The organism is Streptococcus sp. 477, from assembly GCF_013277295.1.
Classification (GTDB): domain Bacteria; phylum Bacillota; class Bacilli; order Lactobacillales; family Streptococcaceae; genus Streptococcus; species Streptococcus pseudopneumoniae.
This window is the reverse complement of record NZ_VMMQ01000013.1, coordinates 1-57,671: the sequence shown is the minus strand read 5'-3', so window position 1 is coordinate 57,671 and position 57,671 is coordinate 1. Positions and strand designations below refer to the sequence as shown.

General features: G+C 37.9%; 55 protein-coding genes, 4 pseudogenes and 1 riboswitch (1 of these 60 running past the window's edge). Of the genes and pseudogenes, 11 read left to right on the top strand and 48 right to left on the bottom strand.

Annotated features, from left to right (window positions below; translation table 11 throughout):
* The 19 genes and pseudogenes from HT691_RS02070 to HT691_RS01980 all read right to left on the bottom strand — a co-directional run.
* Positions 1-219: the start of an MgtC/SapB family protein gene (locus HT691_RS02070; protein WP_000127548.1), read on the bottom strand. Its footprint begins 492 nt before the window's first position; 219 of the gene's 711 nt are visible here — the first part of the coding sequence; its start codon is at positions 217-219; its stop codon lies off the left edge, out of view.
* A gap of 2 nt (positions 220-221) precedes the next feature.
* Positions 222-1,913 (bottom strand): iron ABC transporter permease, encoded by a 1,692-nt coding sequence (locus HT691_RS02065; protein ID WP_023932610.1) that lies wholly within the window; start codon positions 1,911-1,913, stop codon positions 222-224.
* A gap of 11 nt (positions 1,914-1,924) precedes the next feature.
* The gene (locus tag HT691_RS02060) at positions 1,925-2,935 is read right to left on the bottom strand and encodes an ABC transporter ATP-binding protein (protein WP_023932608.1); all 1,011 of its coding nucleotides are present in this window, start codon (positions 2,933-2,935) and stop codon (positions 1,925-1,927) included.
* Between the two features lie 103 nt (positions 2,936-3,038).
* The gene (locus HT691_RS02055) at positions 3,039-4,106 is read right to left on the bottom strand and encodes an extracellular solute-binding protein (RefSeq protein WP_000738377.1); all 1,068 of its coding nucleotides are present in this window, start codon (positions 4,104-4,106) and stop codon (positions 3,039-3,041) included.
* 24 nt (positions 4,107-4,130) lie between these two features.
* Positions 4,131-4,790 carry a DUF1868 domain-containing protein gene (locus HT691_RS02050; protein ID WP_000793811.1) on the bottom strand — a complete coding sequence of 220 codons (660 nt, stop codon included), beginning with the start codon at positions 4,788-4,790 and terminating at the stop codon, positions 4,131-4,133.
* A gap of 179 nt (positions 4,791-4,969) precedes the next feature.
* Positions 4,970-5,980 (bottom strand): UDP-glucose 4-epimerase GalE, encoded by a 1,011-nt coding sequence (gene galE / locus HT691_RS02045; protein ID WP_000996560.1) that lies wholly within the window; start codon positions 5,978-5,980, stop codon positions 4,970-4,972.
* Positions 5,981-5,992: 12 nt separating this feature from the next.
* On the bottom strand, positions 5,993-7,468 hold the full coding sequence (gene galT / locus HT691_RS02040; RefSeq protein WP_023932602.1) for a UDP-glucose--hexose-1-phosphate uridylyltransferase: 1,476 nt from the start codon (positions 7,466-7,468) through the stop codon (positions 5,993-5,995).
* A 12-nt stretch (positions 7,469-7,480) separates the two neighbouring features.
* Complete coding sequence (locus HT691_RS02035; RefSeq protein ID WP_000945329.1) at positions 7,481-8,122, bottom strand: phosphate uptake regulator PhoU; 642 nt, start codon at positions 8,120-8,122, stop codon at positions 7,481-7,483.
* Positions 8,123-8,179: 57 nt separating this feature from the next.
* The gene (locus tag HT691_RS02030; protein WP_023935650.1) at positions 8,180-8,926 is read right to left on the bottom strand and encodes a protein phosphatase 2C domain-containing protein; all 747 of its coding nucleotides are present in this window, start codon (positions 8,924-8,926) and stop codon (positions 8,180-8,182) included.
* Entirely contained in the window at positions 8,910-11,066 is a 2,157-nt protein-coding gene (pfbA, locus tag HT691_RS02025; RefSeq protein WP_138702788.1) for a multi-ligand-binding adhesin PfbA, read from the bottom strand. The genes HT691_RS02030 and pfbA overlap by 17 nt, the downstream gene beginning before the upstream one ends.
* Positions 11,067-12,229: 1,163 nt before the next feature.
* The gene (locus HT691_RS02020) at positions 12,230-13,456 is read right to left on the bottom strand and encodes a DegT/DnrJ/EryC1/StrS aminotransferase family protein (RefSeq protein WP_054392968.1); all 1,227 of its coding nucleotides are present in this window, start codon (positions 13,454-13,456) and stop codon (positions 12,230-12,232) included.
* 42 nt (positions 13,457-13,498) lie between these two features.
* The gene (locus HT691_RS02015; RefSeq protein ID WP_050222922.1) at positions 13,499-14,191 is read right to left on the bottom strand and encodes a sugar transferase; all 693 of its coding nucleotides are present in this window, start codon (positions 14,189-14,191) and stop codon (positions 13,499-13,501) included.
* Positions 14,192-14,320: 129 nt separating this feature from the next.
* A complete protein-coding gene (locus HT691_RS02010; RefSeq protein ID WP_172923205.1) occupies positions 14,321-16,063 on the bottom strand; it encodes an ABC transporter ATP-binding protein in 1,743 nt (580 codons plus the stop codon).
* On the bottom strand, positions 16,053-17,798 hold the full coding sequence (locus HT691_RS02005) for an ABC transporter transmembrane domain-containing protein (RefSeq protein WP_000022577.1): 1,746 nt from the start codon (positions 17,796-17,798) through the stop codon (positions 16,053-16,055). Before HT691_RS02005 ends, HT691_RS02010 begins: the two co-directional genes overlap by 11 nt.
* Positions 17,799-17,852: 54 nt before the next feature.
* Positions 17,853-18,484 (bottom strand): annotated as a pseudogene (locus HT691_RS02000) (DUF421 domain-containing protein).
* A complete protein-coding gene (locus HT691_RS01995) occupies positions 18,481-18,936 on the bottom strand; it encodes a DUF3290 family protein (RefSeq protein ID WP_023932595.1) in 456 nt (151 codons plus the stop codon). The pseudogene HT691_RS02000 and the gene HT691_RS01995 overlap by 4 nt, the downstream one beginning before the upstream one ends.
* 126 nt (positions 18,937-19,062) lie before the next feature.
* Positions 19,063-19,704, bottom strand: coding sequence for an SdpI family protein (locus HT691_RS01990; RefSeq protein ID WP_023932593.1), 642 nt, complete (start codon positions 19,702-19,704; stop codon positions 19,063-19,065).
* Positions 19,705-19,971: an autorepressor SdpR family transcription factor gene (locus HT691_RS01985; RefSeq protein WP_023932591.1), complete on the bottom strand. Its 267-nt coding sequence runs from the start codon at positions 19,969-19,971 to the stop codon at positions 19,705-19,707.
* Positions 19,955-20,854, bottom strand: a complete 900-nt coding sequence (locus HT691_RS01980; RefSeq protein WP_023932589.1) for a type II CAAX endopeptidase family protein — start codon at positions 20,852-20,854, stop codon at positions 19,955-19,957. The genes HT691_RS01985 and HT691_RS01980 overlap by 17 nt, the downstream gene beginning before the upstream one ends.
* Positions 20,855-21,073: 219 nt before the next feature.
* Between HT691_RS01980 and HT691_RS01975 the strand changes: the two genes are divergently transcribed.
* The 4 genes from HT691_RS01975 (at position 21,074) to HT691_RS01960 (ending at position 24,702) form a co-directional block, all read left to right on the top strand.
* Entirely contained in the window at positions 21,074-21,901 is an 828-nt protein-coding gene (locus HT691_RS01975; protein WP_031243250.1) for an exodeoxyribonuclease III, read from the top strand.
* Positions 21,902-21,912: 11 nt separating this feature from the next.
* Positions 21,913-22,299 carry a VOC family protein gene (locus tag HT691_RS01970; protein WP_023932587.1) on the top strand — a complete coding sequence of 129 codons (387 nt, stop codon included), beginning with the start codon at positions 21,913-21,915 and terminating at the stop codon, positions 22,297-22,299.
* A gap of 341 nt (positions 22,300-22,640) precedes the next feature.
* A riboswitch (purine riboswitch) is annotated at positions 22,641-22,736 on the top strand.
* A 122-nt stretch (positions 22,737-22,858) separates the two neighbouring features.
* A complete protein-coding gene (locus HT691_RS01965; protein WP_000770416.1) occupies positions 22,859-23,440 on the top strand; it encodes a xanthine phosphoribosyltransferase in 582 nt (193 codons plus the stop codon).
* A complete protein-coding gene (locus HT691_RS01960) occupies positions 23,440-24,702 on the top strand; it encodes a nucleobase:cation symporter-2 family protein (protein WP_004256021.1) in 1,263 nt (420 codons plus the stop codon). The genes HT691_RS01965 and HT691_RS01960 overlap by 1 nt, the downstream gene beginning before the upstream one ends.
* A gap of 55 nt (positions 24,703-24,757) precedes the next feature.
* On the opposite strand, the gene HT691_RS01955 is transcribed toward HT691_RS01960, so the two are convergent.
* Positions 24,758-26,248: a Sau3AI family type II restriction endonuclease gene (locus HT691_RS01955; RefSeq protein WP_023932585.1), complete on the bottom strand. Its 1,491-nt coding sequence runs from the start codon at positions 26,246-26,248 to the stop codon at positions 24,758-24,760.
* Between the two features lie 116 nt (positions 26,249-26,364).
* On the opposite strand from HT691_RS01955, the gene dcm reads away from it, so the two are divergent.
* On the top strand, positions 26,365-27,630 hold the full coding sequence (gene dcm, locus HT691_RS01950) for a DNA (cytosine-5-)-methyltransferase (protein ID WP_172923206.1): 1,266 nt from the start codon (positions 26,365-26,367) through the stop codon (positions 27,628-27,630).
* Positions 27,631-27,693: 63 nt separating this feature from the next.
* On the opposite strand, the pseudogene HT691_RS11230 reads toward dcm, so the two are convergent.
* The 20 genes and pseudogenes from HT691_RS11230 to HT691_RS01845 all read right to left on the bottom strand — a co-directional run.
* Positions 27,694-28,074 (bottom strand): annotated as a pseudogene (locus tag HT691_RS11230) (DpnD/PcfM family protein); the annotation flags it as partial.
* Positions 28,070-28,832, bottom strand: a pseudogene (locus HT691_RS01940) (DpnI domain-containing protein). The pseudogenes HT691_RS01940 and HT691_RS11230, both read right to left, overlap by 5 nt.
* 139 nt (positions 28,833-28,971) lie before the next feature.
* Positions 28,972-29,310, bottom strand: a pseudogene (locus HT691_RS11225) (hypothetical protein); the annotation flags it as partial.
* 256 nt (positions 29,311-29,566) lie between these two features.
* A complete protein-coding gene (gene rbfA / locus HT691_RS01925; protein ID WP_001273597.1) occupies positions 29,567-29,917 on the bottom strand; it encodes a 30S ribosome-binding factor RbfA in 351 nt (116 codons plus the stop codon).
* Positions 29,918-30,082: 165 nt separating this feature from the next.
* Positions 30,083-32,884 (bottom strand): translation initiation factor IF-2, encoded by a 2,802-nt coding sequence (gene infB, locus HT691_RS01920; RefSeq protein WP_000039199.1) that lies wholly within the window; start codon positions 32,882-32,884, stop codon positions 30,083-30,085.
* A 16-nt stretch (positions 32,885-32,900) separates the two neighbouring features.
* Positions 32,901-33,200, bottom strand: coding sequence for a YlxQ-related RNA-binding protein (locus HT691_RS01915; RefSeq protein ID WP_001041390.1), 300 nt, complete (start codon positions 33,198-33,200; stop codon positions 32,901-32,903).
* Positions 33,193-33,486, bottom strand: coding sequence for a YlxR family protein (locus HT691_RS01910; protein WP_000857562.1), 294 nt, complete (start codon positions 33,484-33,486; stop codon positions 33,193-33,195). Before HT691_RS01910 ends, HT691_RS01915 begins: the two co-directional genes overlap by 8 nt.
* Before the next feature lie 21 nt (positions 33,487-33,507).
* Entirely contained in the window at positions 33,508-34,644 is a 1,137-nt protein-coding gene (gene nusA, locus HT691_RS01905) for a transcription termination factor NusA (protein ID WP_000032273.1), read from the bottom strand.
* Between the two features lie 43 nt (positions 34,645-34,687).
* On the bottom strand, positions 34,688-35,167 hold the full coding sequence (rimP, locus tag HT691_RS01900) for a ribosome maturation factor RimP (RefSeq protein ID WP_007284956.1): 480 nt from the start codon (positions 35,165-35,167) through the stop codon (positions 34,688-34,690).
* A 125-nt stretch (positions 35,168-35,292) separates the two neighbouring features.
* A complete protein-coding gene (trmB, locus tag HT691_RS01895; protein WP_172925237.1) occupies positions 35,293-35,928 on the bottom strand; it encodes a tRNA (guanosine(46)-N7)-methyltransferase TrmB in 636 nt (211 codons plus the stop codon).
* Positions 35,925-36,719, bottom strand: coding sequence for a phosphotransferase family protein (locus HT691_RS01890; protein ID WP_016399198.1), 795 nt, complete (start codon positions 36,717-36,719; stop codon positions 35,925-35,927). The genes trmB and HT691_RS01890 overlap by 4 nt, the downstream gene beginning before the upstream one ends.
* A gap of 162 nt (positions 36,720-36,881) precedes the next feature.
* A complete protein-coding gene (locus tag HT691_RS01885) occupies positions 36,882-37,493 on the bottom strand; it encodes a type II CAAX endopeptidase family protein (protein ID WP_119946756.1) in 612 nt (203 codons plus the stop codon).
* A 29-nt stretch (positions 37,494-37,522) separates the two neighbouring features.
* Complete coding sequence (gene blpZ, locus HT691_RS01880) at positions 37,523-37,771, bottom strand: immunity protein BlpZ (protein ID WP_016399200.1); 249 nt, start codon at positions 37,769-37,771, stop codon at positions 37,523-37,525.
* Between the two features lie 40 nt (positions 37,772-37,811).
* A complete protein-coding gene (locus tag HT691_RS01875; RefSeq protein ID WP_119946755.1) occupies positions 37,812-38,501 on the bottom strand; it encodes a CPBP family intramembrane glutamic endopeptidase in 690 nt (229 codons plus the stop codon).
* 51 nt (positions 38,502-38,552) lie between these two features.
* Positions 38,553-38,936: an immunity protein gene (locus HT691_RS01870; RefSeq protein ID WP_165778272.1), complete on the bottom strand. Its 384-nt coding sequence runs from the start codon at positions 38,934-38,936 to the stop codon at positions 38,553-38,555.
* A gap of 625 nt (positions 38,937-39,561) precedes the next feature.
* Positions 39,562-39,966: an immunity protein gene (locus HT691_RS01865; RefSeq protein ID WP_138704684.1), complete on the bottom strand. Its 405-nt coding sequence runs from the start codon at positions 39,964-39,966 to the stop codon at positions 39,562-39,564.
* The gene (locus tag HT691_RS01860; RefSeq protein WP_049511538.1) at positions 39,963-40,127 is read right to left on the bottom strand and encodes a hypothetical protein; all 165 of its coding nucleotides are present in this window, start codon (positions 40,125-40,127) and stop codon (positions 39,963-39,965) included. Before HT691_RS01860 ends, HT691_RS01865 begins: the two co-directional genes overlap by 4 nt.
* 200 nt (positions 40,128-40,327) lie before the next feature.
* Positions 40,328-40,684: a hypothetical protein gene (locus tag HT691_RS01855; protein ID WP_100104319.1), complete on the bottom strand. Its 357-nt coding sequence runs from the start codon at positions 40,682-40,684 to the stop codon at positions 40,328-40,330.
* 68 nt (positions 40,685-40,752) lie between these two features.
* Positions 40,753-42,102 (bottom strand): sensor histidine kinase, encoded by a 1,350-nt coding sequence (locus HT691_RS01850; protein WP_138704683.1) that lies wholly within the window; start codon positions 42,100-42,102, stop codon positions 40,753-40,755.
* Between the two features lie 13 nt (positions 42,103-42,115).
* Positions 42,116-42,853 carry a LytTR family DNA-binding domain-containing protein gene (locus HT691_RS01845; protein ID WP_172925236.1) on the bottom strand — a complete coding sequence of 246 codons (738 nt, stop codon included), beginning with the start codon at positions 42,851-42,853 and terminating at the stop codon, positions 42,116-42,118.
* 295 nt (positions 42,854-43,148) lie between these two features.
* On the opposite strand from HT691_RS01845, the gene HT691_RS01840 reads away from it, so the two are divergent.
* The gene (locus tag HT691_RS01840; RefSeq protein WP_172925235.1) at positions 43,149-43,478 is read left to right on the top strand and encodes a helicase BlpT; all 330 of its coding nucleotides are present in this window, start codon (positions 43,149-43,151) and stop codon (positions 43,476-43,478) included.
* A gap of 62 nt (positions 43,479-43,540) precedes the next feature.
* On the opposite strand, the gene HT691_RS01835 is transcribed toward HT691_RS01840, so the two are convergent.
* Positions 43,541-44,590, bottom strand: coding sequence for an ABC transporter permease (locus HT691_RS01835; RefSeq protein WP_172925234.1), 1,050 nt, complete (start codon positions 44,588-44,590; stop codon positions 43,541-43,543).
* The gene (locus tag HT691_RS01830; RefSeq protein WP_138704033.1) at positions 44,587-45,318 is read right to left on the bottom strand and encodes an ABC transporter ATP-binding protein; all 732 of its coding nucleotides are present in this window, start codon (positions 45,316-45,318) and stop codon (positions 44,587-44,589) included. The genes HT691_RS01835 and HT691_RS01830 overlap by 4 nt, the downstream gene beginning before the upstream one ends.
* 67 nt (positions 45,319-45,385) lie before the next feature.
* On the opposite strand from HT691_RS01830, the gene HT691_RS01825 reads away from it, so the two are divergent.
* Positions 45,386-45,796, top strand: coding sequence for an HIT family protein (locus HT691_RS01825; protein ID WP_001278317.1), 411 nt, complete (start codon positions 45,386-45,388; stop codon positions 45,794-45,796).
* Between the two features lie 9 nt (positions 45,797-45,805).
* Positions 45,806-46,093: a hypothetical protein gene (locus HT691_RS01820; protein WP_000777754.1), complete on the top strand. Its 288-nt coding sequence runs from the start codon at positions 45,806-45,808 to the stop codon at positions 46,091-46,093.
* Between the two features lie 682 nt (positions 46,094-46,775).
* Here the strand turns inward: HT691_RS01820 and dnaJ are convergent.
* From dnaJ to HT691_RS01790, 6 genes are all read right to left on the bottom strand, one after another.
* Positions 46,776-47,915 (bottom strand): molecular chaperone DnaJ, encoded by a 1,140-nt coding sequence (gene dnaJ / locus HT691_RS01815; RefSeq protein WP_138701383.1) that lies wholly within the window; start codon positions 47,913-47,915, stop codon positions 46,776-46,778.
* 278 nt (positions 47,916-48,193) lie between these two features.
* A complete protein-coding gene (locus HT691_RS01810; protein WP_054393183.1) occupies positions 48,194-48,595 on the bottom strand; it encodes a hypothetical protein in 402 nt (133 codons plus the stop codon).
* Position 48,596: 1 nt separating this feature from the next.
* Positions 48,597-50,420, bottom strand: a complete 1,824-nt coding sequence (gene dnaK, locus HT691_RS01805; protein WP_172925233.1) for a molecular chaperone DnaK — start codon at positions 50,418-50,420, stop codon at positions 48,597-48,599.
* A 366-nt stretch (positions 50,421-50,786) separates the two neighbouring features.
* Positions 50,787-51,311, bottom strand: a complete 525-nt coding sequence (grpE, locus tag HT691_RS01800; RefSeq protein ID WP_000046032.1) for a nucleotide exchange factor GrpE — start codon at positions 51,309-51,311, stop codon at positions 50,787-50,789.
* A 26-nt stretch (positions 51,312-51,337) separates the two neighbouring features.
* Entirely contained in the window at positions 51,338-52,372 is a 1,035-nt protein-coding gene (gene hrcA / locus HT691_RS01795) for a heat-inducible transcriptional repressor HrcA (RefSeq protein ID WP_000255739.1), read from the bottom strand.
* Between the two features lie 160 nt (positions 52,373-52,532).
* Positions 52,533-53,045 carry a DUF2812 domain-containing protein gene (locus HT691_RS01790; protein WP_138707748.1) on the bottom strand — a complete coding sequence of 171 codons (513 nt, stop codon included), beginning with the start codon at positions 53,043-53,045 and terminating at the stop codon, positions 52,533-52,535.
* A 607-nt stretch (positions 53,046-53,652) separates the two neighbouring features.
* Between HT691_RS01790 and HT691_RS01785 the strand changes: the two genes are divergently transcribed.
* From HT691_RS01785 to HT691_RS01775, 3 genes are all read left to right on the top strand, one after another.
* A complete protein-coding gene (locus HT691_RS01785; RefSeq protein WP_172923208.1) occupies positions 53,653-55,986 on the top strand; it encodes a DEAD/DEAH box helicase family protein in 2,334 nt (777 codons plus the stop codon).
* Positions 55,987-55,998: 12 nt separating this feature from the next.
* Positions 55,999-57,462: a class I SAM-dependent DNA methyltransferase gene (locus tag HT691_RS01780; protein ID WP_016399215.1), complete on the top strand. Its 1,464-nt coding sequence runs from the start codon at positions 55,999-56,001 to the stop codon at positions 57,460-57,462.
* The coding region (locus tag HT691_RS01775; protein WP_032495955.1) for a hypothetical protein at positions 57,462-57,671 on the top strand (210 nt) is incomplete at its 3' end. The genes HT691_RS01780 and HT691_RS01775, both read left to right, overlap by 1 nt.

Genomic DNA, 57,671 nt, shown 5'->3' with positions numbered 1-57,671 from the left:
ACCTAAGCGTGTAGGATCTCCTGTACCAAATTTATAAGATACGTATTCATTCGTCATCATAATTAAACATGCAGCCAGACAAACAATACTATGTGTACGAATACCTGCTGGTTGAGATTTACTTCCTCTCTCTAAACCAATTACACCACCAATAACTACTGATAAAACAATCCTGACAACTATTTCAATATGTGATAACCCAAGACTAGTGGCTGTCATGATTATTTCCTTACTTTACGCCCCGGTCTTTGTGTGAAGTATAATACAGTTCCAGAAACAATCATCAGAACAATTGTATAAACAAATACCAGAGCTTGTGCATTAGATGTTGCTGTTTCATCACCTGCAGATCGAATCGTAATACCTAATGGTTGAGCTAGGGGATGGTAAAGGAATACAGATAAGTCGAAGTCAGTTAATAAAGAGTTAAAGTTTAAAGCAATAACAGAGAGAACAACCGGTAAAATAAATGGAATGATAACCTTCATCATAGTATAAAAAGGTGAAGCACCCATACTTCTTGCTGCATCTTCCATCTCATCATCAACACTAAATAAAATAGCACGTACCATTCTATAAGAAAATGGGATTTTTACAACTATATATGCAATAAGTAGAATTACCAAACCACCTACCAAAATCTGATTCAAGACAAGAAATTGTGGCTGATTAAAAGTAAATAATAAACTTACTGCTAAAAGTGTACTTGGTAGTAACCAAGGAAGTAGAGCACCATATTCAAATAAGAAATCAAAACGAGATTTATGTTTTCTGACAACACGAGCAAATACAACTGCGAGAATTGTTGCTGTTGTCGCAGCAATAATAGAATAAATAAAGCTGACCAAGAATGGAGAGAATGCCGCACTATTACTAAAGAATAAGCGATAATTTTCTAAAGTAAAGTTTGATAATGTTAAGTTACCTGTTTGAATTGCAACTGGATCTGTAAATGAGTATAATACTATAAAAATTAGTGGAAGCATGAAAACTGTGAACAATCCATATGCTACAATGTGAGCAATGATATTCCAAGGCTTAGACGCAATTTTTTGTTTTTTAAGAGGCGCTTTAGTCTTAGAGATAGAAATATAATTTCCACCTTTTTCTATCTTATTCATGATAGTAAGCAAAATTGTAGTTGCAATACCTAAAATAATTGCAAGTAAGGCAGCTAAATCACGAGAATTCCCCATCCCTGCAAATGTAATAATCATTGGATTTATAGTTTGAAATTCTTTACCACCAACAATCATGGGTGCTGCTACTGCAGATAAACCACTAAGAAAAACCATAATAGTAAGTGCAAATAGAGTTGGAATTAAGGTTGGTAACACTACTTTTCGGAAAACAGTAAATGGTTTTGCTCCCATATTTCGAGCAGCCTCAATAGTGTGATAGTCAACGCTTCGAATTGTATTTGTTAAAAACAATGTATGATTAGCAGTTCCTGAAAATGTCATAATGAATAAGACTGCACCATACCCAATAAACCAGTTAGAGTCTAAAGAAGGGATAACATTTTGTAAAAATTTTGTAATCAATCCATAAGGACCATAGACAAATTTATATCCAGTCGCTAAAACCACTCCTCCATAAATTAAAGAAGTCATATAACCTAATTTTAAAATTTTAGCACCTTTAATATCAAAGTACTCTGTAAATAGAACACAAAGAATACCTACGATATTAACTGTAATAATGAGTGAAAATGCTAACTTAAAACTGTTCATAATACTCTGAAGTGCTCTCTGAGATTTTAGAACACGATGTACAGCATCAAGGGAAAATTCTCCTCCTTTTACAAATACATTCACTACTAGATCAAAGTTTGGATAAATAATAAATGTTACTAAGAACCAGATTAACCCTAAACGAATAAGCCAATCTTTTAAATTTAATTTATGACGCATACTGCACCTCCTTAAAATTGCAGAACGTCTGATGGAGTGATAAATAATTCCACACTTTCTCCGACAGATCTAATAGCAGCCTGACTATCAATACTTGTTACATTAAGAATCTGACTTTCAGAAACTTTTATTGTATAGTGAATTGTAACTCCAGAAAACTCAACATCAATAATTGTCCCTTTTAGAATAAAATCTTGTTCAGTTTCACGATTGAATCGAACTTTCTCTAATCGAATGTATCCTTTTTTATCCTCTAAGAAAACGCTTGTATTTTTCAATAATACTTCGTGGACTGTTTCATCAGTCAAAACATTAATATCTCCAATAAAATCACATACAAATTCAGTTTGAGAATTATGATAAATTTCTACTGGTGTACCGACCTGTTCGATGTATCCATTGTTAAAGACTGCAATTCTATCAGATAAAGTCAAGGCTTCCTCTTGATCATGAGTAACATATAAAGTAGTAATACCTAACTCTTTTTGAAGTCTTTTCAACTCTTTTCTCAAATCTACACGTAATTTTGCGTCAAGGTTTGACAATGGTTCATCTAGACAAAGAATTTTAGGTTCAAGAACCAGAGCACGAGCCAATGCTACCCTTTGTTGTTGACCCCCAGATAATTCTGATACATTACGCTGTAACTGTTGATCAGAGATCTTAATTTTTGCTGCTACTGCTGATACTTTAGCTTTAATAACATCTGGAGCTACCTTCTTAACTTTTAAACCAAATGCAATATTATCAAAAACAGTCATAGTTGGAAATAGCGCATAAGATTGAAATACAATACCAATTCCACGCTTTTCAGGTTCCAAATGAGTGACATCTGTTCCATTAACTTCAATACTTCCTGATGATGGATTTAGAAAACCTACCAAAGCTCTCAAAGTAGTTGATTTACCACATCCTGAAGGCCCAAGAAAAGTAAAGAATTCCCCTTCATGTATATCTAAATTCAGATTATCAATTGCAACAAAATCACCATATTTAATTTGAATATTATCAAATTTAATCATCTCACTAACTCCCTCTATCACTAAAACCAAAAGCCTCTCTTTATTTCTTCCATAAATTTAGAAATAATAGAGAGACTTGGACATAAAAATTAACTCTTATTTCTTATTGTACGTATTCTAATTCAGCTTTTTCTACCCATTCATCCAAATGCTTTCCAACAGCTTCCCAGTCAATATTTTGTGGTTTCACTTGATCAACAAATTTCTTAGTATCTTCTGGTAGATCTTTGAGGGCATCTTTATTTGCAGGAATAGATCCAAAGTTCTTACTATATTCTACTTGAATTTCTGATTGACCAAACCAATCAATAAATTCTTTAGCTAACGCTTGTTTTTTACTAGTGCTTAAAACCATAGTTTGTTCAGTTACAAATGGTACACCGATCTCAGGAGTCATAACTTTGAAAACAACATTTTGTTCTTTTTGTCCAACTAATGCACCAGAACCCCACATCATTCCATATTGTATTGGATCTTCTTTGTCTAACATCTTAACAATTGAACTTTCTCCCTTTTGAAGAGTGTATGCATTTTTCAAATATTCTTTTGCTACTTCCCAACCTTTTTCGGAAACACCTAATTCACCTTTATCATCAAGGTATCGAACTAAGATACTTGCTAGAATTGCACGTCCTGTACCACCTTGAAGACCAGAAATTGAATATTTACCTTTATACTTACTACCTAATTCTGTCCAATCTTTAGGCATTTCTTTTACATCAGGCGCCCCAATTAAAACTAATGGTTGAACAATCACAGGATTATAATAATTATCTTTATCTGATAAAGATTGATCAATTTTATCTAACCATTTAGGCTTGTACTGTACTAGTAATTTTTGATCTCTAATTTTATTTGAATCAACAGCACCAATTCCAAATACCATATCTGCAACTGCATTATTCTTCTCAGCAATAACACGGTCTGCTAATTGAGCGCCAGGGATATCAACCATTTTGATATTAAAACCAGCTTCTTTTGCTTTAGCAGTTAGCCAATCACCACGACCATTTGAGACTGAGTTCGAATAGATTACTAATTCTTGACTTTTATCAGCTTTTTCTTCAGATGAAGAAGCAGTCGTAGAATTTGAACCTCCAGAGCAAGCAGCAAGTGTAGTAAGAGCAACTCCCGTTGCAAGTACAGTAGACCAAACTTTCATTTTTTTCATGATAAGTTCTCCTTTTTTATTATTTTATTTAAATTTTTCGTGATATGGAACAAATTGTCTCATATCTTCAAATACAGTATAGTCAATACGGTTTACAGTAATAGTTGGAATCTTCTCTAATAAAATTTCAGTTAATTCTGCTCTGACTTTAGTAAACTCTTCTTCCTCCTCTTCGGTTAAAGGAATTCGAAGATACCCAATTGAAATATGGAATTGATATCTATCATGATTAGGGAAACGAACACCTGCTTTTTCTGAGACATAAGTACGAATTTCTTCTAATCTCTTTGCAGAAGCTTCATCTGCAGGTTCAACTAATATGTTTTGTTTTCCCATTTCAGTTACACGCATATGAATTTCTTCATCCAACAATGGAAAAATTTCAAGTTGTTTAGCAAAGTAATCATGTATTTCCTGTAAAGGTGTATCTAGAGGAAGATTACTGCTCCAAAACTCCGTTTCACGATTTTCATGGCACAACAATTCAATTACAGTCATGTGAATAGAATTCCTTGGAGTTAAAGTGAACTTATCGATAAATGGTAATTCTCTATAACGTGATTGAATAATATCAACAACTTCCATCAAATCTTGTTTAGTATAAAGATTTGCTACAACTGTATTCCCAGGGAAATGATTAAATTCCCCATTCTCTTTGAACTTAATTTTTGTTAAGTTTTTCATATAAAGACCTTCTTTTTTATATTTGACATCGGTGTCATCATGTTTACATTATACAATGAAACCGTTTCCTTTGTCAAGCGCTGTCAAACATTTTTTTTAATTTATCTTTCATTAAATATACATTTCATTAAAAGGTTAAGTAATTTTTCCAAAATACAGCACTCATATAGACAGTATCATCAATTATAGCCATTGGGATTTTTTGATTGCCAATTCCATGTATCTCTACACATGTCTTCAATCGATTTTGTTGTTCTCCAATTTAATTCCTTATATGCTTTGTCTGCATTTGCATAACAAGTTGCAACGTCTCCTGAACGTCTTGGAACTATTTTATAAGGAATAGGGATCTTATTAACACTTTCAAATGTATTTACAAGTTGTAATACACTAGTGCCTTCTCCCGAGCCTAGGTTATAGATATAAACATCTGTTTTTTCAGATACTTTTTCTAAAGCTTTTATATGTCCTATTGCTAAATCTACTACATGGATATAATCACGCACACCAGTACCATCAAGCGTATCATAATCATTTCCGAACACACTTAGCTCTGACAGCTTACCTACCGCTACTTGTGCAATATAAGGCATCAAGTTGTTAGGAATTCCTGAGGGATCTTCCCCAATAAGCCCAGACTCATGAGCACCAATTGGATTGAAATAACGAAGCAACGCAATACTCCATTCTGAATCTGCCACATGAACATCTTTTAAAATTTGCTCAAGCATCACTTTCGTATACCCATAAGGATTTGTCGCACTTGTTTGCATCGTCTCAATTAGAGGTGACTGATTGTTAATTCCATATACAGTCGCACTTGAAGAAAAGACAATCTTTTTAACATTAAATTCTGACATCACTTCAACAAGTGCCAATGTACTCATAATATTATTTTTGTAGTACATCACAGGCTTTTGCACGGATTCTCCGACAGCTTTATAACCTGCAAAATGAATTGCAGCATCAATCGATTCTTGTTCAAATACCTTTCTCAATGCTTGTTTATCACAAACATCTAATTCGTAAAACACAGGACGTATTCCTGTAATTGCTTCAATACGGTCTAGCACCAAGATGCTAGAATTCGAAAGGTTGTCGACAATGATAACTTCCTTTCCTAAATTTAGTAATTCTACTACGGTATGGCTACCAATATAACCAGCTCCGCCTGTTACCAATATTGCCATTTGGGTTTCCTCCTAATTAATTCCAACCGACTTAACAAATCTCATAAACGCTTCATGTCCAGATGAAGTATTCTTATAAACACCTGCATCTTCTAGGACTCTCGCAAATGCTTGTCCTACTTCGTGTTGAACTACGCTATTAACCTCTTCTTTTTTAATGTTAGGATATTTTTCTTTCAATTGGTCGGCCCATTCTAAATGATAATCCGCAATTGCGTTTTCCTCTCCTAAAAGATATTTTCCAACTTCTTCTAACTCTGGTTTCAAACGAGGTGGTAATATCGCAAGTCCCATCACTTCGATTAATCCGATATTTTCCTTTTTAATATGTTGTACATCTTGATGAGGATGGAAAACACCATCTGGGTATTGTTCAGTAGTATGATTATCTCTTAGAACAATATCTAATTCATATCTCCCGTCCACTTTACGAGCAATAGGAGTCACCGTATGGTGTGGGACATCTTCAGTCATAGCAATGATGTCTACTTCTAAATCTGAATATTCTCTCCACTTATTTAGAATTTTAGTAGCTAAATCTAACAAGCGATTTTTATTTTCACTTTGTAACCTAATTACTGACATTGGCCATTTTACAATACCAGCATTAATATCCTCAAAGTCTTTAAAACGAAATTCACTCTCAAATTTTGCTTTTTCCATTGGGAAAATATATTTCCCTCCCTGATAGTGGTTATGACTAAGAATGGAGCCTCCTGAGATAGGAAGATCAGAATTTGAACCAGCAAAATATCCTGGCAAAATATCAACAATCTCCAATAATTGTTCAAATGTTTTAGAGGTAATAGCCATTGGTACATGTTGACTATTCAAAAATATCGCATGCTCATTAAAGTATGAGTAGGGAGAATACTGGAATCCCCATACTTCGTCACCAAGTTTCAACCGAATAATTCTATGATTCGAACGTGCTGGATAATTTATTCGCCCCTGATATCCTTCATTTTCCATACATAGTAAACATTTGGGATAATTAGTTGCTTTTACTAATTTTTCAGCAGCAATTGTTTTTGGATCTTTTTCGGGTTTTGACAAATTTATCGTAATCTCTAGCTCTCCATATTTAGTTGATGCTCTAAACTCAATATTCTTAGCAATAGCAGAAGTTTTAATATAATCACTATCTTTACTTAACTTATAAAACTCTTCAACTGCTTCTTGAGGTGATATATCATATGAACTCCAAAAAATATCATTTAATCGACTAGGTAAAGGAACTATGAAATTCATTAACTCTGCTCCTAAACATTCCTTTTCCTCGATTAAATCTTTAATTTTACCGTTTTTTAAGGCGATTTCCACTAAGTAATCTTTTATTTGTTTCAGGTCATTTTCATCGGAAATGCGATCAGTTCCCTCCTCACCTATTAACGCTAATACTCTATTTTTCACATATATTTTGTCAATTTCATTATACATTCCGTATTCAATTACTCTATCAACAAAATTATCAATAATTGTTTTCATATATTTTTCTTTCTAATTTATGTTCCCATATTTTCTATACATTATCCATTTATAAATTGCTTGCGTAGTATGAGCAATTTTATCAAGGTGATGAATAATATCTAAAGCACCAATTACTTCAGAAACATTCCCATCATCTTCAAATATGTAATTCATTATTTTCTTTTCAATATTTATACTAAGCTCTTCTATCTCATTCTGTTTTTGTATAACAACCATATCTAAACATCCAGATTGTTCCTCTCTATAACAAGATATAGCCCTATTCATATGCTGTCCGATAACTTCATGAAGTATTTTTATTTCTGAAATAATTTTCTTCAAATTTTCATTATTTTGAATAATCTGTAGATTTTTTAAAATTTCAACAATTCTATCCCCAATACGTTCAATGTCAGTTGATATTTTTATTACACTAATAATTCTTCTTAAGTCATATGAAACAGGATGTTGTAAACAAATTAACTCAAATCCTTTTTTATCAATATTTAGAACTGACTCATTTATGATTAAATCTTCTTTAATCAATTCTACTCGTTCTTCATTTGATAAATATTCAAATAACTTCTCATATTTATCAAGCACAGATACCCAAATGGTCTCTAAATTATTTGATAATTCTATAATTTCATTTTCTAAATATAACCTTAACATTTAGGTACCTCTTCTTAACAAAGTTCAATAGTAACAATTAATATTTTAAACAATATATCAAACATCAATAACTAGAATACTTGCATCATCCTTCTTTCCATAGATTGGATCAATAGCAGAAGAATTAAATCTCATCTTAATTAACTCTTCAAAAGTTTTATTTTGATTATTTTGATAGAATTCATAAAAGCCATCGCTCATTAAAACAATTTGTTCACTAGTAACATCTATTTGATTAATAATAGCATGGTCTAAAAATCTCTCATCCAACGAACCTATCCAGTACCCACTCGGTTGATTAGATAATTTTCTGATTTTTTGTAAAATAATTTTTTTATTTAAAACACTATTTGTACCAATTGAATCTTTTATCTCATTTTTCCCTTTTTCAAATAAGTTATCTACTCTATGATCAGTTATTTCCATTTCGTTTACTAACATGACGCAGTCACCTAGCATCATATACTCCAACTTTTTTTCTGAAAGTTTAGCAAATATAAAAGCAAATGTTGGTAAGCGATAATACTCTGTTAATTCATATGAGTTTAAACCGATTTCATCTTTAACCTCAAGTAAAGCAGTTTCAAATATTTGTTTAAGAGTTTTTGATTCTTTACAATTAACCGACAAACTTTCTGATAAAATATGTACAACTTCTGAGACTGAATAACCTATCTCCTCTTTAGAATTATATAAATCTGTAGCTCCATCAATAATCCAAAAATACTGATTTTGTGAACCTACAGCATCCTCATTTTCTACAGAACTTCCTTGTATCGAACAAATTTTATTTATCTTTACCATAATACTTCAACCCTTTTAGTGTCAAAAGTAAACCAATTCCTGTCACTGTTAAGAATAGTTCCATAATCTTGTTCGAACCAGTCTTTGGTAATTTTTGTTTTACATCTACTATTTCTTTAGATTTATTAATATGATTTTCAGTTTCTCTGCCATCTCCAACTATTTTATGGTTCACTTCTTCTGTCTTATTATCTTGTTTATTGTCGATCTTGTCATTCATTTGTCTATTATCTTTACTTGAGTTAAACTCTCCGTTCTTCTGGTTACTATCAATTACATTATTTGAATTAGATTGTTTTTCATGCACATATGAACTTGTTTTAAATTTTTCCTCTTTGTTTTTTTCTTTTTCGTTTTTATCACTTAAGTTATTTGTTACAATTTTATAAAGCCCATTCTCCGTTACAATATTGAAATTACCATCGCTATCACGTATAACAGGTTCTTTCTCATTTGCATTAGATTTGATGAATGATATATACTTACCGGATAAATTATAAAATTGGTTATTTAAAACGGTTATTTTACCCTTTGAATCCTCAATAACAATTCCTTCTTTACCACCGAATATACTATTCTCTGAGACTACTAAATTATCACTAACTCGTAATAATTCAATATTTGGTTGTTCTGTTTCCTTAGAATTATTATTAATTACATTTTTTGTTACAGTAATATCTGATACTTTTCCTAAATATTCTGCACTATCTTTTGCAACTCGTATCGCTTTTGTTTTAGGATCGGCAATATTAAATATATTTTCGGCGATAACCACCTGTTTATTTAAATCTAATAGGTCTTTAGTGTTTTTATAGCTATAAGCATTTACTAAAGCTGCTCCGCTTTCTCGATAATGTACACTCTCTCCTTTAACTTTCTTATCAAAGCGATTTCCTTTGATTAATACATCAGTGAATCCTGTAAAACGTACACCTGCATACATCATGTTATCAAAATGATTATTTAAAATTTTAATATTAGAGGGGTTCTGTGTCGACAATGTTTGATAGTGTGTGCCAATTGCTGTTACTAATTCTCCAGATTTATCACTTTTGCCAAAATAGGAATTTTGAATAGTCACATTTTCAGATTTTTTCCCATCATCATTCAAGGCATAAGGAAAACCTTTTCTAGTTAATGGTTCAATCTGAATGCTCTCCTTACTTATGATTTGCCCATCCTTCATCGTTTTGGGTAAGGCTTGCCCAAGAAAACGAGAATTATCAACTAATACATTTTTCGAACCTGCAATTTGAATAGCATGCCCTTGATAACTATCCTTGAATGTTACATTTTTTATAGTTACGTTATTTGAATTCCCAATAGCAAATGCACCTGAAGAATTTATAAGTGGTAGATTTTTTGCTTTAGTTCCTTCTTCATTCAAAGCACCGTTCATATCAATAGTACCACCAGAATAACTAATATCTTCTGTTGGGCTCCATTCTACTTGCGCACCATCATCCGTAAATAAACCTGTCATAAAAACAATGGAAGGGTGATTCTTAATATTTATACCATTTAGAATTGTAGCTTTCTCATTCAATTCTAAGTGTGTATGACTTTTTAAAAAAACAATTTCTTTTACTAAATAAGTTCCTTCAGGAAAATATACATTTCCTCCACCTAGTCCTTTAGCTGCAGCATCTATTGTATCTTGAATTGCTTGACGATCATCATTAACTCCGTCACCTATTGCTCCATAATCTTTTACACTTAAAGCAGTATCTTCAAATTCTTTTTTGATAATTCTGTCACTTATAACATCTTCCTTATAACTCTTATTTTCATTAGTAGATGTTACTGTAGATTCAACTGTTCTGTTGTCTAATTGTGAATTAGAACGAATAGTACCATTAGAGCTGATACTATTAACACTTAACGAATTATCTAAACCATTAGTGGTTGAATTAGAGGCAATCATTTCAGCAGAACGATTCTGATTAACAGTTGGTGAATTATCTAAATCATTAGTAATTGCATTAGAAGACTCTTTTGTAGCCATCGGTGAAGAACTAGTAACAACTTCATCCGATAAAATACCTTGGCTTCCCAAAATTGAAATTGCCAATAGTACCGAGCAAGTCCCCACCTTTAATTTACGAATACTGAATACCTCATTAGGAACAAAATATTTCATCAGAACCTCCAATTTTTTTACTATTTTTTAACAATTGATTATTACTTTTCTTAAAATAGATAGAATGACACCGCTGTCATTATCTTTATCATATATTTTCCAAATTGAATTGTCAAGGAATAACACAAGAAAATATTAAAATTTATACTCTTCGGAAATCTCTTCAAACTAGGTCAGTGCCGCCTTGCCCTAAGTCTAGGTTACTGACTTGGTCAGTTCTATAGTAGATTGAAACTAGAATAGTACACCTCTACTTCTAAAACATTGTTAGAAATCGATTTGACTATCCCGATTGATTTGTCCTATTCTTATTTCATTTTACTATATCTACAACCTCAAAGCAGGGTTTTGAGCTATCTATGGCCAACTTCCTAGTTTGCTCTTTAGCCTTCCATTTAAAAATGATGCTATCTTTCTTAGCTTGAATATAAAATATCCCATTTACTATATTTAAATTTATTGATATGTTGTAAATTATAAATGAAAGAACAAATACCTTGTCATACAAGCATTCGCCAGGGATATTTACCTGAATATCGCTCATATGGCGGATTGAAACTAAAACACTACAATATATTTCTTAAATAGACCTTCTATAAAAGCTAGATTTAACCTCGATAAAAATAGATGCAGTGCTTCTAAAATACTGGAATAGGGTATATAGGTAATCGTAGACAAGTGTTTTATAGATTGTCTCGCAGGAGATCTAATGATGTATAGCAAGCTTCACTAAACATATGGGATATTTGTATTATTATAATATCAAAACGCTATAAATTCTATCATGCAAAAGAATGACTAGAACATGAAAGACAGGCACAAAACTTTGAACAATATTCTGAAAACAAAAAAAGACGCGAGTTTCCACAATCTCACTCATGGAAACTCACGTCTTTCAAAAAATAGGGTGAATTGAAAACTAGAACAAGACACTAGATTTTCTAAATGATGTCTAGTAAGGATTCTAAATGCTACACCAAATTGCTCACATCTTATTTCAAACCACGGGACTCCCACAAGAAAGGAAAATCCTATAAAAATTCTCTCTCTGAGGAGAAAGGAGCCTCAACTACAGGTGTAAACTATTATCAATTGAAAACAACAGTTTTTACACTCAATTAGACTTTTTAAGGACAGGATCACTTTCGCTTGTCTGTAGTTTGTCATTTTTTTGATAAAGTTAGTACTTTTTCAGAAACTGTTTTGAAAGTCTCAATGATATAGTCTACTTCTTCATCGCTTAATTTAGTATGAAGAGGGAGGGTAATTTCATTCTCAAAGAAGGCATAGGCCTTAGGATAGTTCGTCATATCAAATCCAAGATTCTTATAGGCTGTCAAGAGAGGAAGCGGTTTGTAGTGAACATTACTTGCAATTCCTGCTTTAGCCAATTCTTGGATGATGAGGTTGCGTTCTTCTAGGCTTGCTCCTTCTACACAGGTGATGTAGAGGTGGCGTGAAGATTCGACAGTTTCAGTCTTGTGTGCCAAAGGATGGATGCGAGAACCTGCAAAACCACTATCATAGCGGTCCACAATGTCCTTACGGCGTTGCAACAAACTTGGATAGCGGTCCAATTGTACCAAACCAAGTGAAGCCATGATATCGGTCATGTTGCACTTATAGGCTGGTGTAACGATATCGTATTCCCATGACCCCAATTGCATCTTGGCAAGAGCATCCTTAGTTTGCCCGTGAAGGGAAAGGATTTGGAATTCCTTGTACATCTCTTCGTCATCAATCACTGGATTGGCTTTCCAAGTCGCACTTCCACCTTCTGCCGTTGTAAAGTTCTTAACGGCATGGAATGAGAAGGAAGTAAAGTCAGCGATAGAACCAGAAGGTTGTCCTTTATAAGTAGATCCCAAAGCGTGGGCACTATCAGAGACAATGACAATACGGTTAAAGGCCTTTTGCCACTTGCTTGAAGCGGTAAAGAAGTCACGTTTTTTCTCCACGACTTGGAACAAACGGTCATAATCGCAAACAATCCCTGCGAGCTCTACTGGGATAATCACCTTAGTTTTCTCAGTGATAGCTTGCTCCAGCAAGTCATAGTCCATTTCAAACGTATCTGCTTGGATATCTACCATGACAGGGGTCGCTCCTACGTGCGTGATGACACTACATGAAGCTGTATAGGTCATGGCTGGAACGATGACTTCATCACCAGGCCCAACTTCAAGCACACGCAAAATTAACTCCAGAGCGGCTGTCGCAGAGTTAAGGCAGACAGTCTTAGGCGTCTGTGTGTATTGGGACAAGCGACGCTCCAGTTCTTTGGTCTTAGGACCTGTTGTAATCCAACCAGAACGAAGGGTATCCGCTACTTCAGCAATTTCTGATTCCGTAATATCGGGTGGTGAAAATGGAATATTGTAATTTGGCATTGATTTGCTCCTTTTATCTGTACTCATTCTCTTATGACTACTTTATTTTAGTACCTCAAATACGGTTTGAAACATGATTTTGATGTCTCCAAGGAAACTAAACTCTCGGAGATAGACGAGGTTATAGCGCATCTTTTCAGGAAGGACGTGTTCGACATAGGCTTGGTCAACCGACAGACCTTTCTCCGTCATTTGACTGATGATAGTGTCCTCATCCTTGTAGTTGATGCTGGTTGGAGAGGTAATCCCTGCTGGTAAGAGCAAGGTCGCCATCATTTCAGGGCTATACCGCTCTGTGTAACGAGGCACTTCAGGTCGTGTACCGACAAAGGACATTTCGCCTTTCAGGACATTGACCAACTGAGGAAGTTCATCCAAACGCACACGGCGGATGAAATTACCAACCTTGGTAATGCGGCTATCGTTAGCAGAAGTCACCAGGCTCCCTTTTTTATCCGCATCCGTCACCATGGTACGGAACTTCCAAATCTTGAAAGGTCGATTGTACTGGGTCACGCGCTCTTGCTTGTAAATCACTGGCCCCTTGCTATCCAACTTGATCCAAATGCTCAAGATGAGAAAGATGGGTGAGGTCAGAACCAGTACTACCAAGGCTAGAACCCAATCCAAGCAACGCTTGAAAATCAGCGAACCCTTCCTTTTAGAGACAAGCTGGTAGTAAGACTCAACCTCACTTGATTTCATTTCCACAGGCAAGTCTTCCCATTTCAGCATGCTGTTCTCCTTTGTTTTTATTATACTATTTGTCAACATTTTTCATTATACCACAAAATGGAAAAGGCGGTGAAAGAAATCTGTAATTTGAAGGATTTCCTTCTTTTACTCAATGAAAATCAAAGAGTGTTAGGACATGGCCCCTGCCTGCAAGCTATACATCTTGTGATAGGTTCCTCCCAAGGCCAAGAGTTCTTCATGAGTTCCACTCTCGATAATGCGCCCCTTGTCCAAAACATAGATGCAGTTGGCGTCTTGAATAGTAGAAAGGCGGTGAGCGATAGCAATAGTTGTTCGGCCCTGTCTCATCTTCGCCAGAGAAGCTTGAACCAAGCTTTCTGTTTCAGAGTCAATATTGGCGGTCGCTTCATCCAAAATCAGGATTTTAGGCTGGCTGGCAACTGTTCTGGCAAAGGCAAGAAGCTGTCGCTGACCAGTTGAAAAACTCGATCCACGCTCAGACACAGGGGAGTCGTACCCCTTAGGAAGTTCTTGAATAAAGGAATCTGCATCCACAAAGGCTGCCGCAGCCTGAACCTGATCATCACTGATTTCTTGGTACATGGCGATATTGGACTTAATAGTTCCATGATAGAGAAAGGGTTCCTGCAAGACCAAACCGATGTTTTTTCTCAGCTCTTCTTGACTGAAATCCCTGATATCCACATCATCCAAGAGAACTCTCCCTGACTGGAATTCATAAAAGCGCATGAGGACATTGATAATCGAAGATTTCCCCGAACCTGTATGACCTACAAAGGCAATGGTTTCACCCTTGTTGACCGAAAAAGAAATATCATCCAGAATAGGATGTTTGCCATCATATGAGAAACACACATGTTCAAAACGAATATTGCCTTCTTCAACCTCAACCTGACTATTTTCTTGAAGAGGCTCATAGGTTGCCTCGTCAATCAAGGCAAAGACACGGCCTGCAGACACCATAGACGTTTGCAGGGTTGAAAAGTTTTGCGTTACTTCAATCAGAGGATCAAAGAGACGATTGATGTACTGGATAAAAGCATACATAGTCCCGACCGTTATCCCGATAGAAAGATCACGGTAGCCAAAATAGGCCATTAAGACAGTATAACCTAGGAGTTTCAACAAACTCATAGCAGGGCGCAACAAGAGGGCATCAAAGGCTACAGAGCGGTTGGCATAGACCAAGTGTTCTTGGTTAATCTCATCAAATTCTGCCTGCTGGCGCTTTTCTTGATTAAAGACCTGGATAATCCTAATTCCTTCGATATTTTCTACCAGCTTACTATTGATATCTGACAAGAGACTTCTGGTTTTCTCGATAATCTTGACTGATTTTTTACGATAGAGATTGACCAAAAGGAAAATCAAAGGGAGAAAGAGCAGGACTAATGCTGTCAAACGAAAATCCAACACCAACATGGTATAAAGGGTTGTCAAAAAGATAAAAATTGCTGAGATAAAACTGGATAAAATCCCCGAAAACATATCACTGATTGTCTCGGTATCATTAGTCAAACGAGAGACGATAGAGCCTGCTGGCGTCTTGTCAAAATAAGACATGCCTAGCTTCTCCATATTGGCAAAGGCATCGCGACGAATATCCCTCACAATACTGTAAGACACCCGTACAAAGAGAAGATTTCCGACATACTGAACCAGAGTTTGCAGGATATAGAGACCATAGTAGGCCAGCAACACTGTCACAGCGAGTTGATTGAGATTGCTGAGATACTGGTCGATAAAGTGGGAAGCCACAAGGGGAATGACACTTTTAATGACCGTAGTCGCTAGGAGAAAGCTGAGTGCCAAAAAGGTCAGAAGACCATAAGGCTTGAGATAAGATATCAAGCGCTTCAATACAGCCCATTGTTCTTGTTTATTCTGCATCTTCTTCTCCCTTCATTTCCAGCTGCTGAGACTGGTAGGTTTGGGCATACCAGCCATCCAAAGCTAGCAAGTCTTCGTGCCTGCCTCGTTCGATGATTTGACCATTTTGCAGGACTAAAATCAAATCTGCATGGACAACTGCACTGAGGCGATGAGCCGTAATAATGGTTGTCTTGTCCTTTCGCGTCTCCTTAAGGTTGTCGATAATCGCATACTCTGTCTTGGCATCCACGGCCGACAAAGAATCATCCAAAATCAAGATATCAGGGTCTAAAATCATAGCCCGACTCATAGCCAGACGCTGCTTTTGCCCACCAGAAAGACTGACTCCCTTTTCACCAATCAACGTATCAAATCCCTGTGACATGGCTACAATGTCTTGGTAAACTTGAGCTAGCTTAGTCGCTTCCTCGACCGCTGAAATGGGCAAGTTAGGATTGCCAAAGCGAATATTGTCTAAAATCGAAGTCGCAAAGAGGAACTGGTCCTGAGGGACGTAGCCCATAAGACTACGAAGGTCTGTCAAACGATAATCGCGAATATCGTGACCATTTAGATAAATAGCTCCCTTATCCACATCGTACTCACGCAAGAGGAGTTTAATCAAGGATGTTTTCCCAGAGCCTGTCTGCCCAACCAAGCCCAGAGTTTGCCCTTTTTCCAAACTAAAGTGAATATCCATTAGCGTTTCCTCGTTTTCAAAAGCAAAGTTATCAATAGCATACTCCAAGCGCCCGTTTTCAATACCATCCAGAGGAAACTCGGAGTCTTTTACAGATGATTCCTGAGACAAAAGATTCTCAATCCGCTGGTAAGAAACCTTTCCTCGCTGAGTGATATTAAAGAGGAAACCAATAGCCATGAGAGGCCAGACCATCATATCCAAATAACTAATAAAAGTGACCAAATTTCCAACTGTAATCTGCCCCTCCCGAACCATCAAAGAGCCGACTAAGAGTGTTAAAACATAGGATAATCCAACAAACAAGAAAACCATTGGGTCAAAGAGTCTATCGTATTTCATGGTTTGGAGATTCTTTTGGAAGGTTAATTCATTGACTGCCTGAAAGGACTCCAGCTCATCTGCCTGATAACCAAAAGACTTGGTCACTTTGATACCTGATACAGACTCCTGAACCTTGTTATTGAGTTCAGAAAAGGCATCCTGTGACTCTCCAAAGACCTTATGAGTCTTTCTTCCCAAACGACTGGTCGCATATGCCATAAAAGGCAGGGGTAAAATTGCAACTAGAGTCATCTGCCAGGAAATGCTAAAGAGCATGGTCAGCAAAGTCACTAAAGCTGTAATAGAGGCATCCACCGCAGATATAACACCACCACCTGCAAGACTCGTCAAAGAATTGATATCATTGGTTGCGTGTGCCATCAAGTCCCCCGTCCGATAGGTTTGATAAAAGGCTGGAGACATCTTTGTAAAATGCTCAAACAAGCGAGACCTCATAATCTGCCCCAGACGGTAGGATGTCCCAAGAATATACATACGCCAAACATAGCGCAGATAGTACATACCAAAGGCCGCAAGAAGCAAGTAAAATAGGTAAATAAGTAGTTCATTCTGAATTAATTGCCCCGATGTGATAGCATCAATGATCCGCCCCATGACCATTGGGGGAATGAGGTTAAGGACAGAAACCAAGACCAAGGCCACAATTCCGACTAGATAACGGCGTTTTTCTAGCTTAAAAAACCACCAGAGTTTTTGAATAATGGACATAAAATTCCTTTCTAGTTCCAAATGGAAACCTGAGACTCCGACCCCAGGTTTTTCTTATTCATAGGTTACAACTGTAACGTCACCTTTGTCATACTCAGCGATAAAGATATTGGCTACATTGTCATGCCCTTGTTTGCCGAGATTATCAATCAACCACTCTTCGCTACAGCCAAGCGATTCCAAGACTTCTACTTGGATAACACCATCAGTCACAATTAGATACTTAGGATTTTCATCTCCCATTTGGACCACGATGAGTTGGTCATTTTGCTCCTGCACAGCTCGTTCAACTTGCTTCATCTGGAAAATCCCTTGGCTACGAAGTTTGAGGGTTACATCCACCCCAAACAAATCAACCGAACGACAGGCTTCTAGGTCAATCTTCTCATGTTTGATGAGGAGAGTTGGCTTACCATCAATCAAACATTTCACAAAACGAATATTATGAAGCCACTTGAGGGTCAAAACCAAAATAGTCCACATCAGTAAAATCACCTCGTACTGCAAAATGCTGATAGAACTATTGTAAATCACCCCACCAATGATAGCACAGAGAACATAATTCTGAATTTAATCTGTCGCAGAGTTAGGTGCTAAGTTCCCCTTTCCTGTCACATTGATAACAAAACAAGTGAGAAGAGCCCCAAGGCCAGTTTGATTAAAATTTCCATATAGTTGAGTGTCATTTGCTTACCTCCACCAACTCAATAGCGTCTGTTTGATGCAATTCTAATTTCTCTAAAAGATACTTGTCTGGTTGGCTCCCATTCATAGCGCGGTAGAAATTTGAACCCACCTTGATTAGCGCTCCATCAGTGGCTGCAGAAGTATTGACGTAAACTTCTGATTTATCCACTCCCAAGTCTTTGGAAATGACCTCTATGAAATGAAGGGAAGTTTGAAATTGATTGTTAGAGGCTTGATTGGTCTGGTATTTTGAAATTGTCACCAAAAGCATGACCACTAAGGTCAGGGCCAAAATCATGACCAATTCCCGAAACTTAGTCCCCTTTTTATCCCGATAAGCCTTAAAAGCAAAAAATCCTGTGATAGCTAGGAGCACAATCCCAAAGCCAATCATGATTCCATTTTGCTGACTGATTTGGCTAAGCACATAGTCATATGAGTAAAATTTCATTTATTTTCACTCCTTTTCATAAAATCATTCTTCATTATAAACGAAAGAGAGTGATTTTTCAAACCATACGTTGGGGAAATAGACCTATCAGACCAACTTCTCAAACTAATGACTCCAGTAGCTATTTCAAGATTCTGATTTTGATAATTGATAAGAATAGACACTAGGAATTATCACTGCAAAGAAAAGTGTCAAGAAAAACACCCAGTAAACATATAGTTGCACAAAGGAATTTAGAAACAATAACAATCCTCCTAACACCCAAATTTTTCCAGCTAATCGATGTGTTTTTCTCCAGTTTTTATCACTCTCCAAGGTCCACGGAAGTCGAATACCGATTATATAATTTCGGTGTGTTTTTGGTAGATAATTTCCAATTACGATCATCAAGACTCCCATAAAAATCTGAGCTAGAAGCCCACTCATCATGGAATACCCCAAAGATTCTCCGTAGATAGAAATCATTGATAGACAAGATACAAAAGGAATAATCCAGTAAATCAAAACTTGTATTTTTGAACTGATATTGCTAGATTTAGGATCCTTAATCATTAAAAATAGAAGCAACCAATGCATCAAAAGCATGAGAGCAGGCAATCCAAAGATAGCAAATACTTTATGATTGTAGCCATCTGCTTGACCCAGTAGATTAAAATGGGTGGGCATCTTCTCTGGCAATTGATACCAGAAAACACAACCTACAAGGGAAGATAGTAGGATGAGAATACTCGTAAATAATAGCAATTTCTTATTGATTTTTATCTTCATCTAAAGATCTCCTTTCAAATCTGCTAACCACACCATCATATCCTCTAAAACCGATGTATTTAACTCATAATAAATAAAGTTTTTTTCTTTCATTTCATGAATCAAATCCGCTGCTTTCAAAATCGTGAGATGGTGTGAAATAGTTGCATTAGTCAACTCGAATTGACTGGCAATTTCTCCTGCAGATAATCTACCTGCTTTTAGTAAATTTAAAATCTCTCTCCTAACTGGATGAGATAAGGCTTTAAAGCTATTTGCAAAACTCATAATGCCTCCTTTCCCTTTGTAATATTAGTAGGGCTAGGAATAAGCAAGGTAGAACTGATAGCATTCCAGTCGGTGATGGGCCTAAAATCAAGAGGCTTGAAACTTTTTCTCCTGGTAATTGAAAGAGTAACCCAATACCTGCAGTTGCATTGATTGCCCCATGAAATAGGGCAGAAGCCCAGATAGAACCTGTCTTTTCCAACAACCAGCTTAACAATATTCCTAGGCTAAAACAAAATAGAAACATAGCAACAACTCCCAAAACGGGATAAGCAAAATAAGTAAGGCCATAATTATATCCTTGTAAATTGATTGGTAGATGCCAAAGACTCCAAATGAGACCAAGCAAGACATGAGTCTGGACTATTGAAAAGCGTCCTCTTAGAGCTGGGTAAAGATAGACACGCCAACCAATTTCCTCTCCCAATGCAAAGAAACTATTAAGAAAAGGAGCGTAGGTCAAACTAGATAGGATTTGAATCAAAGCCAAGAAAGATAAGGGAATCGGTGATTGAAGGACTCCTTTTTCTTGTAAAATAGCTTGAATAGATTCAAAACCAAGGCTGAAATTACTAGGGAATACAAGAAAATAAAGTCCCGCTCCTAAAAAACTGATGACTGCTGGTAACCAGATAGCTAGTAAGTAAAAGCTCCAGTTCCTCTTGAGATTCACGACTAATTTAGATTTGATTCCACTAGGTTGATTCGTGATTTTCCCTGAGAGAAAGACTGCAAGCGCAGGCATCCACATGGCTACAATACTAGCAAGTTGACTCCATGGAGAATTTAGACCAACACCACTTAGCCATAGTGACAACCATATTATCCAAGCAAGGGCATAAGTCAAGACCACAAAAAGAAGGATTGATCTCTTATTTGACATATATGTAACTTCACTTTCTATTTAGATGTTTTTCTAAATAACATTATACACCTTTCTATTCTAAACACAAGAACTATTTAGATTTTTTTCTAAATAGTTTAGGGAATTTTTATTTTCTCAGGATAAAGTCTAAAGAGTAATTTTTCAAACCATACGTTGGGGAAATAGACCTTTTTTTGGTATAATAAAATCTATAATCTGAATGAAAAAGGTAACTTTATGAAACTTATCTCATGGAATATTGATTCCCTCAATGCTGCCCTAACTAGTGACTCAGCTCGTGCCAAATTGTCCCAAGAAGTCCTACAAACCTTAGTCGCTGAAAATGCTGATATTATCGCTATCCAAGAAACCAAGCTTTCTGCCAAAGGGCCTACAAAGAAACACTTGGAAATTTTAGAAGAACTCTTCCCAGGATACGAAAATACGTGGCGCTCTTCCCAAGAACCTGCCCGTAAAGGCTATGCTGGAACCATGTTCCTCTATAAGAAAGAACTTGCACCAACTATCAGCTTCCCAGAAATCGGTGCCCCTTCTACCATGGACTTAGAAGGTCGTATCATCACTCTAGAATTTGATGATTTTTTCGTGACCCAGGTTTACACACCAAATGCTGGTGATGGTTTGAAACGCTTGGAAGAACGCCAAGTCTGGGATGTCAAATATGCGGAGTATTTGGCTGAACTAGACAAAGAAAAACCAGTCCTTGCGACCGGTGACTACAACGTAGCCCACAATGAAATCGACCTTGCAAATCCTGCTAGCAACCGCCGTTCACCTGGATTTACCGACGAAGAACGTGCTGGATTTACCAACCTTTTGGCAACTGGATTTACCGACACCTTCCGCCATATTCATGGCGATGTTCCAGAACGCTACACTTGGTGGGCACAGCGCAGCAAGACTTCTAAAATCAACAATACAGGCTGGAGAATCGACTACTGGCTCACAAGTAACCGTCTCGCAGACAAGGTCACTAAATCTGATATGATTGACTCAGGAGCTCGCCAAGACCATACACCGATTGTCTTGGAAATTGACCTCTAAGGAGAAAGCGAATGGACTATCAAGCTGTCATTCCTGAATTTGTAGTATCTGACATCGAAAAATCACTCCACTTCTACTGCGACCTGCTAGGATTCTCTGTCAAATACGATCGTCCAGAGGAGAAATTTCTCTTCCTCTCGCTTGAAGACTGCCAGCTAATGCTAGAGGAAGGAACCCCCGAGGAACTGGCTAACCTTACCTACCCTTTTGGAAAAGGTGTCAATCTATCCTTTGGTATAAAGGATGTCCCACAACTTTATCAAAAAGTGATGGAAGCTGACTATCCTATCCATCGTCCCCTGACAAAAAGAGAATTTCGAGTAGGAGATAACTTTATATATCCCCATGAATTTGCGATTTTGGATCCAGATGGTTATTTTTTAAGATTTAGCGAGTAGAATAATAAAGGTTTAGCAAAAAATATTTCAAATCAGAAAAAGGCATATTGTCAGGTCTTGAAAAATCTTGATAATATGTCTTTTATGATGAAAAAATCTTCTAATACTCTTCGAAAATCAAATTCAAACCACGTCAGCGTCGCCTTACCGTACTCAAGTACAGCCTGCGGCTAGCTTCCTAGTTTGCTCTTTGATTTTCATTGAGTATAAATGTTAGCCAATAAGTTGATTTTTCCCCATTTTTATTATATTTGTTCGTTTTTTAAAACCAAAATACTAACAAAATAGTTGATTTCTAAAGTCATTCGGTGTAAAATAAAAACATTGGCTCAAGCCTATTTTAAATTAAATATCATTTTACTTGTTTATGTCGTGAATTGGCACGACGTTTCTACAAGGTGCCGGAACACCTAACAATAAGTAAGTCAGAGTGAGGTATGGTCGTTTTTGCCATGCCTATTTTGGGGACTTACTTAGAGATTAAGTAAGTCCTTTTTCTATTTCTTGCTAGAAACTATAAACAAGCAAATGGATTGGCTTTTAGACTTTAGGAGGTCTTATGAAATTATTAGAAGAGCGCATCCTCAAGGATGGGCATATCTTGGGTGATAACATCCTCAAGGTAGATTCCTTTTTAACCCACCAAGTTGACTTTAGCTTGATGAGAGAAATCGGTAAGGTTTTTGCGGAAAAATTTGCTTCTGCTGGCATTACCAAAGTCGTAACCATTGAAGCGTCGGGTATTGCCCCAGCCGTTTTTACAGCTGAAGCCTTAAACGTTCCCATGATTTTCGCTAAAAAAGCTAAAAACATCACTATGAATGAAGGCATCTTAACTGCCCAAGTTTACTCCTTTACCAAGCAGGTAACCAGCACCGTTTCTATCGCTGGAAAATTCCTCTCACCAGAGGACAAGGTCTTGATTATCGACGATTTCCTTGCTAATGGCCAAGCTGCCAAAGGCTTGATTCAAATCATCGAACAAGCTGGTGCCACAGTCGAAGCTATCGGTATTGTGATTGAAAAATCCTTCCAAGATGGCCGTGATTTGCTTGAAAAAGCAGGCTACCCTGTTCTATCACTCGCTCGTTTGGATCGTTTTGAAAATGGTCAGGTCGTATTTAAGGAGGCAGATCTCTAATGCAAACTCAAGAAAAACACTCGCAAGCAGCCGTTCTTGGCTTGCAGCACTTACTAGCCATGTACTCAGGATCTATCCTGGTTCCCATCATGATTGCGACAGCCCTTGGCTATTCAACTGAGCAGTTGACCTACCTGATTTCCACAGATATCTTCATGTGTGGTGTGGCAACCTTCCTCCAACTCCAACTCAACAAATACTTTGGGATTGGGCTACCAGTCGTTCTTGGGGTTGCCTTCCAGTCGGTAGCTCCCTTGATTATGATTGGGCAAAGCCATGGTAGTGGCGCTATGTTTGGTGCCCTTATCGCATCAGGGATTTACGTGGTTCTTGTTTCAGGTATCTTCTCAAAAGTAGCCAATCTCTTCCCATCTATCGTAACAGGATCTGTTATTACCACGATTGGTTTAACCTTGATCCCTGTCGCTATTGGAAATATGGGAAATAACGTTCCAGAGCCAACTGGTCAAAGTCTCTTGCTTGCAGCTATCACTGTTCTGATTATCCTCTTGATCAACATCTTTACCAAAGGATTTATCAAGTCTATCTCTATTTTGATTGGTCTAGTTGTTGGAACAGCCATTGCTGCTAGCATGGGCTTGGTTGATTTCTCTCCTGTTGCAGCAGCACCACTTGTCCATGTCCCAACTCCACTCTACTTTGGGATGCCAACCTTTGAAATCTCATCTATTGTCATGATGTGTATTATCGCAACGGTGTCTATGGTTGAGTCGACTGGTGTTTACCTAGCCTTGTCTGATATCACGAAAGACCCAATCGACAGCACGCGCCTTCGCAACGGATACCGCGCAGAAGGTTTGGCCGTACTTCTCGGAGGAATCTTTAATACCTTCCCTTACACAGGATTTTCACAAAACGTTGGTTTGGTTAAATTATCAGGTATCAAGACTCGCCTGCCAATCTACTACGCAGCTGGTTTCCTGGTTCTCCTTGGACTCCTTCCTAAGTTTGGTGCCCTTGCTCAAATCATTCCGAGCCCTGTCCTCGGTGGTGCCATGCTGGTGATGTTTGGTTTTGTATCCATTCAAGGGATGCAAATCCTCGCTCGTGTTGACTTTGCTAACAATGAACATAACTTCCTTATCGCAGCTGTTTCAATCGCTGCAGGTGTCGGACTCAACAACAGTAATCTCTTTGTCAGCATGCCGACAGCCTTCCAAATGTTCTTCTCAAACGGAATCGTCGTAGCCAGCCTACTCGCCATTGTCCTCAATGCCGTATTAAATCATAAAAAGAAATAAGAAAAAGAGGTGTGAGCCTCTTTTTTTGTTTATCACAAATTGATTATAAATACTATCAATCCCAATTCCCATCTAATATTTCTTTTATAAACTTCTTAGGCATCCAAAAGGAGTGTTTTGTAATCCTACGTCCATCTGGAAGTTCATCTGTATCAGATAATGAGCCTTTCCCAACAAATTTTCCTTTTTCAATTTCATAGTAAGCATTGGTAGCATGTAATTTCGTAAATAGAATTCTATTTATCTTACTTTGAGGGAAATTAGTTGAAACTTTATTACCATTTTGAGTTAATTTAACTCCGTCAGAAATAATTTGTCTAGTTTCCTGCCACACTCTTTGGATTTCTTCTAATTGTCTATCCTGAAATCCCCAAAATTTGATAGAATCTAATACAAATAGCTTAGGTTCAATTTCCTTAAAAATAACGAAAAGGAATCGTTTATTATAAATTTCATTATAAACATGTGATGATTCCCAACTATCTGTTGCTGCTAATTCTTTAAAACAATAAGTTTTAAATGGAGAGTCTTCCTTAGGTAAATTATTCTTATCTACTCGAATAACTCTCAAATTCATGTTTGCTTTTTGAAATTCTTTGGTCTTATCCAAATCCCCTGTCAAGCCTAAAATTTTTCTAATCAGAGTACTATTCTTACCTTTTGCCTTGGGATTCACTTCAAATCTATCATATAACTTTTGTTCAGAGAAACCTTTGTAGGAAAGAATCTTCTCTGCAATAACCTCAGTAAATGACTTTTTTTCACCCCTAAAATTAGCCAAAACACTTTCTTGATCTGATTGGTTAAAAATTTTATGATTAATCAGATAGGTCATATAACTTGATTTTAATTCCCAAGCTCTTTGTTTTGCTAATTCATGACTAAATGGTTGCTGTCTTAAATCCTTTCCTTTACCTGTACCTTTTGTACAAGTTGATAAATAGTTTCCATCTGATTCTGATAATTCATGTGCCCTTCCATTTTTGATTTTATCTATAATCTTCTGATAGTCTTCAAGGATGACTGCCATATCCTCCTCAAACCATTCATATAAAAATATTTTTTCAATGACATAGTCCTTCATTGTTTGATTGGGAATTAAGCCATTGTAAAACAATAACAAAATCTTTGCACATTTTTTCCATAAATGAGTGGAGTAAAAATCCTCTAAATTTTCCTCCATATAGTTTAGTATTGTTAATACAAGTCGTTCTTTTGCACTAAGTGTCCCATTTTTGTTTATCTTAAAAGGAGTAACTTTTAACTCTACACCTATTTTTTCAAAGTCAGCTTCCGAGTCACTATTTGGCTGGTAACCATAGAAATATTTTTCAATATAATTTCCATACTGCCCTTTTGACTTCATACTAATTGCTTTATCTTGTACCTCAGAGACTACTCTATCATTATAATCGTCATATGATTTATAAAGCGAACGATTATACTCCTCCATAACATCGGAAAATTTTCTATTTAATAGTTTGTGAGAATATTCAATAACACTATCGATATCTTCATCGTTATAGTTAAATAAGTTTTGATCCATTTTCTTCTCCTATCTTTTATATTATATCAAATTAAACTAAAGCAAACATTAATACTTGATCAATCATTGAAAATAGTATATAATGGATTAAACTGTAAAAAAATGAAGGAGAAAAGATGAAAGTTCTCGAACTATTTGCTGGAGTTGGCGGTTTTCGGATAGGATTAGAAAATGCCGATAAGCAACTCTTTAAAACAAAATGGGCAAACCAATGGGAACCATCTCGTAAATCTCAAGACGCATTTGAGGTCTATGATTATCACTTCCCCAATAGCGAAAACATCAATATTAGTATCTCTGATGTAACAGACGAACAATTTTCCAAAATGGATGCCGATATGATTGTCGGTGGTTTTCCTTGCCAAGATTACTCTGTTGCGCGTAGCAAGAAAGATGAAAAAGGTATTGAAGGAAAAAAAGGAGTTTTATTTTGGGAAATCATTAGAGCAACTGAAATCATTAAACCCAAATACTTAATTCTGGAAAACGTGGATAGGCTTTTAAAAGCGCCCTCAAAACAGAGAGGACGTGATTTTGCAATCATGCTAACAGCTTTTAATAACCTTGGATATTCTGTAGAGTGGAGAGTTATTAATGCTGCTGAGTATGGAAGAAGCCAACGAAGACGTCGTGTATTCTTTTTCGTATATCGAAATGATATAGTCTTTGCCCAAAAAAATGACAATCTTTACGAAAAAAATGAAGAAATCTTTGAAGATAATAGGTATGATGACTATATTTTCAATCAAGGTCTATTTGCAAAACAATTTCCTATTAAACCTATAGCAGTTAAAAATCGTCATGTGTTTTATGAGTTACCAAATGATATAGTTGAAGTTTCAGATACTTTTACTGGTACTGTTTGGAATACAGGAATTATGAGACATGGAAAATACTATTCTATTGATACAGAACCTAATTACAATGGCAATCCTATCACTCTAGGAGAAATTCTTCAAGATGAGTCTGAAGTACCTGAAAAATATTTTTTAACTGATCAGTCAAAATTGGAAAAATTTCAATATCTTAGAGGACCTAAGAAAATTGAACGAACATCCTCTGACGGACATCAATACATCTATTCAGAAGGAGGAATGTCCCCTTATGATGATTTAAACCTTCCAGGACGAACAATGCTTACATCCGAAGGAACAGTTAATCGTTCCACACATTTATTATTTGTAAACAATAAATATAGATTAATTACACCCATTGAAGCTGAACGCCTTCAGGATTTCCCAGATGATTGGACAGCTAAAAAGAAATTGTCAGATGGATCTATTGTAGAGGTATCTGATAAAATGAGAATGTTTTTTATGGGAAATGCTTTGGTTACTGAGATTGTAAAAGAAATTGCTAAATTTATTAAAAAAATTGATTAATTTATCTGAAACTAAAAAAGAGGTGCGAGCCTCTTTTTTGTGTGACAAAATAAAAACATCTATCTAATCATATATGCTAGTGTCATAGTTCTGAAAATCATCTGAATCAAGAACAATTTCACAACTCTTATACTTTTCTCTTACAAGTCGTTCGGCTTCATCTGGATTTTCAGCCTCTATACTTACTAAACGTGATAAAGTTTCTGTAATTTCTACTGTATACTTTTTCAGTTTTAAATTGCTTTCCAATCATTCACTTATTAGCAATAATCTATATAGTTTTGGGCTTTCCAACCACTCTGGTAATTCATCTCCATATTCCCAGCTATATTTTTTATTCAATAAAAAAAGTTGTTTCTCATCACCAAACTCCATATTTTCAGACAACCACCTCACACAATCAGGGTCTGATAAAGTATAAACCATTACACATAAGTTTTCATAATTTCCGATACTTTCCTCTACCTTTAAATTCTATTATTTCTTTGTCTCTTAATATTTGAAGCTGTTGCCTAATCTTTTCTTTGATATGATTGTTCTTAACAAAGATATTTTTTAGGTCACTTTCAAAACGATACATATCTTCAAGGGTAAATTCTGAACCCTCTATCTTATCTATACAATTTAGAATTTCTATTGTCCAACCTCTTACTGAAAGAGAGTTCTTCCTTAAAAATAAACTTTGCTTAAATTCTTTTGTAACTTTTTCTGGATCTCTAACTTGTCCATTTTTCACAAAAAATATTCTTCCTTTAGAAAGTACTTGTGATAAATCAATGTTACAACCAATCCAACCTGCTCGTCTAGCAGTTGGCGCAAGTGGCTTCCTTTGAATAATTGATTTCGGTGTAACAAATTGCTTCGGAAGGACAAGAAAATTATTTACCTCAAAATTTTTTGTATAAGTTAAAAAAGAAATTAGGATTATTATCTACCTGCACACGCTCCATCATCGTTGCATAAGCACCATCATTGATTGTTGATGAAAAATTTCCTTTTTTGCTCTTTAGTTCAAACTCCTCACTACAATGATTACAGTAAAAATCTGCTACAGGTCTATTATTTTCAAAATGATTTAAAGGATTTTTCCCACAATTAGGGCAATAAGACTGACGATAAACCCAATCCTCCATTAAGATACGTGCCTTCTGACTATTACTTTTATAGGTTTCTACTAGTTCTAAATTAAATTGTAATTCCATTTAAAAATTCCTCACTAATATGAGAATTCACTCGATATAAGCAATTAAAATCTACTATAACTAGTATACCACATATATGTACCTATTACATTTGTATTTCATCATTCTCTTTTATATTTCCTTCTCACATATCTCATAAAATATACCCTAGTTCTTGAGCTAATTTTAAAGAAAAAGCATAAAATTGAGCTATATTCGCTGGTATGGTAATTGCCATGGCAAGTCCACCTGGTAATCCTGCAACAACAGAAGTCCCACTCGCTAATAAAACATTATCCCTAATACAGACATTAGCCACTCGATCTAAGATTTCTTAAGATAAGAGAGACGTTGGGCCTTGTTCTAATAAGGTAGGAATGTCCTGTGAATCTAATTCTTTGGAAAACTTATCCACTAAAAACTTCGAACGATCAACCTTAACAACAGGTAGTTTCACCACTTGTTGCAATACTTGCATAGCTAAGTCTTGTTCAGCCATATAAATACCTCTTTCTCTTGTATCTTTATCTCATAATATCACACTATCTAAATTTTATAAATCTTTTTAATAATTTTTAATACTCTTCGAAAATCAAATTCAAACTACGTCAGCTTCACCTTGCCCTACTCCAGTACAGCCTGCGGCTAGTTTCCTAGTTTGCTCTTTGATTTTCATTGAGTATAAGTCTAGAAAGATTCCCCCATCATGTTTTATTGCCTTTTTCTCCACCAAAAAAGAGGGTTGCCCCTCTTCTTTAGTTCTTATCCAGATTGCGTAGCATCTCGTCAATCTTGTTTCCATACTCGATGGACTCGTCTTTGACGAAGGTCAAATCTGGGATTTTGTACAATTTCAAATTGCGACCAAGTTCACGTTTGATGGTACCAGTTGCTTTTTCAAGCCCGATTTGGACTTTTTGGATATCCGAAGCAAGGTTACTCAAAATGGTGTAATAAACCTTGGCAACAGACAAGTCACCCAGCATCTGAACATCTGTGATGGTCACACCTTGGACACGTGGATCACGGACTTTCTTTTGCAAAATCTCATTGACTTCACGCTTGATTTCCATGCCCACACGATCTGTACGGAAATGATTTGCCATGATATTCCTTTCTCTACTTTGAACCAAAAGCTAGGCCAGCAGACCTAGCTATTTTTATTAGATAGAGGAACTAGAGCCATTTGAATCTAGGAAACAAGCCTTAGATAGAACTGAAGTTCATCAAGGCGCTGTTGACGACGAGTCAAATGAGCTATCGTTTCTCTATTATCTCTTGATTTCTTCCATGACATAGGCCTCAATCACATCATCCATCTTAATATCATTGTAGCCGTCGATCATCATTCCACCTTCACGGCCGTTTGTAACTTCCTTAACGTCGTCTTTATAGTGTTTCAAGCTTGCGAGTTCACCATCATAGATAACGACACCATCACGGATAACACGGACTTTAGAGTCACGGGCAACCTTACCGTTGATAACCATAAATCCACCGATAGTTCCCACTTTAGACACCTTGAAGGTTTCACGAATAACTGCTTCACCGATAACTTTTTCTTCGAATTCTGGATCAAGCATCCCTTTCATGGCTTCTTCCATCTCTTCGATAACCTTATAGATAATGCTGTGGAGACGAATTTCCACATCGTCAGCTTCTGCTTGTTGACGAGCTTGTGGTGTAGGGCGTACGTTGAAACCAACGATAAAGGCATTTGAAGCTTCGGCAAGGGTCACATCAGATTCATTGATAGCACCGACCGCTGAGTGGACGATGGTCACTTTGACACCTTCCACATCGATTTTCTGAAGTGATGCAGAAAGGGCTTCAACAGAACCTTGTACGTCAGCCTTAATGATAACGTTAACAGACTTGAGTTCACCAGCTTTAAGGGTATCAAAGAGGTTTTCAAGGCTAACACGTTGGGTAGCTTGACGTTGTTTCATGAGGGCACGTTTGGCACGCTCTTCACCTGCTGCACGCGCAGATTTTTCATCTTCGTAGACAGCAAAGTGGTCACCCGCCATTGGCGCTTCGTTCAAACCTGTGATTGAAACTGGCGTTGATGGACCTGCTACCTTAACACGACGACCAAGGTCATTGGTCATAGCACGGACACGACCGAAGGTATTTCCGACAACGATTGGGTCTTGAACATTCAAGGTACCTTGTTGAACAAGAAGGGTTGCGACCGCACCTTTTCCTTTATCCAAGCGCGCTTCGATAACTGTACCGATCGCACGCACTGTTGGGTCTGCCTTGAGTTCTTGAATTTCAGCTACAAGAAGGACTGTTTCCAACAATTCTTCGATGTTTTGGTTGAATTTAGCTGAGATTTCAACAAATTCAGAATCTCCACCCCAAGCAGTTGACATAACTCCATGCTCTGCCAATTCACCGATAACGCGTTCTGGGTTAGCACCTGGTTTATCAATCTTGTTGATAGCTACGATGATTGGAACATTGGCCGCTTTTGAGTGGTTGATGGCTTCGATAGTCTGAGGCATAACCCCGTCATCTGCCGCTACGACCAAAATCGTAATATCGGTAACAGAAGCACCACGCGCACGCATAGATGTAAAGGCCGCGTGTCCCGGTGTATCAAGGAAAGTAATCTTCTTGCCATTTTCCACGATTTGGTAGGCACCGATATGCTGAGTGATACCACCTGCTTCACCTGTCGCAACACGAGAATTACGAAGGGTATCTAGGAGTGTTGTTTTACCGTGGTCAACGTGTCCCATGATAGTTACAACTGGTGGACGCTCAACCAATTCATTTTCATTGAGATAACCATCTTCGACAAAGAAACGTTCGATGTCAGCATTATCCACTTCAACCTTTTGTTTGGCTTCGATACCGTAATCCACCATGAGGAGTTCGATGGTTTCCCCATCCAAGGATTGGTTTTGTGTGGCCATGACACCCATCATAAAGAGTTTCTTAACGATTTCAGCTGGTTCACGTTTGATACGTTTTGCGATTTCCGCAACGGTCATACCATCTGTATACTCAAATTCTGTTGGCAATTCATGGAATTTACGCTCTGTAACAGGTTTTGGAGTCTGATTACGGTTGTTCTTGTTATTGCCTTTTTTGTTCTTTTTGTTGTTATTCCAGTTACTATTCTTTTGATTTCTCACTTGATTTTGACTACTTCGATTCTTTTGTTGTTTTCTAGGACCATCTTCTTCGTGATCATAATCGTCACGATTTTTGTCTGGTCGAGCTTGTTTCTTACGACGTGTATCCACTGGCGCTTCTTTAGCTACAGGAGCAAGTTCAACCACTGCTTGAACTTGCTGTTCTTGTTGCGCTTGTTCAGCTAACTTAGCCGCTTCTTCAAAGATTTCCTCTGGTTCCTTGCGTTTGTTAGCTTGAGCCAAGGCTTCTTTAGCAGCCTGATACTGCTTGAAACGTTCCTCACTTGAACGTGCATATTCAGCATTTTGCTCTGCTTTTAGGGCTGCTGCACGGGCTTTAAAGTCAACACGTGGAGCCGCTTGATTTGGACGTTTATCCTCTTGTTGACGGCGTTCATTTCCTCGATTTTGCTGACCTTGCTGTTTCTTAGCTTGATCATTAAAGCGACGATTATCGCGGTTGCCTTGACCTTGTTTTCCACCATTGCGACCGTCGTTTTTCTGACGGTTTCCGTTTTGTTGTTGGTCACGGTTATTGCCCTTATTTTGCTTGCGTCGTTCTGCCTGTTCTTTGGCACGAGCTTCACGCTCAGCCTTGAAATTACGACTTTGCGGTTTAGCTGCTACTTTTTCTGTTTTCGGAGCGACTGGCTCAGCAGGTTTTGCCTCTTCCTTAGCTACAGCTGGTTTAGCTGGCTCAGATTTTTCGGCTTTCTTTTCTGCACTTACTTTTGGTGCTGCAGGTTTTGCTTCTACTTTCGGAGCAGCTGCAGGCTTAAAGCTGGCAGCAATTTTTGCAGCGACAGCTTCTTCCACACTTGATGAGTGGCTTTTCACATCCAAGCCCAACTCTTTTGCACGCGCTACAACTTCTTTACTTTCTTTTCCAAGTTCTTTTGCGATTTCGTACAATCTTTTCTTAGACAAATCATGTCCTCCTCTTCTATTCCATAAGAGACCTCATTTTCTTTGTAAATCCAGCATCTGTTACAGCCAAAACCTTTCTCGATTTCCCGACTGCTATGCTTAATTCCAGTGTTGAAAACACGGTTACAATTTCCACTTGATAATAATGACTTTTATCTTGAATCTTCTTGGTCAGATTGGGTCCAGCATCATGAGCTAGAAAGACCAACTTGGCCTTGCCGTCTTGAATGGCCTTGACCACCAATTCTTCACCCGATATAATCCGCCCTGCTCGCTGAGCAAGTCCCAAGAGATTACTTATCTTTTGCTTATTCAAGTCCTAACTCTCTTCTTTTCACTTTGTGATCCACATAAGCGATCAACTCGTCATAAAAGCTTTCTTCCACTTCCATGCTAAAGCTGCGGTTAAAGACCTTCTTCTTTTTCGCCTCTAGGGCTTCTGCATTGTCTAGTTTGATATAAGCGCCGCGGCCATTGGCCTTGCCCGTAGGATCAATAAAGACTTGTCCTTCCTTGTTCTTGACAATGCGGAGCAAATCACGCTTATCAATCACTTCGTTAGACACAACAGACTTGCGCAAAGGGATTTTTCTTGTTTTCATCTTTCCCTCCTCTAGCAGCTTTTATTCTTCTACAGTATCGTTTTCTACTTCCAACTCTACTGAAGCAGCGTCTTCCATGGCTTCAAATTCGCTAGCAGACTTGATATCGATACGGTAACCAGTCAAGTGAGCTGCCAAGCGCACGTTTTGTCCACGACGACCAATGGCAAGAGAAAGCTTGTTATCTGGAACAACCACCAAGGCACGTTTGCTGTCGTTTTCATCAAAGATAACTTGGTCAACCTCAGCAGGAGCGATGGCATTGTAGATAAATTCAGCTGGATCTGCTACCCACTCGATAACATCGATATTTTCTTCGATTGGTACCATGCGGTCATTTTTAGCATCGTAACGAGCTGGGTGGAACTTGCTAGTAATCTTCTTGATATTAGCACCACCACGTCCAACGATTGTACCGATAGCATCCACGTTTGGATTGTGGCTACGAACAGCAACCTTCGTACGGTCACCTGCTTCACGAGCCACGCTCATGATTTCAACAGTTCCATCATAAACTTCTGGAATTTCTTGCTCCATCAAACGTTTGATCATTTCTGGATGGCTACGGCTAACAAAGACGTTCACACCACGAGGGTTGTCTTCAACCTTGTAAACATAAACTTCGATACGATCATGAGAAGCAAAAACTTCTCCAGGTATTTGGTCTTGTTTTGACAATTGGGCTTCGATGCTACCAAGGTTGACATAGATAAAGCGGTTGTCAAAGCGTTCTACTGTACCAGACATGATTTCTTGCTCATGTTCTTTGTAAGTATTGTAAGTGATGGCACGTGTTTGCTTGCGCATTTTTTCCATGATGGTTTGTTTGGCAGATTGGGCTGCTACACGACCAAACTCAGCTGGTGCTTCTTCAAACTTGATTTTGTCTCCAAGTTCATAAGCTGAATTAATGGCAAGAGCATCTTTCAAGCTGATTTCCAAACGGCTATCAAATACTTCATCAACAACTTCACGGACAGTATAAACTGTAAAGTCACCTGTTTTTTCGTTGAAGTCAATAGCTACGCTGTCTGACTGACCATAGCGTCTGCGATAAGCGGAACGAAGCGACTCTACTACTGCGTCGATGATGTCTTCTTTTTTGATTCCCTTGTCTTCTTCCAAAATGCGGAAGGCCTCTAGCATTTCTTTACTCATGTTTTCTTCACTTTTGAATCCTCAAAAGCTATCCTTTCTTTTTCTATAATTTAACTGCTAAACGTGCTTTTGATACTAAACTGTATGGAATTTGGACGGTTTTCTTACGCGTCTTGTCCATATATTCCATAGTCAACTCGTCCTCTTCGAAGGCCAACAAGGTTCCTTCAAAGACCTTTTGCTTATCGATGGCTTGGTAGAGCCCGACATGGATGTATTCCCCAACTGCTCCAGCAACGGCATCCTTGGTTTTTAAAGGACGTTCCAAACCTGGACTGGTGATTTCTAGGAAATATTGTTCTGGGAAGGGATCTGGCTTGATGGTATCTAGGACAGGACTGATCATTTCTGTCAAGTCTGCCGTGTCGTTCAAGGTAATTCCTTCAGGTTTATCTACAAAAATACTGAGAATCATGTCACTGCCAATCTTTCCATACTCGATATCCACGAGCTCGAAAGGAGCTTCTATGACAGGTTCTACAACTTCTCTGACTAATTCTACGATTGTTGCGATTGCGTCCACCTCCTCATAAGCAAGAGGCGAAGATATTTCCCCGCCTCACTTTTCATATTCTTACTCTTAGTATATCACATTTGCTAACTTATGTAAAGCAAAAGCACTTATACAGCCTGATTTCAGGCTATTTCTTAAAATTCTACCTCAACTCGGTAGATAACTTGCCCCTTATTGGAGAATTTTTGCTCGTATTCTGTCATGACATTGCCTTCAAAATCACTGGCATGTAAGTCTAGCCAGACACCATTGAGCTTCATGCCATACTGAGAAAAGCTCACTAAACTGTACTCAAACAAGCCACGGTTATCCGTCTTGAAATGAATTTCTCCATTTTCAGGCAAGATACGTTTGAAGGTATCCAAGAAGGTCTTGTAGGTCAAACGACGCTTTTCATGGCGTTTTTTCGGCCAAGGATCTGAAAAGTTCAGATACAAGCGATCAATCTCACCGTCTTCAAAGTAGTCAGTCAAGTCAGAACCATCTACCCACAAGAGCTTGATGTTAGGCACTCCAACTTCAAGAACCTTGTCCAAAGCGTAGCTCAAAACAGACTTTTGAATATCAATCCCGATATAGTTGATGTCAAGGTTCTGCTTGGCCATCCCTGAAACAAAGGCACCCTTTCCACTTCCAACTTCCACATGAATGGGATTATCATTGCCAAACAAGTCCCGCCATTTCCCCTTTGCTTCTAAGGGATTGAGGACCACATACTGGGGATTTGCCTCTAGTAATTCTGTCGCCCCTTTACGATTTCTAACTCTCATCTTCTCTTTCCATACTTGTCTCGGAAGTGACGCAAGCCATGAATCTCCCGATTAACATTTTCTAAATCTTGGTTCATATAATACTTGGAAATCTGGCTCAAATAAGACAATTGACCGTACCAATACAATTTACTTAATACCGTTTGATTATACTTGTAACCGTAGTAGGTCAACCATTCCTTCCACTGATGTTCTGGAATATAATGGCAGAGCATATGGGCCACATCAAACATGCGGTCGGTCAAGCGAACCGAATCCCAATCCACCAAATAAATCAAGCCACTGTCTGTCTCAATCCAATTACTATGTCGTACATCTCCATGGACAATGGTCGCATGGTCCTCTCTAAATCCTGGAATAGTCTGACGTAAATCAGCCATCACTTCACTGATAAAATGATTTTTACGCAAAGCATCTGGAGCCGTTTCTTGCCAAGACTGCAGTAAATCTACAGGTGTTTCCATGGCATAGCCCAAACGACTCAACTGTGTCATCAACGGACGTGAGCGATGAAGACGGGTTAAAATATTGACGATTTGCTTACGATTCATATCATATGGGGTCAATATCTTGCCTGTCAACCATTCTTGAGCACACATATCACGTCCATCTGCCAAACGGCGACTCCATAATAATTGTGGAGCAATTTGTTCTCTAGCTAGACCAGGTAGGATTGGAGAGGTGTTCATTTTTACAAAGATACGCTTCCCATCAGGATAGCTACCCATATAAGCCTTGCCACTTTTCCCAGGTATGGGAGTCAGTGTTAGCTCATTATCACCCAAATCCATTTTTTTCCTCCGTATAAAGTTTCCTTACTATTCTACTAGTTTTTGGCCTATTCGTCAACCGCTCCACACCTGATTCTCAAAGAAAAGCATCTGGATTGGCTTGGGCTATCATTCTAGAAATAAAAAGGCAAGCACCGTCTTCTGCTTACCTTTTCATAATTTTTATAAATAATATAAGAGTGGCCAACTGTTGTAAAACATGTGGACAAGAGTCGAAACCCATAAGTTTTGGCTCTTTTTATAAGCAAAACCCAGGAACAAACCCCCAAGTAGATAAAAAATAAACGAAGGGACATTAGAAGGTCCATGCATGAAAGAAAAGAGAGAGGAAGTTAGCACAAGCCCTAACCAAGAATTGTCAAAAAACGCACCTTGAAGAAGTCCTCTGAAAATGAGTTCCTCCTGGATGGGGCCAAAAACTGAGGAAGTCAAAATCAAAGACAGGGAAATTCCTCTGCTGACTTCCGCCAAGTGTTGAACTCCTGCGCCAGAAGAAACAGCAAAGAAATGAATATAAACCAGCGTCTCAAGCACACTTAGAAGAAAGATTGCAATGAAAAGCAAAAGTTCTTTCTTGTTTAACATCCCAAAAGAAATCATTTCAAACTTTCTAGCATAAGCAACACTCAGCGAGGTTACTAGAAGACTTACAAGAATCAATGCAAATTCATTTTGAAAAAAGTCCCCATGGTTAATCGTATAAGGAACTGTAATGACGATTATTAGTACTAAAAATCCAAAGCACAAGGCATGAAATTTATCAAAAAACTCCATAAAATTATCCTCCTCACCAAACAGACTTCCTACGCGTCATCCTTTAGCTCTAGTCTTTCCAAAACAAACCATTTTAGTAGCCAAAATCCGACCACATAACCAGCCCCTAAGAAGATAGCCATTAAAGATAGCATGGGATTCAGGAAATAAAAGACCACAACAGATACAAAGGTTAGCACAAAAACATTAAAGGCAATGGTGTCAGAAGCCAAGACTAGAATATAAGGTGTCAACCAATCTAAGGTTTTTGAATCTAGGAAAAATAAGTGTTTATACATGATAACCTCCTCTATGGCTGAAAAGCAAGCCTTTTGTTTTTTACCCCAAGACCCTATGTAAAAAAGTCAGCAAAAATGGTAATGTTGCGAAAATATTATTGATCACATGCACCGCATAGGATGGATAAATACTCTTGGTATAGCGGGTCAAACCGGCAAAGATGATTCCAACTGTTGCAAAGATGAAAATATCTAACAGACTAGGCAGGCTTGAAAAATGAGGAAGAGCAAATAAAATTGACGGAAGAAGCAAATCAAGGCCAAATCTCGAATACTTAAAAAAGGCGTGTTGCAGTAATCCTCTATAAATCAGCTCTTCCATAAGTGGAGTCAGAAAGAACAAAGTTATATAGATACCTAGCTCGGCAAAGTTGGTCCCACTATAACCGATCAATACAGCCCAACCTTCAGCAGTTGACTGAACATGTTTAGCTGTCTGAACGTTAAAAGAGATCTGGAGCACTAGCACTAATACTGTCAAAATCGAATACCAAAGCCATTTTTTTCTCGGAATGCGAAAAAGATAGCCGTGCCCTGTCTTAAACAGAATCCAAATCATGACTCCACTAAATAGCAAACTCAAGAAATTTTGAATCCAGACGAAATTGCCAATCTGGGAAGAAAATTGCCAATAATTTTGAACAATAAGCGTCAGCCGAGAAAGACCAAATACGAAAAATAGGTAAGACAAGACTACACTTATTTTGAAAACAAGCTGATACTTTTTCATAGAAATCCTCCCCACTATGACCTCCCCTTGTCAGGCTCTACTGCTGTAAGATTAAGAAGACAGCTTGTTCTTTTTAAGGCTAACCTGACTACTAGATAATAGATACATTAAGGCATTAAAGACAATGAAAATATGTCCATAGAATAAAATCAATCTCGCATCCAAACCAAGATACAGTTTGACCATCAAAAAGATGAGCCAAAGAATTTGAAACCATAGCGTTTTTCCAAAAATAAATTTAAAGCGGTTTTGAATGTCTGCTTCCTTAATCTTTACCGCCAACCCTTTATTGGCAAGAAGGAAAATTCCTGCTTCAAATAATCCACTGTAGAGAACAATCCAACCTATCGATACATTAGAGATTTGTAAAAATGTCCCTAAAAGAATATCCAACATACTACTCAAGAAAATAACAAGAAATAATCTGTATTTCATATTAAATACCTCCATTCATTTATTTCACTAACAATTTAATAGAGCCTTCTACTCAAATATCCTGTCAGAAAAGAATAGAAAGCTACTTTTAATACTTCAAGCCCCAAATGAGCAGAAGCGTGATAAACAAGTAGAGAATACACCTATATAAGCGATTAGTTGTTGATAGAATTCTGTTTCTGAAATACCTCTATACAAACAAATAATAGACATAAAACCTGTCAAGCCGATGAACATGAGTTGATTGGTTCTAGGACTAACCAAATCATCATTTACGTATATTTAAGAGCATCTCTTTTATGTTAGTGTATATTAACACTAAAAAACAAGTTAGGCCAATAATATTTAAAATGAACAATAACGGGGTTAAGTCTCTAAAAAAATTATCCACTGACTCTACAAGAAATACTATACATATTATAGTCGAAACTATCTTTTTCTTATCCATAATTATTTACTCCTTTCCTAACAAATCCAACTTATCAATCAAGAGCGATTTTTAACAGAATGTAGCAGCACCTGTTGTAACTTTGACAATTTCAGTATAGCACTATTTGTTAAAGTTTTTCATCCAAATCTTGAATTGTCATCGAGACATCTTGAATTGCAAAAACTTCATTAGCCTCTACTTTTTATAATACTTCAAGCCCCAAATAAGCAGAAGCATGATAATCAAGCAGAGAATAGCACCAATGTAGGCAATTAGTTGCTGATAGGATTCTCCTGCTGTGATACCTCTATACAAACAGATAATAGACATAAAGCCTGTCAAGCCGATGAACATGAGTTGATTGGTTCTAGGACTAACCAAATCATCATCTTCAAACTCTCTTATCCTCATCTCCCTAGTGAGGTAAACAGTAACCAAAATCGAAGCCAAGTTAATAACCACTAAAAGAAATTGGAAAACCAAGGAAAAATTTAAAAACTGACGAGATAGAAATAGATAAGTAGAGACAAGCAAGGGCAACTGACCTAAGAACAATCTCGCAAGGAAGATGTTCCGTTTTTTAGCAAGAAAAGTTTTCATTTCTTTGCTCCTTTCTTTTTAGTTAAAGCAAGATAAATCATAACCGCAATCATATAGGCTATAGTATAAAATAGCTGATACCAAGCACTCTCCCTAAGCGGATATAGAAAGATGGACATGATTAGATACAAGATGAAAATGACAAGTATTTTTTTCTTCATAAGATTTCCTCCTAAATGTTTGTTGAGCTAGAACCTTTACACTATTAGTATAGCACTTATTTTGACCTTGGATCACTCAAATCACGAATGGTCATCAAAACATCTTGAATTGTAAAAAATTTAAAAAGCAAGCACAGAAACCATGCTTGCCTTATGAAAACTTGATAACATAAAGATCCAAAATCGAAAGCTACTCACTCTTACTTCCGTCTGTTCTCATATATTCTCATGATTGCAACAAGAATAGCAGCTGTCCCACTTGCCAAAGCGATAAGGGTAATGATAATGTTGAGGATTTCAGGCGTACTCCCTATTCTGTTGATAAGACGGAGTAGGGATATAACTGTCAACTGAATCAGGAGTATTGATTCTACTCTTATCAATGAAGTCAGTTGGTTTTCAACTGCATATAAAAAGGCTGGTAGCAAAACACAGGCTATAGCAATCACAAACAGATTGCTCCCTGTTTCTTCTCCCTTGTTCACTACAAATAGCATGAGAAGATTCGATGCTATAATCAACGTAGAACAGATGATAAAAAAGGATTTCTTATTCATATAGGATACCTCATAAACTATAGTATTTTAATCGATGACTGCAGACAGTACTTCTTTCCACAAATCTTCTAATCATCAACCGACATCGAGTGAATCGTTAAAACCTGACGAAAGACTTGATTTTGACAGGTGGTATTTAAACTAGTATTAGGATAAGTTTCCACAAGCTTCATAACGGTATAGAGACCAACTCCTCTCTCCTCTCCTTTAGAGCTTGCTCCAAAGGAGAAGATTTCAGAAATATCTATTCTCTCTTCTTTGATGGAATTTTCGATGATGAAGGTCTCCTGTGCTCCATTTTTTAAAAAGGCGATTGAAACGTGAGGTTGACCAACCTCTACACTGGCTTCAATAGCATTGTCACAAAGGATAGACACAATGGTTAGAAAATCAAGTAGTCTCATCCCCTCGACCTGAATCTCCTCAGGAACTTCGACATTAAAGACAATATCCTTTTCTCTAGCTTTTATAAATTTTCCTGCTAGAAGACTTTTGAGGCCTTTATCACGAATATTCACCAATCGGCCCAGATCATATTTATTGTCCTGCAATTTCTGACTAGAATCCTTTAAGACCGAGTCGTAGACCTCTTTTATCTGCTCCATATCCTCCTCTTCAATACCCAGACGTAAACTGGTCAAGAGGTTGGTGTAGTCATGACGAAAACTCCGTACTTCCTTGTAAAGTTCCTCTATATGCCGACTATAGCGTTCCATATCTCTGTAGCGCAAGGCCTGCTCTTGGTTCAGTTTTTCCTGAAGTTTTTCCTTCAAATATGTATCTAGCTTCTTGACAATTCCCATAAAAAAGAGGAGGTAAAACACTAGAATCAAATGGCGAACAATCTTTGATTGGATAACTTGTTCATATTCAAAGAAAGACAAAGTTTCCATGACTAGAAAGTAAGCCCCCATTATCCAGTTAATCGTAGTCAGAGATTTTTGAAAATCTTTATCTAGACTCTCCCTTCTCAAGCTAGTGAAATCATAGTCCAACCATTTCAAAAAGACTAATACTATGGAGCAAACGAATAGCATAATCAACAAAAAGACAGGATTTCCATCTCCATCTACAATCCCTTTCCCAAAAAACGGAAACACAAAATAGGAGACACTTCTGTAAAAGATATCCATCAATACAATTGGAAAGAGACCATAAAAGAAAAGGAGTCTTTTAGAAAGTCCTCTTAACAATAAGAAAGACAAGCTGAGGCCGAACAAGGGTTCTATAAAGTATGACAGATAGTCAGTCAAGACTAAATAATTAAAAGTTGTAACAATTGCTGCTAGAAGAAATTTTAGAAGAAAGGCCTTAAAAATTCTATCGAAAGTGAGACTAATTCCATCTACCTTAAAGAACATGATAATTTCTAGCCCAATAATAACTAGTGTATACAATATAATCCAAATATTATACATAAGCTCTCCTAACTCAATGTAAGTTATTGATGGCCTCAGACACTTCTCTGACCTTATAACGCGCAATCATACAGCTTCCTCCATTGGGAAAGAAAAGGAGTTTTTCTTTCTTATCCAAACGAACCACATTGGCTGGATTGATGAGAAAAGAGCGATGGCACTGCAAGAGACGGGGTTCCTGCTTGAAAACCTCCTCTAAACTCGCTGTAAATTCCAGCCTATCTGTCTTGGTATAGAGAATAACACGATGGGCTCTGGGCGACGTTTCGAGATAGTAGACCTCTTTAAAAGGATACTGGAATTGAGCAAATTTTGATTTAAAATAAAAGCAATCTTCCGCCAGACTTTTACTATCTTGACTATTGGCATAGAGGAGGGCTGTCTCAATCCGAGATTCAAATTCCTCTGCCGACACGGCCTTGTCAATGTAGTCCAAAGCAGACACTTGGTAGCGAAAGGACAGGGGCATAAACTCCGAGTGAGTTGTCACAAAAACAATCAGGGCATAAGGATCTCGATCCCGAATTTTTCTAGCCACTTCCAGCCCCTTCATCTCCTCATTTCGAATCTCAATATCCAAAAAGAATAGCTGATGGGCCCCCTTCTCATGCACCTCTGCCAGCAGTTGATCTGGCTTACCAAAGACTTCAAAAGAACTCGGAGTGATATGATGTTCTTGCAAGAGTTTCTCAATGGTCGTTTCAATCCTAGTCTGTTGGGAAAAATCATCTTCTAAAACAAATATTCTCATCTTCTTACTCTCCTTGTTTCAATTTCTTCCTAAAAAGAGAATAGCAAAAATACTATGATACAAGCCCACCAAATCCTAAACAGGCCTTCAACGCTCCTGAAAGGTAGCTTGTTCCTCAAATAAGCATGATAATCTTACCACTATTTTATCATAAAATCTACTCATTGCCATTCAAGACATTTCAATGACAATTAAAGATTTAAAGGCGAAAAAGGAGATAAAAGTGATAGACTGACAGTATCAAAACACAGTTGCTAGAATCAAGACTAGCACCCAGATTAGAGGAGGAATTCTCATGACAGATATAGACCCCATCAAAAGAGCTCAGACTTTGATTACTGACTTAAACAAAGCCTATCAAGCATGCAAACAGGCAAGCGCTGACGACGTCCGCTTTCAGGAGCAACTAAACTCTATTCTTGGTTTTCTAGCCAAGGCTGAGACAGTGGATAATCGATTCTTGATTGAATTGGAAAAATTTTACCAGACTTCCAGTCTTCTCATGGGACTCAGCACTCTCGATCCAGATGCTCCTACTCGTGCCGCTTGGCGGGCCTATGACCGCTTCCACTTTGACCAGGTCAAGACCAAGTTGAGCCTCTACGGACCAACCATTATCCTGTAGCAACTAAAAAGAAGCTGAGACAAACGGAACTCAACTTCTTTTTTAGTGTCATATAGGCAATGTTAATCCTGCATCTGACGTTTTACTTGATAAGGTAGGTACAAGACTAGTAAAACCAAACCAGCTCCCAGCAAGGCTAGAAGGGCTAGTTTTTCTTGGAAGGTAATCACCCCAACAACTAATTCCACTACTAAAACCAAACTGGTCAATCCTCTGACCACTGCCTGCAAGCCCTTTTCCTTTTGCCCCTTGTCCAGCGGAAAAAGTTGGGTCAAATACTGGTAGTCAAAGGCATGATAGAGGGCCAACAACTGGAAGAGCAAGAGGTAGTTAAAGAGAACTACCACTGCTGTCGCAATCCAAGCTTGCTCGATAAAAACCTGCGCCAGTATAGAAAGCAAGAGCAGACGGAGACTGAGCACAAAGAGGTCTCCATTTCGCAGATAAGAACGCAGATAGAGATTTTGCCAAATCTTTCCAGGCACCTTCTGAACAACCTTTAGGATAAAGTCCAGATAGGCACGACGCTTGACGCTGTTTGAAATTCCCTTGACCTGCGTAAAGAGGGCAAAGAAACGAAGCAAGACTTGCTTGCGCTTGCTTTCTTGGGAAATGACATAGTCCCAGTCCAGTCCAGTTTCCGTGAAAAATTTACTAGCCTTTTGACGAAAGAGGAAATATTTACCTACTCCCAATAAAAGCACATAGACCAGAAAAACAGGCAAACCATAACCCATTGCCAAAAATAAGGGTGCAAATAACAGCAAGAAAAGAGTCTGGAAAAAGAGCCAAAAGAATAGGGAAATGCCAGTTTGATGCTTGAGATGGAGCTTGATTTCCTCTTCTCCAACTAAGAGAAAGAGCTTGTCTGGAGCCTCCATATAGGTGGCAATTCCTCCCCAAAGCAAAAGCAAAATAGAGGTAATACCTACAAACAAAAGAATAGGCCAATGATTTTCAGGAAAATGTTGTAAAAGTTGACTGTACTGGTAGGCTAGAAAGCCCAGCAGAACAAGCAGGAACAAGACAAAGTGGTCATTAAGAACATAGCGCAGATAGCCGACACACTCCTTACGAAAAGCCTGCTTTCTCTTTAAAAACAAGTCTTTCATAGCTCCTCCTCTTTGGTCAGAGCCAAGTAAATATCATTCAAACTAGCCTCAGGCATATCAAAGGCCTCGCGCAGTTGCGCCAGATTCCCCTTAGCACGCACCTCACCCTTATGAAGAATGACAAAGGCATCACACATCTTCTCCGCCGAATCCAGCACGTGGGTACTCATGAGAATTGACTTGCCCTTTTGCTTTTCCAATTCTAAAAGTTGAATCAAGTCAGCAATAGCCAACGGGTCAAGACCAAGGAAAGGCTCATCCACGATGAAAAGACTTGGATCCACCACAAAAGCACAAATAATCATGACCTTCTGCTTCATCCCTTTTGAAAAATGAACAGGGAACCAGTCTAATTTCTGGTCCAGACGGAACATCTTTAACAAGGGTTCTACTCGCTCAAAAGCTACTTTCTGCTCAATACCATAAGCCATGGCAACCGTTTCGATATGCTCTCTGAGGGTCAATTCCTCATACAAGCTAGGTGTCTCAGGAATGTAGCCAATTTGCTTGCGGTAGCTAGTCGCATCTCCTTGCAGGGTCAGACCATTGATATTGATGGAACCGCTATAAGGTGTCAACAGACCAATAATCTCATTGATTGTTGTTGATTTCCCAGCACCATTGAGACCAATCAAACCGACCAACTGCCCACTTTCAACAGTAAAAGACACATCTTTCAAGACAGGGACATGGACATAGCCACCTGTCAGGTTTTTAATTTCTAACATATTTTCTCCAAATCTGGTATAATGTAGCTATATTATATCAAAATTCAATACAGTAGAGGTAGATTTTATGTCAGATTGCATTTTTTGTAAAATCATTGCAGGGGAAATTCCTGCTTCAAAAGTATACGAAGATGAGCAGGTTCTTGCCTTTCTTGATATCTCTCAAGTGACACCAGGACACACCTTGGTCGTGCCAAAGGAACACTATCGCAATCTTTTGGAAATGGATGCTACTAGCGCCAGCCAACTCTTTGCCCAAGTACCAAAAGTAGCTCAAAAAGTCATGAAAGCTACCAAGGCTGCTGGTATGAATATCATTGCCAACTGTGAAGAAATCGCAGGGCAAACAGTCTTTCACACCCACGTTCACCTTGTGCCTCGCTACAGTGCTGACGATGACCTCAAGATTGATTTTATCGCCCACGAACCAGACTTTGACAAACTTGCTCAAGTCGCTGAAACCATCAAAAACGCTTAAGGAGTTGCTATGAAATTATCCAACCTACTGCTATTTGCAGGAGCTGCAGCCGGAAGTTATCTGGTCACAAAAAATCGCCAAACCATCACAGATGAAGTCTTGAATACCACTGACCGCGTTCAAGCTATCAAGGACGATGTGGATATTATCCAAAACAGCCTGCAAATCATTGACCAGCAAAAAGAACTTATCAAGGAATACCAAGAAGACCTGACTTACAAGTTTAAGGTTTTGGAAAAGGATATCCAGACTAGACTAGCTGTCATCAAAGAAACACAGGAAATTGAAGATAAGTAAAAAGAGCCCAACGGCTCTTTTTTAAAAGGTAAACAAGTTATATCCCATCAACTATACATCATAATTTAGGTAACTCATACTCAATAAAAATCAAAGAGCAAACTAGAAAGCTAGGCGCAGGCTGCTCAAAACACCGTTTTGAGGTTGTGAATAGAACTGACAAAGTCAGCTCAAAACACAGTTTTGAGGTTGTAGACAAGCCGACGCTGACGTGGTTTGAGGAGATTTTTAAAGAGTATCATTCACCATTTCACAACTAAATCGAAGATTTTCCGCCGTACTGAAAACGAGTCTGGGATAAAAGTCTAATCTTCAATATAAAAAGCGAACAAAACGAGTTATCTGACACTCAGAATTCTGTCTTGTTCGCTTTTTTATCTAATCTATCGATTTTTAAAATTTATAATAAAGAATTCCTGAAATCAAAATCTTTTTGTCTCAGACTCGTCCGGAAACTTTGAGACCTAGGCTCAAAGTTTAGGTATGGAACTTCGAAGAAGATCGCTACCGTCCGTCATTACTTAAGGAAAGTCTTAAAAAATCTATAAACAAAAAGAGCCACTCGGCTCTTTTTGTTTATACTCAATGAAAATCAAAGAGCAAACTAGGAAGCTAGCCGCAGGCTGTACTTGAGTACGGCAAGGCAACGCTGACGTGGTTTGAATTTGATTTTCGAAGAGTATTATTCTCCTTCAAAGGCATCTTTAATATGGTCAAAGAAGCCCTTTTTCTTTGGATTGACTTTTAAATCACCAGCAGCTGCAAATTCTTTCAAGGCTGCTTTTTGACGATCGTTCAAGCCTGTTGGTGTTACGACATTAACGGTAACATATTGGTCACCAACTGCACCACCACGAAGACTCGGAGCTCCTTTGCCACGTAGGCGGAATTTCTTACCAGTCTGAGTCCCCTCTGGGATAACCAATTCAACATCACCGTGAACAGTTGGAATATCTACTGTGTCACCAAGAGCTGCTTGGACAAAGTTGAGGTTGAGATTGTAGAAGATAGTAGTTCCTTCACGTTCAAACTTATCGCTGGCTTCCACAGAAACAACCACGTACAAGTCACCATAAGGTCCACCGTTAAATCCAGCTTCACCTTGACCAGCTAGGCGAATTTGTTGACCAGTTTCCACACCAGCAGGAATTTTGACATGTACGCTATGATCTTGTTTTTCATGCCCTGTTCCGTGACATGTTGTACATGGATCTTTGATTTCTTTTCCGCGACCATGACAGACATCACAGGTTACTTGACGACGCATCATACCAAGCGGAGTCTGCGTATCGACGTTAATGACACCAGCACCATGACAGCGTCCACAAGTGACTGGACTGGTTCCTGGCTTAGCACCTGAGCCATTACATGTACGACAGCTTGCTTCACGGTTGTATTTAACTTCTTTTTCAGCTCCAAAAATAGCTTCTTCAAAGGTCAAGTTCACACGATACTGGAGGTCATCCCCTTGGCGAGGAGCATTTGGATTGCGTGAAGCACCGCCTCCGCCGAAGAAACTTGAGAAAATGTCCTCAAAACCACCGAAGCCACCTGCCCCATTGAAACCGCCAGCTCCACCACCGAAGCCTCCAAATCCACCATTGGCGCCTGCAGCACCATATTGGTCATAGGCAGCCCGTTTTTGGTCGTCACTCAAAGTCTCATAGGCTTCTTGAACTTCCTTGTACTTTTCCTCAGCACCAGGCTCCTTATTGATATCTGGGTGATATTTTTTCGAAAGCTTACGATAAGCCTTTTTGATCTCGTCTGCCGAAGCGTTTTTTGACACCCCCAGACGATCATAAAATTCAGTATTGTTCATACAAGATACCAAGACCGTAAAATTCGACTGAAAAATAGGAAATCTGACGCTGGAGCGATGCTCCTAGACAGATTTATCTTTTTTCCGAGAATTTAGGTCGGGTTCAATTCCTTTCTGTTATATTAAGTAAGAAATTTGGGAACCCGTGTTCAATTCCCTGAACACATTTGTTCCTTTCTTTCATATTGATGAGACAAAACCCAAACAAATGATATTCCGTCCCTTTTTATCGAAAAACAGAGGCTGGGTTGCAACCTCTGCAAATAAGTAAATTAACTTTATTTTGATTTTAAATATCCTATAAGTACAGAAATATTTATATATTTTTGTCTCTTCTTAGTATTTGCTATAAAATTCCAATAGATTAGAAGGAATACACCGACAACCCAAATCATGCCCATTATAAACGATATTATAAATTCTGGTTTTTGTATGGTTGCTGATACTAGTGCTGATACTAGCGCTGACAACAATACTGAAGTAACAAAATTCCTTACCGCTTCATCATTTTTGACACAATTCTCATGTTCAGCTAATATAATTTCTCTATATCTAGCCAAATATACTGCTGGAATATTATCTATAAAATCTTTTGCAGATTCATAACTATCAGCTTTATCACAAAAATCATTATAAAGTTTTCGTGTACTTTTTAGATACTCTTCTGTTAATACACTCATCTTATTTTTCCGTAAACTCTCCGTCTACGACGTCATCGCCTGCGTTTCCTGTTGCTTGTGCGCCTTCTGCTCCTGCTTGAGCTTGTTGAGCTGCTGCGGCTTGTTCGTAGAGTTTAACAGCAAGTCCTTGAGCTTTTTCGTTCAATACTTCAAGTTTTGCTTTCATGTCGTCCAAGTTGTTGTCTTCTTGAGCTTTCTTAAGGTCATCAAGGGCAGCTTGGGCAGCGTCACGTTCTGCATCGAAGCCTTTGCCTTCAGTTTCCTTGATTGTCTTTTCAGTTGCGAAGATAGCTTGGTCTACTTCATTACGAAGGTCAACTTCTTCTTTACGTTTCTTATCTGCTTCAGCATTTGCTTCTGCATCTTTCATCATGCGGTCAATTTCTTCGTCAGTCAAGCCTGAGTTTGATTGAATCACAATAGTTTGTTCTTTTTGAGTTCCAAGGTCTTTGGCCTTAACAGACACGATACCGTTCTTGTCGATGTCAAATGTTACTTCGATTTGAGGAATTCCACGAGGTGCAGCTGGGATATCTGTCAATTGGAAACGTCCAAGAGTCTTGTTATCTGCTGCCATTGGGCGTTCACCTTGAAGAACGTGGATATCAACGGCTGGTTGGTTGTCTGCCGCAGTTGAGAAGACTTGTGATTTAGATGTTGGAATTGTTGTGTTACGGTCGATGAGTTTTGTGAAGACACCACCCATTGTTTCGATACCAAGTGACAATGGTGTTACATCAAGAAGGACAACGTCTTTGACATCACCAGTGATGACACCACCTTGGATAGCAGCGCCCATGGCAACTACTTCATCAGGGTTTACTGATTTGTTTGGTTCTTTACCAGTTTCAGCTTTAACAGCTTCTACAACGGCTGGGATACGAGTTGAACCACCAACAAGGATCACTTCGTCGATTTCTGACAAGCTCAAACCTGCATCTGAAAGGGCTTGACGAACTGGAACTTTTGTACGTTCTACAAGGTCACGAGTCAAATCGTCAAATTTCGCACGAGTCAAAGTCATTTCCAAGTGAAGAGGTCCAGCCTCGCCTGCAGTGATGAATGGTAAGCTGATTTGTGTTGAAGTTACACCAGAAAGGTCTTTCTTCGCTTTTTCAGCTGCATCTTTCAAACGTTGCATTGCCATCTTGTCAGTAGACAAGTCAATACCGTTTTCTTTCTTGAATTCTGCTACCAAGTAGTCAATGATTTTTTGGTCAAAGTCATCACCACCAAGTTTGTTGTCCCCTGCAGTTGACAATACGTCGAAGACACCGTCACCCAATTCAAGGATAGAAACGTCGAATGTACCACCACCAAGGTCAAATACCAAGATTTTTTCTTCTTTATCAGTCTTGTCCAAACCGTAAGCAAGGGCTGCTGCAGTTGGTTCGTTGACAATACGTTCTACTTCAAGACCAGCAATTTTACCAGCGTCTTTTGTTGCTTGACGTTGAGCGTCGTTGAAGTAAGCAGGAACTGTGATAACTGCTTTGGTTACTTTTTCACCAAGATAGTCTTCAGCGTATCCTTTCAAGTATTGAAGAATCATAGCTGAGATTTCTTGTGGAGTGTATTCTTTTCCATTAGCAGAAACTTTTTCAGAAGTTCCCATTTTAGATTTGATAGAGATAACTGTATCTGGGTTTGTAACTGCTTGACGTTTCGCAGCGTCACCAACAATGATTTCTCCGTTTTTGAATGAGACTACAGATGGAGTTGTGCGGTTTCCTTCTGGGTTTGCGATGATTTTACTTTCAGTTCCTTCAAGAACTGCTACTGCTGAGTTTGTTGTACCTAAGTCAATACCGATAATTTTAGACATGTGTTTTTCTCCTTGTTAGTTAATTTTCTTTTTTTATATTTCCCTTAAGTGGTGGGGACGTGAGCAACTCCCTTCGGGATTTCATCACTTATTTTTGAGCCTATTGTCTCAAAAATCCCCTGTTTCAGTAGCAAAAGCTACTGAAACTTTTACCACGGCGGGAAATATCTTCCTTGCAAGCCTCCGGCTTGCCTCTTATCTTTCTTCATAGTTTATTGTCGTTTCGGACAAGTTTTCTATTATGTAAATTGCGACACGAGAAGTTGAAATCGATTTTATTTCGACGACGAGTTAATAAGGAGGCTAGGCAAACGCCATAGCGATTGCCGTTTTCTGACGAGTTGCTTTAGCTACCGTCAGAATTGCCTAGTTGTAAACAACTACCATGGCTGGGCGTAGGATGCGATCATAGAGTTTGTAGCCTTTTTGGAAAACTTGGGCGATGGTATCTGCCGGGTGTTCATCGTCTGCTGGGAGAGTTTGGATGGCCATATGGTAGTTATGGTCAAATTTACCGTCAGCTGCGATTTCTTTGATTCCTTCTTCTTTCAAAGCGTGAATCAAGCTTTCTTGCACCATCTCCAATCCTTTTTTGACATCGTCTGTCAATCCTTCAACCGCGAGTGCACGCTCAAGGTTATCCAAAGAAGGGAGAATCGCTTTTGCTAAGTCCTGGCTACGATAACGTTGCATGTTTTGACGCTCTTCATTAGCACGGCGTTGGATATTTTGCATTTCCGCATGAGCGCGAAGGTATTTGTTTTCGAACTCATCTGCACGTTCATTCGCCAAGTCCAACTCAGACTTCTCAGGAGTTGTTTCTTCAGCTGTTTCCACAACTTCCTCTTCTTGAACTTCTTCTACTTCTTCATTTTTTATATCTTGGGCCATTTTCGCCTCCTTTAATGATTTCAATCTTAATGTACTTCGTAATGATTACTGCTGAGGTAGCGGTAAAAATCTGTCAACTTCATGGTCAAAACACGGTTGACCACATTGACTTGGTTGATTAGCTGTTGGTAATCCAGATTGACTGGACCGATAATGGCTAGAATTCCAACTCCCCGATAAGGAATGAGGAACTTGCTACTAATCACCGCTAGGTCTGCTAGACAGGACTCCTGACTGTCTGCAACACGGACGTTTTGCATCTGATCTTCACGCAACCCCTCACGAATCTCCAGAGCCACCTTTTGCGGTTGATCAAAGAACTGATAGACTGCTAGATTGGCAAAATTCAAGAGATTAACCTTGCCCGCCACCACAATGTTTTCGTTGAACATTTCCTTAAAGATATGTTCAAAGAGATCGATCACATTGTCCGTTGTTGTAAAGTAACGCTGGATAATCTGCGGAATCTCCGTCCGAATCTTGTAGTGAATATCTAAAACGGTGTGACCGAGGAAACGTTCCTGAATGATGCTCTTCAGTTTCAGCAAATCTTCCTGCAAGAAGTTCCTTGGAATCAGAAACTGACTGGTAACCGTTCGCGACTCGTCTAGGGTGAATACTGCCAAGGCTGTATGTTGCCCCAAAACAACGATATCAAAGGCTGTCAAACGTTGCCTGCTCGGCTCAACATCCAGTGCCACTACCGTACAGCCACTCAGGTCTGTCAGTAGATTAGCAGCTTCTTGCAGAATATCCTCCAGTTTGAAGAATTCCTGATCAAAGGCTTTGACAATCTCATATACCTCATTTTCAGCCAGTTGATCAAAATCCAGTGAGTGTTTTACATAGTACTGAAAACCAGCAATACTTGGCATCCGACCGCTTGAAGTATGAGCCTTTTCAAGCAAACCTTGCTTTTCTAGAGCCGCCATGTCATTACGAATGGTTGCACTGCTAGAGTTAATAGACTCTTGCAAGGCTTTGGATCCGACAGGTTCGTGCGTTTTGGTAAAGATGTCAATAATCAGATTTAAAATATCCTGCTGACGCTCTGTAACCACCTCATCACTCCTCTCTGTCTGACCAATTAGCACTCGATACATTCAAGTGCTAACTTATGATTCTATTATACACCCTTAGAAGAGAATGTCAAGATAAAAATTCAAAAAATTAGCACTCTTTTACCAAGAGTGCTAAAAATCAGTCTAAAGACCTAGAACCTTACTGTTTATCTACTCGATATTTCCTTTTTAGTCTGAAATAACCATAGATTAGATAAGAAATCATAAAGGCATATAGAGCAAAAATAACAAAGAAAGATTGCGACAGTTCTTCTCGAAACAAACTCATACAAACAACAAAACCTCCTAAGAAAGTAGCTGCACATGAACGAAGTCTATATCGCATAACTTCCCACCTGAGATTATTACTCATATAGACTTGATCCTCTGAAAGTATATCAGAAGCCGATTTACGAAGAATCGAACAAAAACCTGCTCCTATCAATTCCCAACCTCTATTTCTAAAATCTTGCAGTTCATGCTTATATTTTTTAAGAAATCTAGAATCATAGATACGGTAGATGACATCGTCTGGTTGACATTGGTCAAGATAGAACAAACCAAAACGACTAGTTCTATACCTCCAACCTTTCAAATGCATCTCATGTAAATATTCTTCTTTCTTGTCCAAATCAACAATGGTGAAAATCCGAAATTCTACTCTGCTATTCATTGTCTTACCCCAAAATTAGACAACATGCCTAGCGTTATTTATTAGATAATTCTTTCCACTTTTGACTCAATCTCCAAAAAATATAAGAAATCTGAATCGCAAAAACTATCAATAAAACCCAATCTATTATGAAAATCAAAAACACTTCCCAACTGAAAGAACTACCTCCAGTGACAAACTTTGAGAAAAACGGTAGTAGAGCTAAAAAGAGAAGCAAAATAGGAAGCATCCGCATTGTTAAAATCCTTTTGGCATAAAAAAATCTTTATTTAAACGAAAATATTATAGCAAAATTTACGCCAGTTTTTGAACGGCTGATGTAGATATTTTATACTTTCAAAATGTTTAAATGTGATTATTTATTTTTGAAAAATAGCTCACCAGCCCGACTGAAAGTGCTTATAGAATGATAATAAGTCGCCTGCCGAAAACAGCGAAAAATAGCGGTGTTATGCGGAGATAATCTGACGCGATGCGAAAATATATTGCATACTTATTTTCAACAATTTAGCAGAGTATTTTTATAAGTGTGATATAATAGAAGTATAATTTGTTCTGATAGTTTATTTTATGGAGAAGTAGATTTTTAGAATGCGGAGGGTTCAATATGGTTGAGTTTATAAAGTCTAAGAAAGAAATGAGTGAGGAGGATATTAAAGCAAATTTCATCACTCCTGCTATTGTAGCCAAAGGATGGAAAAATGGTGAGCATATCGCTTACGAAGAATACTTCACTGATGGTCGAATTGAAGTTAGAGGAGATAAGGCTCGTCGTAAAGAAGGAAAAAAATCAGACTATTCACTGTATTACCAATTTGGAACTCGAATTGCAATTGTTGAGGCAAAGGATAATAAACACAGCGTTCGAGCAGGATTACAACAAGCTATTGAATATGGAGAGATTTTAGATGTTCCATTTGTTTATTCTTCGAATGGTGATGGCTTTATTGAACACGACCGTATCACGAGAGAAGAACGTGAGCTGGAGTTAGACGAATTCCCTACTCGTGAAGAATTATTTTCTCGTATGACGAAGGAAAAAGGATTGACGTACGAGATTACAGAAGCTATCTCAACTCCATACTATATAGATGCCTTCTCAATGAAAACGCCACGCTATTATCAGCAAATAGCTATCAACCGTACTATTGAAACAGTTGCCAGAGGACAAAAACGAGTAATGTTTGTGATGGCAACAGGAACGGGGAAAACGTTCATGGCTTTTCAAATTATTCATCGCCTTCGAAAAGCTGGTTTGGCTAAACGAGTTTTATTCTTAGCAGATAGAAACATCTTAGTAGACCAAACGATGGCTGAAGACTTTAGGCCATTCGAAAAGGTAATGACGAAAATTACACCAAAACTTTTGACTGCTCCTGAAAAATTAAATTCTTTTGAAATTTATCTAGGGCTTTATCAGCAACTAACTGGTGAAGATGGAACTGAAACACATTATCAAAAATTTGACAAAGACTTCTTTGATTTAATCGTAATTGATGAAGCGCACCGTGGTTCAGCTAAGGAAGACAGTAACTGGCGTAAGGTGATTAATTATTTCAGTTCTGCGACACAGATTGGGATGACCGCTACTCCTAAAGAAACCAAGAATGCTTCCAATACGGAATACTTTGGTGAGCCAATCTATACTTATAGTTTAAAACAGGGAATCGAGGATGGTTTTTTGGCTCCATATCGTGTTATGAGGGTTAATTTAGATGTGGATGTGGATGGTTATCGTCCAGAAACTGGAAAAGTTGATACTAACGGACAATTAATAGAAGATAGGTACTACGGCAGGAAAGATTTTGACAAAACCATTGTCATTGATGATAGAACGCAAAGAGTTGCCAAGTTTGTTTCTGATTATATGAAGCAAAGCAATGCACGATTTGATAAAACAATTGTTTTTTGTGTTGATATTGACCATGCCGAGCGAATGCGTGCTGCACTTGTAAAAGAGAATCTAGACTTAGTCCAAGAAGACTATCGTTATGTCATGCAAGTAACTGGTGACAACGCTGAAGGAAAAGCTCAACTGGATAACTTTATGGATGTCAATTCTAATTTTCCCGCTATTGTAACAACGTCTAAATTATTAACGACAGGAGTTAATGCTAAAACATGTCGTTTGATTGTTTTAGACTCTAATATCCAATCCATGACTGAATTTAAACAAATTATTGGTCGTGGCACACGTCTTTATCCTCAAAAGGGGAAAGAATTTTTTACGATTATTGATTTTCGAAATGTTACCAATTTGTTTGCTGACCCTGATTTTGATGGTGAACCAGTGAAGGTTCTGGAAACGGGCGCAAAAACAAACAATGGTACTACACCTGGTTTTGTAAACGAAGGTGGTGACCCAGTAGAAAAATATATCGTTACAGACAAGCAGGTTACCATTCTTAATTCTACTGTTCAAGTATTGGATGAAAACGGGAAACTGATTACCGAAAGCCTGACCGACTACACTCGGAAGAATATCTTAGGTAGCTACGCCACTTTGAACGATTTTATCACAGTTTGGCATACGGCGGATAAAAAGAAGCTTATCTTAGACGAACTTTATAAAAAAGGAGTTTATCTAGATGCTATTCGAGAGTCGGAGGGAATATCAGAACAAGAAATCGATGATTTTGATTTACTCCTAAAACTTGCCTATGGTCAAAAAGAATTAACCAAAACGGAACGTATCAATAAACTCAAACAAAGCGGATATTTATATAAATATAGTGAGGAAGCGCGTGCTGTTTTGGAAATTTTACTGGACAAATACATGGATAAAGGTATTGGAGAACTCGAAAGCATTGAAACATTAAAACTTCCAGAATTTCAGATATATGGTGGAACCTTCAAAATCATCAATACTTATTTTGGAGATAAAAAACGATATTTACAAGCAATTAAAGAATTGGAGAAAGAGCTATTTACAGTAGCTTAATGAAAGGAAAGTATGTCAATTACATCATTTGTAAAAAGAATTCAAGATATCACTCGAAACGATGCTGGTGTTAATGGTGATGCTCAACGTATTGAGCAAATGTCTTGGTTATTATTCTTAAAAATTTATGATAGCCGTGAAATGGTTTGGGAATTAGAAGAAGACGAGTATGAGTCAATTATCCCAGAGGAATTAAAATGGCGAAATTGGGCTCATGCTCAAAATGGGGAACGGGTATTGACAGGCGATGAATTACTTGATTTTGTCAATAACAAGTTATTCAAAGAGTTGAAAGAGCTTGAAATAACTTCAAATATGCCTATTCGAAAAACGATTGTTAAATCAGCTTTTGAAGATGCGAACAACTATATGAAAAATGGCGTCTTGTTACGCCAAGTCATCAATGTTATTGATGAAGTTGATTTCAACAGCCCTGAAGATCGTCATTCGTTTAATGATATTTACGAAAAAATTCTTAAAGATATTCAAAATGCTGGGAACTCAGGAGAATTTTATACGCCACGTGCAGCGACTGATTTTATTGCCGAAGTTCTTGACCCAAAACTTGGAGAATCAATGGCAGACCTTGCTTGCGGAACAGGAGGCTTCTTGACTTCGACTCTGAACCGTTTAAGTAGTCAACGTAAAACTAGTGAAGATACAAAAAAATATAATACAGCTGTTTTTGGTATTGAAAAGAAAGCATTTCCTCATCTTTTAGCAGTTACAAATCTGTTTCTTCACGAAATTGATGACCCTAAAATTGTTCATGGAAATACTTTGGAGAAAAATGTTCGTGAATATACGGATGATGAAAAATTTGACATTATTATGATGAATCCACCTTTTGGAGGGTCAGAATTAGAAACAATAAAAAATAACTTTCCAGCAGAATTACGGAGTTCTGAAACGGCTGATTTATTTATGGCTGTCATTATGTATCGTTTGAAAGAAAATGGTCGTGTTGGAGTTATTTTACCTGATGGTTTTCTATTTGGTGAAGGTGTAAAAACTCGCTTGAAACAAAAACTGGTAGATGAGTTCAACTTGCATACGATTATTAGGTTGCCTCATAGTGTCTTTGCACCGTATACAGGAATCCATACGAACATTCTTTTCTTTGATAAAACAAAGAAAACAGAAGAAACTTGGTTTTATCGTTTAGATATGCCAGATGGTTATAAAAATTTCTCTAAAACTAAGCCGATGAAGTCAGAACACTTCAATCCTGTTCGTGACTGGTGGGAAAATCGTGAAGAGATTCTGGAAGGTAAGTTCTACAAATCTAAATCATTTACACCTAGTGAATTGGCTGAGTTGAATTATAATTTAGACCAGTGTGGTTTTCCAAAAGAGGAAGAGGAAATCTTAAATCCCTTTGAGTTGATTCAGAATTATCAAGCGGAAAGAGCGGCTTTAAATCATAAAATTGATAATGTATTAGCTGATATTTTGCAGTTGTTGGAGGATAAATAATGACACCAGAACAACTTAAAGCAAGTATCCTTCAAAGAGCGATGGAAGGGAAATTAGTGCCGCAAAATCCCAATGACGAACCTGCAAGTGAATTGTTAAAGAGAATTAAAGCTGAAAAAGAAAAACTTATCAGTGAAGGAAAAATCAAACGAGATAAAAAGGAAACCGAGATATTTCGTGGTGATGATGGGAAACATTATGGGAAGTTT

What these genes read in the sequence shown, in the direction of transcription:
- HT691_RS02065 (WP_023932610.1), bottom strand. Translation starts at nt 1,913, where the DNA reads ATGCGTCATAAATTAAATTTAAAAGATTGGCTTATTCGTTTAGGGTTA.
- HT691_RS02060 (WP_023932608.1), bottom strand. Translation starts at nt 2,935, where the DNA reads ATGATTAAATTTGATAATATTCAAATTAAATATGGTGATTTTGTTGCA.
- HT691_RS02055 (WP_000738377.1), bottom strand. Translation starts at nt 4,106, where the DNA reads ATGAAAAAAATGAAAGTTTGGTCTACTGTACTTGCAACGGGAGTTGCT.
- HT691_RS02050 (WP_000793811.1), bottom strand. Translation starts at nt 4,790, where the DNA reads ATGAAAAACTTAACAAAAATTAAGTTCAAAGAGAATGGGGAATTTAAT.
- galE (WP_000996560.1), bottom strand. Translation starts at nt 5,980, where the DNA reads ATGGCAATATTGGTAACAGGCGGAGCTGGTTATATTGGTAGCCATACC.
- galT (WP_023932602.1), bottom strand. Translation starts at nt 7,468, where the DNA reads ATGAAAACAATTATTGATAATTTTGTTGATAGAGTAATTGAATACGGA.
- HT691_RS02035 (WP_000945329.1), bottom strand. Translation starts at nt 8,122, where the DNA reads ATGTTAAGGTTATATTTAGAAAATGAAATTATAGAATTATCAAATAAT.
- HT691_RS02030 (WP_023935650.1), bottom strand. Translation starts at nt 8,926, where the DNA reads ATGGTAAAGATAAATAAAATTTGTTCGATACAAGGAAGTTCTGTAGAA.
- pfbA (WP_138702788.1), bottom strand. Translation starts at nt 11,066, where the DNA reads ATGAAATATTTTGTTCCTAATGAGGTATTCAGTATTCGTAAATTAAAG.
- HT691_RS02020 (WP_054392968.1), bottom strand. Translation starts at nt 13,456, where the DNA reads ATGCCAAATTACAATATTCCATTTTCACCACCCGATATTACGGAATCA.
- HT691_RS02015 (WP_050222922.1), bottom strand. Translation starts at nt 14,191, where the DNA reads ATGCTGAAATGGGAAGACTTGCCTGTGGAAATGAAATCAAGTGAGGTT.
- HT691_RS02010 (WP_172923205.1), bottom strand. Translation starts at nt 16,063, where the DNA reads ATGCAGAATAAACAAGAACAATGGGCTGTATTGAAGCGCTTGATATCT.
- HT691_RS02005 (WP_000022577.1), bottom strand. Translation starts at nt 17,798, where the DNA reads ATGTCCATTATTCAAAAACTCTGGTGGTTTTTTAAGCTAGAAAAACGC.
- HT691_RS01995 (WP_023932595.1), bottom strand. Translation starts at nt 18,936, where the DNA reads ATGAAATTTTACTCATATGACTATGTGCTTAGCCAAATCAGTCAGCAA.
- HT691_RS01990 (WP_023932593.1), bottom strand. Translation starts at nt 19,704, where the DNA reads ATGAAGATAAAAATCAATAAGAAATTGCTATTATTTACGAGTATTCTC.
- HT691_RS01985 (WP_023932591.1), bottom strand. Translation starts at nt 19,971, where the DNA reads ATGAGTTTTGCAAATAGCTTTAAAGCCTTATCTCATCCAGTTAGGAGA.
- HT691_RS01980 (WP_023932589.1), bottom strand. Translation starts at nt 20,854, where the DNA reads ATGTCAAATAAGAGATCAATCCTTCTTTTTGTGGTCTTGACTTATGCC.
- HT691_RS01975 (WP_031243250.1), top strand. Translation starts at nt 21,074, where the DNA reads ATGAAACTTATCTCATGGAATATTGATTCCCTCAATGCTGCCCTAACT.
- HT691_RS01970 (WP_023932587.1), top strand. Translation starts at nt 21,913, where the DNA reads ATGGACTATCAAGCTGTCATTCCTGAATTTGTAGTATCTGACATCGAA.
- HT691_RS01965 (WP_000770416.1), top strand. Translation starts at nt 22,859, where the DNA reads ATGAAATTATTAGAAGAGCGCATCCTCAAGGATGGGCATATCTTGGGT.
- HT691_RS01960 (WP_004256021.1), top strand. Translation starts at nt 23,440, where the DNA reads ATGCAAACTCAAGAAAAACACTCGCAAGCAGCCGTTCTTGGCTTGCAG.
- HT691_RS01955 (WP_023932585.1), bottom strand. Translation starts at nt 26,248, where the DNA reads ATGGATCAAAACTTATTTAACTATAACGATGAAGATATCGATAGTGTT.
- dcm (WP_172923206.1), top strand. Translation starts at nt 26,365, where the DNA reads ATGAAAGTTCTCGAACTATTTGCTGGAGTTGGCGGTTTTCGGATAGGA.
- rbfA (WP_001273597.1), bottom strand. Translation starts at nt 29,917, where the DNA reads ATGGCAAATCATTTCCGTACAGATCGTGTGGGCATGGAAATCAAGCGT.
- HT691_RS01910 (WP_000857562.1), bottom strand. Translation starts at nt 33,486, where the DNA reads ATGAAAACAAGAAAAATCCCTTTGCGCAAGTCTGTTGTGTCTAACGAA.
- nusA (WP_000032273.1), bottom strand. Translation starts at nt 34,644, where the DNA reads ATGAGTAAAGAAATGCTAGAGGCCTTCCGCATTTTGGAAGAAGACAAG.
- trmB (WP_172925237.1), bottom strand. Translation starts at nt 35,928, where the DNA reads ATGAGAGTTAGAAATCGTAAAGGGGCGACAGAATTACTAGAGGCAAAT.
- HT691_RS01890 (WP_016399198.1), bottom strand. Translation starts at nt 36,719, where the DNA reads ATGGATTTGGGTGATAATGAGCTAACACTGACTCCCATACCTGGGAAA.
- HT691_RS01885 (WP_119946756.1), bottom strand. Translation starts at nt 37,493, where the DNA reads ATGGAGTTTTTTGATAAATTTCATGCCTTGTGCTTTGGATTTTTAGTA.
- blpZ (WP_016399200.1), bottom strand. Translation starts at nt 37,771, where the DNA reads ATGTATAAACACTTATTTTTCCTAGATTCAAAAACCTTAGATTGGTTG.
- HT691_RS01875 (WP_119946755.1), bottom strand. Translation starts at nt 38,501, where the DNA reads ATGAAAAAGTATCAGCTTGTTTTCAAAATAAGTGTAGTCTTGTCTTAC.
- HT691_RS01870 (WP_165778272.1), bottom strand. Translation starts at nt 38,936, where the DNA reads ATGAAATACAGATTATTTCTTGTTATTTTCTTGAGTAGTATGTTGGAT.
- HT691_RS01865 (WP_138704684.1), bottom strand. Translation starts at nt 39,966, where the DNA reads ATGAAAACTTTTCTTGCTAAAAAACGGAACATCTTCCTTGCGAGATTG.
- HT691_RS01860 (WP_049511538.1), bottom strand. Translation starts at nt 40,127, where the DNA reads ATGAAGAAAAAAATACTTGTCATTTTCATCTTGTATCTAATCATGTCC.
- HT691_RS01855 (WP_100104319.1), bottom strand. Translation starts at nt 40,684, where the DNA reads ATGAATAAGAAATCCTTTTTTATCATCTGTTCTACGTTGATTATAGCA.
- HT691_RS01850 (WP_138704683.1), bottom strand. Translation starts at nt 42,102, where the DNA reads ATGTATAATATTTGGATTATATTGTATACACTAGTTATTATTGGGCTA.
- HT691_RS01845 (WP_172925236.1), bottom strand. Translation starts at nt 42,853, where the DNA reads ATGAGAATATTTGTTTTAGAAGATGATTTTTCCCAACAGACTAGGATT.
- HT691_RS01840 (WP_172925235.1), top strand. Translation starts at nt 43,149, where the DNA reads ATGACAGATATAGACCCCATCAAAAGAGCTCAGACTTTGATTACTGAC.
- HT691_RS01835 (WP_172925234.1), bottom strand. Translation starts at nt 44,590, where the DNA reads ATGAAAGACTTGTTTTTAAAGAGAAAGCAGGCTTTTCGTAAGGAGTGT.
- HT691_RS01830 (WP_138704033.1), bottom strand. Translation starts at nt 45,318, where the DNA reads ATGTTAGAAATTAAAAACCTGACAGGTGGCTATGTCCATGTCCCTGTC.
- HT691_RS01825 (WP_001278317.1), top strand. Translation starts at nt 45,386, where the DNA reads ATGTCAGATTGCATTTTTTGTAAAATCATTGCAGGGGAAATTCCTGCT.
- HT691_RS01820 (WP_000777754.1), top strand. Translation starts at nt 45,806, where the DNA reads ATGAAATTATCCAACCTACTGCTATTTGCAGGAGCTGCAGCCGGAAGT.
- dnaJ (WP_138701383.1), bottom strand. Translation starts at nt 47,915, where the DNA reads ATGAACAATACTGAATTTTATGATCGTCTGGGGGTGTCAAAAAACGCT.
- HT691_RS01810 (WP_054393183.1), bottom strand. Translation starts at nt 48,595, where the DNA reads ATGAGTGTATTAACAGAAGAGTATCTAAAAAGTACACGAAAACTTTAT.
- dnaK (WP_172925233.1), bottom strand. Translation starts at nt 50,420, where the DNA reads ATGTCTAAAATTATCGGTATTGACTTAGGTACAACAAACTCAGCAGTA.
- grpE (WP_000046032.1), bottom strand. Translation starts at nt 51,311, where the DNA reads ATGGCCCAAGATATAAAAAATGAAGAAGTAGAAGAAGTTCAAGAAGAG.
- HT691_RS01790 (WP_138707748.1), bottom strand. Translation starts at nt 53,045, where the DNA reads ATGAATAGCAGAGTAGAATTTCGGATTTTCACCATTGTTGATTTGGAC.
- HT691_RS01785 (WP_172923208.1), top strand. Translation starts at nt 53,653, where the DNA reads ATGGTTGAGTTTATAAAGTCTAAGAAAGAAATGAGTGAGGAGGATATT.
- HT691_RS01780 (WP_016399215.1), top strand. Translation starts at nt 55,999, where the DNA reads ATGTCAATTACATCATTTGTAAAAAGAATTCAAGATATCACTCGAAAC.